We start from the raw sequence: 56,765 nt of genomic DNA, 5'->3' as shown, positions 1-56,765 counted from the left end.
GTTCGACTTCAGGTAGTCGGCCTCGATCGCATCGTGCTCGACGCCGACCGCGAGCAGTGACACCGCGATGGACAGACCGGCCCGGTCCTTGCCCGCCGCGCAGTGCATCAACGCGGGAACGCTGTCCTCGGCCAGGGCGTGCAGGACCCGGCTGTGCTCGGCGGTACGGTCCCGGATGATCGCGCGATACGAGGCGATCATCCGGTTCGCTCCCTTGCCGTCGGCCAGGACCGAGCGCAGCTGGTTCAGATCGCCGTCGCGGACCATCCGCCAGAACTCGGCGCCGTCGGCGGGGTCGGAGAGCGGGATGCTCACATTCCGCACGCCCGGCAACTCCACATCCAGGCCGTCGAGCCGGTGGTCGGCCGCATTGCGGAAGTCGAAGACCGTGTGCAGACCGAGACCGCCGAGGAAGGCGGTGTCCTCGGCGGTGGCGTGCGCAAGGTGACCGCTGCGGAAGAGCCGTCCGTACCGCACCCGCCGGCCGTCCACGGTGGGCAGTCCGCCCACATCGCGGAAGTTGCGGACACCCGCCAGCTCGGGTTCCGTCGACGGGCTCTGCGGCAACTGCTGCGTCACGGTGACTCCTGGAGTATCTGGTGCCGGCGCGAGTCGCCGACAAGGCCACTCCCGCGACGATACGACATTGATTCCTTAGGCAATCATCTCGGCCTTTGCTTGTCGATACTTCCGTGAACTCGCCCTCCCCGGATGCGGGACGACTCCGATGTGATCGAGCGATGGGCCACCGTCGGCCACGCCGGGCGGTCTCGCAGGAGCAGCAGCACGCCCTCGCCGAGCGCGCCGCCGCGGTGGGCGTCGAGCTGTTCGTCGTGGACGACGCGTGATTCGGGCAGCGCATCAGCGAGCGGGCAGGGCTCGGTGACTGACGCCCATTCCGGACCGCTTCTGCCGCGGGCTGAAGCCGCTAGATGATCTATTCCAAGGGGTCAGTGATCGTAGGCGATCAGTGAGCGTAGGACGGTTTGTCCGGTCGCGTCGTTGTGCCAGATCGCGGCGGTCAGCGCGAGGATGCGTTGCATGACGCGGGCTATGACACCTCCGGGTGTGCGCCCTCGGTGCCGTTCGAGGTCAAGCTGTCCCTTGAAGGTCTCGTTGATCGATTCGATGACCTGCCGCAGCGGCTTGAACAGTGCTGCACCAGGCCGTTCCCGTTCACCTTTACGGGCCGGCCGCAGCAACTGGACTCCACGCTCGGACAGTTCGCGTTCGAAACCACGGCCGAAGTAGTTCTTGTCGCCGATGAGAGTCTGTCGGGGGCGCTCTCGCAGAAGCTCGCATTCGGCTGCCAGGAGGTCAAGGAGGGTCTCGCGTTCGTCGGCCTTGGCCCCGGTCAGGACGAAGGCGATGGGCAGGCCCTGAAGGGTGCACACCAGGTGCAGGTGCAGGCCCCAGAAAAAGCGGCTGTGGCTGGCGCAGTAGCCGTATTCGGCCCAGCCTGCCAGGTCGGAGCGTTTGACGGTCTCGCGGGAGCGGCCGCACTCCACCGGGGTGGAGTCCACGACCCATACGTCGTCGCTCCACACCGAGGTGGTGGCGGCCAGGATCCGGTTGACGCTTCGCATCAGACCGGCGGCCTTGCGCAGCGGCTTGTTGTAGCCGGGCTGCTGGGGCAGGTAGGGGAAGAGGTGGCGCAGGTGGGCACGGGCATGGCGGAGCCATTTGGCCTCGGAGGTGAAGCCGAGTATGGCCTGCATCGTGGCGAGGGTGACCACCAGCCCAGGATGCTCCTTCAGGATGTCGTCGGTCGTCGCATAGAGTGCTGTCGCGAGGGTGTCCACGTCGTTCGTCACAAAACGATCTTGGACACCCTCGTTCTCGTCTCCGCAGGCACCCCTTGGACCACACCACCAGGAGGAACCAGTGTCATACCCGCAACTGCTCACCCCCGAGGAGAGGCTCGCCGACGCGAAGAAGCAGCTGAGCCTCCCGCGTATCGTCGTTATCTGCGGCTCCACCCGCTTCATGACCGAGATGACCGAGGCCGATCTGCGGGAGACCAAAGCCGGAAAGATTGTCGTCAAACCGGGCTGTGACATGAAGTCGCCGCACGAACTTTGGTCCGATCCTGTCGAGGCCGAGGCGCTGAAGGTTCGACTCGACGATCTGCACCGAGCGAAGATCCGGCTCGCTGATGAGGTGCTCGTAGTCGGCGACTACATCGGAGACAGCACCCGAGCCGAAATCGCCTACGCCCGGTCGCTGGGCAAGCCCGTGCGGTTCACGCACCCCGAAGTCGACCCTGACGCCTGACCGCCCGCTGCGACCTCGACAACCAGGGCCGGCAGCCTGCCGCCTGACCGTCTCGCGGTGGTTTCGGCCGCCGCCCACCCCACACCCTCCGCAGGTATCCCTTGGAATTGATCACCTAGTGCCGCGACCGGCAAGGTTTTCCCTGTCGCGATGCCCGGCACTTCCCCAAGCTCTCAGCTTCGTTCGAGCAGGGGAGACCCCATCCAAGGGCTTCCGGCCACGTTGCGATCACACGCAGACGAAGTGCACGGACTCGGCATGCAGTTCGGTAGCTGGGTCGAGCCGGAAATGGTCAATGCCGACAGCGATCTCTATCGCGCACGCCCCGACTGGGTGCAGCATTTCCCAGGGCCGGCACGGACCGAGTTCCGTAATCAACTGGTACTCAATCCGGCCCGCACCGATGTACAGGACTATCTGTGGGAGCAATTGGACACATTGCTCTCCAGCGCGCCCGTCGACTATGTGAAATGGGACTTCAACCGCTGCTTCGTGAGCGCGATGGCCGGTGTGCCTCGGGGTCGGCGGGGACCTCACCGAGTGGAGTGAGGAGAAGCTGGCCGAGGCGCGGGCCTGGGTGAATCTCTACAAGCAGATCCGGCGGGCGGTGCAGCGCGGCGCGCTGCACCGGCTGCGCGCCCGCGCGGCGGACTCGGCGCGGTCCAGTACGTCCACGGGGGCGAGACCGAGGTCCTGATGTGGCTGGAGGCGCAGAGGCGCGGGAAGCGGCCCTGGGCCCTGCCGCTGCGTGGGCTCGACCCCGCAGCAACGTACACCTGCCTGGATACGGAGGTGGTGAACCACGGTTCGGTACTGCTGCATCGGGGGCTGCACACCGGGCTTCGGGGCGATCTCGACGCGCGGGTCCTGAGGCTCCGACGCGAATGATGAGCATGACATGTCCGTAATGGGCGCATTTGTCACAATGTGCCCCGCTCGTAAGGGAGATGGCTGCCCTCTCGTGAGCGGAGTCATATCCGTGACGTTCTGTGCTGGCGGGGCGGTCGGGTATTCCGTGCGTGGCGCGGAAAGGCAAGATCCTTAATCCACGGAGTGTGACCGGAATTCCGCACCGATTTCCGAGCACGGATTCCGGTGCGGAACCCGTGGCTTGTTCTCTCCGTCCCGACTCGCTTACGGTCGCCGTCAATCCGGGCGGACCGCCTAATCCTGCCGCCGCCCGGAATTCGCACCCACTCATCGCGTGGCAGGAGCGGGGGAACCAGGTAGGCCGCCGATCGGAGAAATCCGGCCGGCTCGGGGTGAAGTCGCGCTCGGCGCGGCCGGGCATCTCCAGCCCGAACCCGACAGCTCACCTCGCAGGCGCCGGAGAGGAAGCACGTCATGCCCACATCGGGTAAGCATCGTCGTACGAAGTCCAGCGCCATCGCCCGTGGCGTCGCCGCCGCCAGCGCCGGGGGTGCCGTCATCGCTCTGCCACTGCTCGGTGCCACTGGTGCCCACGCCGCGCAGGGTTCGGCCCCGACCGCCGCGCCGCAGTCGGCCTCCGCCGCCAACCACGCAGCCCCGGCCAAGCCGGCCGCGCAGAAGCAGGCCGCCACCACGACGTACACCGTCGTCTCCGGCGACTCCCTGTCGCAGATCGCCGCTGAGCACGAGATCAACGGCGGTTGGCAGAAGCTGTACGAGGACAACCGCCAGGCCGTCGGCGAAGACCCCAGCCTGATCTTCCCGGGCTTGAAGCTGACGCTCGGCACCGGTGCCGACACGGGCGAGTCCCTCCCGCCGAAGGCACCCTCTGCGCCTTCGTCGGCCGCGGAGAAGTCCGCCCCGGCCAAGTCCGCCCCGGACAAGGCCTCGACGGTCACGGAGTCCGAGACCTCCGCCCCGGCCAGTCAGAGCAACAGCTCCGGCTACAGCCACCCGGTGCCCGGCAACCACACCACCGGATACCGCGCCTCCGGCTCCAACTGGTCCAGCGGCAGCCACACCGGGATCGACTTCCCCGTCTCCACCGGCACCAGCGTGAAGGCCATCACCTCCGGCACCGTCGTCACTGCCGGCTGGGGTGGCGCGTACGGCAACCAGGTCGTCATCAAGCACGCCGACGGGCACTACTCGCAGTACGGCCACCTGTCCTCGATCTCCGTCTCCGCGGGCCAGACCGTGAGCACCGGTCAGCAGATCGGCCTCTCCGGCGCCACCGGCAACGCCACCGGCCCGCACCTGCACTTCGAGGTCCGCACGGGCCCGGAGTACGGCTCGGACATCGACCCGGTCGCCTACCTGGCTTCGCACGGCATCTATGTCTGAGCCGAACGGCCGGGCAGTTGAGCAGCAAAGCATGACCTGAGCTACAAGGCATGACCTGAGCAACACAGAAGGGGCGGTGTGCAGCGGCGCACTGCCCCTTCTCCCACCCCATTTGCCGGTCGGGCCTATTCCCCCCTTTGCCGAAACCTGACCGGACCGTCCATCTCGCCCCCAACCTCTTATTACGGTCGCGTAGGTCACATTCGACGGTGCAGGATAAGCGTTCGTGGCAGACGATTCGAAAAAAAATCAACGTGGCGTCATCAACCGGCATGGCGTCATCGAGTCGTACGCAGCGATTGGCGACAGCTTCACCGAGGGAGTCGGCGACCCCGGCCCCGACGGAACCTTCGTCGGCTGGGCGGACCGTTTCGCGACACTTCTCGCGGACCAGCTCCCTGAGCCCGATGCGGGGACAAGCACCGAAGGCTCCGCTCACGGGAATTTCGGGTACGCCAATCTCGCCGTACGCGGGCGCCTCCTCGACCAGATCGTCGAGGAGCAGGTGCCGCGCGCCAAGGAACTCGCACCCGACCTGGTGAGCTTCTGCGCGGGCGGCAACGACATCATCAGGCCCGGCACCGATCCCGACGACGTGGCCGAGCGCTTCGAGCGCGCGGTCGCCGAGCTGACCGAATCGGTCGGCATCGTCCTGGTCACCACCGGCTTCGATACCCGAGGCGTTCCCGTGCTGCGGCATCTGCGCGGCAAGATCGCCACTTACACCGCGCATGTGCGGTCCATCGCCGACCGCTACGACTGCCCGGTCCTCGACCTGTGGTCGCTACGGTCCGTTCAGGACAGGCGCGCTTGGGACGACGACAGGCTCCATCTGTCGCCCGAGGGACACACCAGGGTCGCGCTGCGCGCCGCCCAGGTCCTCGGCATCGACGTGCCGGCCGACCCGGACCAGGAATGGCCCCCGCAGGCGCAGCGCGGCGTACTCGAAGTACGGCGCGACGACATCCACTGGGCACGCGAGTACCTGGTCCCGTGGATCGGACGGCGGCTGCGAGGCGAGTCCTCCGGCGACCGTGTCGAGGCGAAGCGGCCGGACCTCCTGCCGCTCTAGGCTCATAGGCTCATCAACTTCGTTAGTTATCCCTAGCGTTTGTGCGTATGCAGTTGCGTGCATGGAGTTGCTGCGCACGTCCAAGGCGGCGAAGCGTCTCGGGATACACCCGATGACGCTTCGCCAGTGGGCCATCGACGGCAAGCGCGGTAGCGCCTCCGCATCCTCCCGCCCCGTCGGGAGGTTCTGTATGTGCGCGTCTCCGGCCCCTTGGGACAGGAGTCCTGTCTGGAAACCCAGGAGCAGGAGCTTCGGGCCACCTCTGCCGGAGAGATCCTCAAGGTCGTCCGGGACCGTGGCTCTGGCCTGAAGGAGAACCGCCCCTCGCCGACGGCGAGATCTCCCGCACCGCCTGTGCCCGCGCCCTCGCCCGGTCGGGCGTGGACGAAAAGACCGGCGAAGTCCTCACCTGCGCTGCTCTGGCGGAACGGGTGGGCTCGTGTGCCGGCCTCGTGGCGGGCATGACCGAAGCGCGCTGGCCGAGCACTGGAACACCGCCGACGTGGACACGCTGGCCCACGGTGAGGACCCCGGGCGAAGGAAGCTGCCGTCGAACGCGTGGATGGCGCTGCGCCGCCTGGGCTGGACCGTTTGCGCACGGGAGGGTGTGAAGGTCAACGACCGGCATCATGTTGGCGAGCCCGGCCACGGTCGCGCGGTCGTTGAAGGCGCTGTCGATCAGGATCAGCGGCGCGCCCTGGCCGGCCGTGTCGACGGCGAACGTGGTGCTGTGCCTGGAAGTGATGTTCGTCCTGTCGGCCTTCGGAGCGTGCGGGGTGGGAGACCGAGGCCGATTGCCCCTGTGCAGGCGGTTGCTACGGCCGGGTGAAGGTCATGTGCGTGACGCCGCTGGGGGTCGTCACGGACTCGGCCTGGAAGCGTTTCTCGAGTCCTTCGAGTCCGTCCCACAGGCGCTCGCCACGGCCCAGAACGATCGGGACGACGGCGATGTGCAGATGATCGATGAGGTCTTCGACGAGGAACTCGCGGATCGTGGTCGGCCCGCCACCGATCCTCACGTCCAGGTCACCTGCGGCCTCGCGCGCCTGACGGAGTGCCTCCTGCGGCGTGGCGTCGATGAAGTGGAATGTGGTGCCACCCTCCATCTCCACCGAGGGGCGGGGGTGGTGGGTCAGGACGAAAACCGGGGTGTGGAAGGGCGGGTTGGGCCCCCACCAGCCGTTCCAGTCGTCGTTCTTCCATGGCCCGCGCTGGGGGCCGAACTTTTTGCGGCCCATGATCTCCGCTCCGATGCCGACATCCCAGGTGCTGGCGATGACGTCGTCGACCCCAGTGCTCCCGTCCGGCTTGCCCAGCATCTGCTGGAAGGTCCTGGTCGGGAAGAACCACTCATGGAGCCGCGTGCCGGCGTGGCCGAACGGGGCGTCGAGACTCTGCCCTTCACCCGTGGCGAATCCGTCGATAGAGACGGAAAAGTTATGGACCCTCACGCGCGACATTGCACGGACTCCTACCCTCGAAGCGTTGTGATTGCGAACTGCAATCACTAGCCGTGGGCGAGCCTAGACTCGGTGATGGCAGAATGCAATCACTGGAGGTGGGCATGCGAGACAAACCGCGGTCCGGATGCGCGGTCAACGCGGCGGTGGAGGCACTCGGGGACCAGTGGAGCCTCATCGTCCTGCGCGACGTGATGTTCGGCGGGCGCCGACACTTCCGCGAGCTGCTCAGCCACTCCGAGGAGGGGATCGCGTCGAACATCCTCAGCAGCCGTCTCAAGGCCCTCGTCGCCGGCGGTCTCCTCACGCAGGAGCAGGCTGAACGAGGACGTCGAGCGACCTACAGCCTCACAGAAGCGGGCATCCAGACAGTCCCCATCATGGTCGCGCTCGGCTCCTGGGGAATGCGGCACCGCCCGACCACACCCGAACTCAGCGTCCGCGCTCACCTCTTGGAGGACGGCGGCCCGCATCTCTGGGAGGACCTCATGGACGAACTCCGCGAGGTGCACCTGGGTATTCCCCGCCCGAACCCCGACCACCCCCGGGCCTCCGAACTCCTTCAGGCAGCCTACGAGCAGGCACTCACGGAGGCGCACTGACTACCCCTCCGGCTGGCATCAAGATCGCGTGGAGTACTGGTCCTCTGCCGATACCCATCTTCCCGCGCGGGCGCCTGACGATGGTCTTGAGAGGCCTCGCGGACAGGCGGCAGGTCATGGTCGGCGTCGGGGGCGTTCCTCCCAGTGGTGGGTGGCCCATGCCTGCCGGATCAGGCTACGGACGGTGATGATCGTGTCGGCGAGGTCGAAGAAGGTGTCGATGACGGTGGTGCGCCGCTCGTAGCAGCAGGCGAGCCGGTGGAACGCGTTCTGCCAGGCGTGGGTGCTGCTCGCCGAGGAAGACGGACCGGTGGACGCCTTCGGCGCCATCGCCTACTCCACTGGCGAGGCCCGCCAGGCCCTCGAAGCAGCAGGCCACCGGCTGTTCTTCAAGCCCGCCCCGCTACGGCCCGCCGTCCCCGGGGGCTTCACCCTGGACGACTTCGTCATCGACACCGCCGCCGCAACGGTGACCTGCCCCGCTGGACACACCGTCCCCTGTCGGATGTCGGCGGGCAGCACAACCAGCGCAAGGCCGCCTTCGGGAACCTGTGCACCGCATGTCCCCTACGCGAGCGGTGCACCAAGGCCAAAGCCGGACGCATCCTGACCATCCGTCCCCACCACGACCTGACCGCGGCACCATCGCCAACAACACCTGGCTCCACACCCGAGCCGCCGCCCTCAACCTCCGCCGACTGATCAACCTCGGACTCACCCACACAGGCAACACCTGGACAATCAACCCAGCCACCTCATAGACCGAGTGGCCACCCGGCCCATGGGCCGGGTGGCCACTCAACAAGAGGTCCGTCCGGCGAGGGACGACAACGGCGGCGCCGGTATCCGTTCCAGCACACCGCCCGCGAAGACGTCGTACAGCGGCAGCGTCTCCAGATGCACATAGCCGATGTGGCAGTCGCAGACAGCCAGCGGACAGGCCCGCGGGCCGAGAGAGCGCCGGTAGCTCCCGTCGTAGAGATTGCCGAGCTCCGCCGGGACGAAATGGCAGCGCCGCACCCTCCCGTCGCCGTCCACCGAGATGACCGACTCGCCCGTCCGGCAGGGCAGCCCGGCCGACCGGTGCGGATGCCGGCTGTACGGGAAGAGCGGGTCGAGGGCCGTCCAGCGGCCCGCTTCCTCGTCCGTATAGGTGTGCCCCTCCAAGGCGTTCACCCAGAGATAGACCTCGCCCGGCAGGGCGTCACGCAGCCGCCTTGCCTCGTCGAGATGGTCGTCGAGACCGACGACACCGACGCTGTGGCGGATGCCCAGCGCGCTCAGCTCCCGGCACTTGGCGAGGAATCGCTCGTACGGCGTCTGCCCCGGGTGGTACGTGCACCAGAGCGCGATCTTCTCGCGGCCGGCGTCACCCGCCTCGGCCAGCCACCCCGTACGGCTGCTGAGATTGGTCTGGATGGCGACCCTGCCGATGTGCGGCAACTGCGCCAGCTCGACCAACGCACGCCGGTACCAGGAGCGAACCAGACCCTCGCCCCACGGGGTGAACAGGACCGAGATCCGGTCGCCTGTCTGCGCCGCGGCCCACGCCGTGAACCGTTCCAGCGCGGCGCGGTCGGCGCGCAGCTGCTCCCGGCTGTCGCGCCGCTTGGCGAACGGGCAGTACGGGCAGTCGTAGTCGCAGGACGCGAGCGGACCGCGGTAAAGAATGGTCAGATCCATGGGCACGCTCACTTCAGTTCGTACGCGGCCATCGCGGCTCGTACGTCGGGGGAGAAGAGTTCGGGGCCCAGCGCGTCGGAGTGGGCCAGGCCCTCGGGGGAGAGCCGCAGCAGGCCGGACGCCCCGGCCGCCGCGTCGAGCCAGCCGCGCGCCTCGAACCGGGCCAGTTCAGCGGGGAAGTCATCGGCCGGGGAGGTGCCGAACCGTTCCCGGTAGTCGGCCGGTTGCAGCCCCTCGGCCTGGAGGACCGACTGCAGGAGGTGGCGGCGGCGCGCCTCGTCGCCGTCGACGTACCGTCCGACCTCGGCGCGCGAGAAGTCCTCGGTCCCGGTGTAGCCGTCGATGATCGCCCGTACCTCACGCATCTCCACCGCATAGTCGAAGGAGTAGTGCAGCTTCGAGGTGTACGAACGGGCGCCGCACCCCAGGCCGATCATGCCGTCGGTCTGACAGGCGTAGTCGTCGGGGCTGTCCGTCCGCGGGGCGTCGGCGCGGCGGAACATCCGCATGGACACTTGCTCGTAGCCGTGGGCGAAGAGATGGTCCCGGCCCGAGCGGTACAGCCGCAGTCGCTGTTCGTCCCAGGCGGCATCCGCCGCCGCCTCGCCGTCGGCGCCGAGCCGCCCGAGACCGGTCAGCGGGCGGACATACAGCGGATAGAGATACACCTCCTCCGGCTGCCAGCCGAGCGCCGCGTCCAGCGAGGCGCGCCAGCTCTCCTCGGTCTGCCCGTCGATGCCGTAGATCAGGTCGATGTTCAGGATCGGGATGCGGGCATCACGTATCCGGTCCAGCGCCGCCTCCACATCGGCGCGGTGCTGCGGTCGCACAGCGGCACGCGCCTCGGCTTCCACGAAGCTCTGCACGCCGATGCTGATCCTGGTCGTCCCGCGGTCGGCGAGCACGGCCAGCCGGTCGGCCGTCGCGGTCGACGGCGACGTCTCGACCGACAGCGGAACGGACCGCAGATCGGCGCCCATCCGCTTCTCCGCGATGTCGCAGAGCCGCTCGAGCTCCGCCGCGGTCAGGAACGTGGGAGTGCCCCCGCCGAAAGCCGCCGCGGCGAAACGCACCGGCTCGTCGTCACCCAGCGCTTCGCGGACGGCGGTGGCCTGCCGGTCCAGAGCATCGAGATACCGGGTCGTCAGCTCGTCGGGAGCGCCGATCCGGGTGAAGAGATTACAGAAGCCGCAGCGGACCTCGCAGAACGGTATGTGGAGATAGAGCGAGAGCGCGTCCTTGCGCTCGGCCGCCCACAGCTCGCGCAATGCCGGCCGGTCGGCCAGGGGACGATAGGCGGTCTTGTGCGGATAGGCGTAGACATAGCTCTGGTACGGGCGGGAGGTCTGGGTGACAGTCGTGGTGCTGCTCATGGCGCGGTGGCCCCCGGTTCCAGGAAGAAGTGCGCGTACGGAACAGTCCAGACGGACTCGTGGCCGAGCCGGTGACCGGTGTAGCCGTCATCCCCGTACGCCGTTCCGTGGTCGGAGCAGACGATGGCGAAACACCGGCGGCGGCTGCTCGCGGTGGCGAAGAGCCGGCCGATGTGGGCGTCGACGTACTCCAGGGCGGCGGCATGGGTGGCACGGGAATCGCCTGCCTCGCGCGTGGCCCCTGACTGGTGGAACCAGTTGGGCTGGTGCAGGGCGGCCACATTGACGAAGAGGAACAGCCGCTGCCCGGCGGGGATTTCGGCGACGACCTGCTCGGCACGGGCGACCTGCGCCTCGAAGGAGGTCGGCGACGCAACACCGAACTCCGGCTCCCAGTGGCTCTCCTGGAACATGCCGGGCAGTACGGAACCGAGCGGCGCCTGCTTGTTGAAGAAGCCGACGCCGCCGATGCACACCGTGCGGTAGCCCGCATCGGCGAGGCCGGACAGCAGATCGGGCGTGTCGAAGACAAAGGTGCCCGAAGCGGTGGACTCACTGCCCGCGAAACGCGCAGCGAACAGCCGGGGGTGTGGCCCCTGGCCTGCCGGTGTGGGCAGGAATCCAGCGAAGATCGCCTGGTGGGAGGCGTAGGTGAAGCTGCCGGGCGCATGCCGCTTCTCCCAGACACCACCTGGCAGATGGCGCGCCAGATGCGGGATGCGTCCGGCGGCGGCGAGCTCCGCCGCCACGTCGTAGCGCAGCGTGTCGAGGGTGACGAGCAGCAGGTCGTGGCTGCCCACGATCTCGCTCATGTCGGGGTTCCGGGCGTCCGCGAAGGCGGTATCAGGGAGTGGCGGTTGCACGGTGGTTCCTTGTTCTGTTCAGTACGGCGGCGACCTGCGCCGCATAGGTGTCCAGGCCCTCGGCGCCGCTGCCGGGAAGTCCGGTCAGCCGTGGCAGCAGATCACCGAAGGCGTTGACCTCGCCGACGGCGAAGCGCCGCCAGCCGGTCGCGGGCAGCAGATCGACGCCCACGCACAGCGTGTCCGGGAAACAGGCCGCTGCCCGTTCGCACACGGCCAGAGCGTCGGCCCAGCTGCCGCCGGCGGCCTCGACGGCCGCACGGACGTCGTCGAGACTTCCGCGCTCGCCGCCGAGGTGAAGATTGGTCATGGGGGAGCGGCTGGTGCGCACGACGGCATGGGTGGCCCGGCCGGCCACCACCACGACCCGCAGATCCGCCGCCCGGCCGCGCTGAGCGGCCTTGGGCAGCCAGCGCTCGATGTGCAGCCCGTCCGGTGCGAGCGCGTCGACGATCGCTGCGACCTCCCGCTCTGTCGTACAGCGGCGCACTCGCAACGAGTTGAAGAGCCGGCCGGACGTGTCGCGCTCCACCGAAGTGGTCGCCCTGACCCTGCCGGGCCCGGCTGTCTCCACAGCCAGGACCCCCGAGGCGGACGAGCCGTGCGCCAGCTTCACAAAGGCCCGGGACATGCCCTGGGCGGCCATCCGGTCGCGTACGTCCGCCCAGTCACGCACCACGGGGGCCGCGGCTCCCGAGGTCGGCGACGCGGGTACGGGCACTTTGGCGCCGTCCAGCACGGCATGGCAGAGCCGCTTGTCGAACAGCACCGCGACATCGCCGGGGTCGTCGAGGAGAACGGCACCGGAAGCGGCTGCAGCTCGTGCCACTGCCCGTACGGCGGAGATGAACCGGGTGTACCACAGGGCGGTGCCCTCGACTCTGGCCGGATCGCCGACTGCCCGGAGCAGCCGTTCCACCTCAGCGTCCTCACCGGGCGAGTCCATCCGCACGGTCTCGCCCGGATGGAACGCGGCCTCGCCGCGCAGGACGTGCAGCCAGGGCACGACCCGCGCGGGCGGCAGCCCGGCGGCGCGCACCGCGTCCTGGAAGAGTGCGACCCGGCGGTTGCCGGGCACACCCACGACGGCGAAGCGCGGCACCGGGCCGGTTGTGCTATTCGCTGACGGCGACATAGCGGTCGTCGTCCTCTTCCGGATCCCAGTACTCGACCTCATCGATCTCGCCGTTCACCCGGTCGGCACCGAGCAGATTCCTGAGGCGGTCCACCAACGCGTCACTGATGTAGTGATGGTGCAGATCCAGCGCGGTCAGGTGGGTGAGAGGCTGGCCCGAGAGCAGCGCCTGGGCGCCCTCGTCGCCCAGGGTCCCCATCGCGAGGGAGAGCGACTCCAGCTGGGCGACCACCGGGGCGGAAGCGACCGCCGCCGCGATCTCGTCCTGGATCTCGCTGTTCTGCAGCCCCAGATGACGCAGGGCCGGGAACGACGCACCGGACAGCAGCGGTGTCAGGTCCTCGACCGTCGTGTCCCCGCCGTACTCGGTGACGCCGAGCCAGAGTTCGAGGTGTTCCAGCGCGGGCAGCTCCGACGCTCCGATCGCCCGCACGATCCCGGACGGTAGTCCGCCCGACTCGAACCGCAGCTTCTTGAGCGACGTGTGCCGGACCGGCCGCAGATCGAGCGTCGTCCCGATCCGCTCTCCGCACCCGCGTACCGTCAGCTCCTCCAGCTGCCCGAACGCCTCGATCACCGGGGTGATGTCGGACATGACGAGCCACGACAGCTCACGCTCCTCGCTGACGACATCGGCGAGGAAGAGCGCCCGAAGGGCGGGGAAGCGGTCCGCGTGACCGGCCAGCAGCTCGACGACGGGAGCGAGCGACTCGTCGCTGTTCCACCAGGGACCGATCAGGAGCGCCCGTACCCGCGAAGTGTCGACCGTGTCGAGAAAGTGCTGCCACAGTGCGGCGAACGTCAGATCGCCCTGCCAGGCGCTCTCCAGCCGCCACGCGACCGAATCGGCGGCCGGGAGAGGGGCGGTGCGCGACTCGTCCGGTCCCGGCAGGTTCAGGACGGGCAGGGCGTGAAAGGTCTCCGGGTGTTCGACGTCAGTCATCGCGCATCACTCCGAAATCGCGGTGTAGCGGCCTTCGGCACCGAGACCGTCCCAGGGCTCCTCGCGCTCCGACACATCGACCTGCACCCCATGGGGTTCCAGCGCCTGAGTGATCCGGCGCTCCATCGGCTCGGTCAAGAAGTGGTGGTGCAGATCGAGCCGTTCGAGATGGGTGAGCGGCTGGCCGTCCAGCAGCGCCGCCGCGCCCTCGTCGCCCAGCGTGCCGTGCGACAGGTCGAGGACGCGCAGCTGGGCGACGACCGGGGCACCCGCGACGGCCGTCGCGATCTCGTTCTGCACCTCGCTGTTGCGCAGACCGAGGTGGTGGAGCAGGGGGAAGCGGGAGCCGGAGAGCAGCGGCGCCAGGTCCGCCACATCGGCGTCGCCCCCGTACGCGGAGACGCCGAGCCAGAGATCGAGCCGCTCCAGCGCGGGCAGTTCGCTGTCCAGAATGCCGCGTATCACACCGGCCGGCAGGCCGCCGGTCTCGATGGTCAGCGAACGCAGCCTCTCGTGCTTCGCGGGAGAGAACACCAGATCCGTACCGCCGCGCACGCCCAGCTCCAGCAGCCCGGGAAACGCGGTCAGCAGCGCGGTCACGTCGGACTGCTCGATCCAGGAGATCTCGCACTCCTCCGGGGTGATGTCGCCGACGAAGACGGCCTCCAGCGAGGTCAGCCGGTCGGCCGCGGCGATGACCAGGTCGATCGGGTAGGACGAGGTCTCCTCGTACGACTCGCCCCACTGACCGATGATCAGCGCTCGCACACCGGCCGGGTCGACCGCCGTCAGGAACGCCTGGAAAGCCTCTTCCCAGGTCATTTCGCACTCGTCATTGTACGGATCGACCGAGATGCGCCAGGCCGCCGCATCGACGGCCTGCACCGGCGCTTTCTTCGTCGCGTGCTGGAAGTCGACGGCGGGAAGGCCGAGCAACTCGTGCAGATGGTCCACACCGGACATGACCCTGAGCTCCTGGTACTGGGGGACGGCTGATGTCCGCAAGGTTTATCAAGCCGCACTGACAGCGGCGTGACCGGGGACCGTCCGTGACATGTCCACCGACGCCCGTGGGAGCGACCGCGGATCGATTGTCAGACCCTCCCCGTAGCGTCTTCTTCGTGGCCGGCACAGCGGGTGCGGCCATCGAGGGGAGACGTCTGTGTACCGGCAGGGCGATGTACTGATCGTGTCGTTGGAGGAGTCGGCGGTGCCCACGCATCTCGTGGACGCGCCGGGTGAACCGAGGGACGGCCGGGGACGGATGATCCTCGCGCTGGGCGAGGTCACCGGCCACGCCCATGCGGTTCAGGGCCCGGGCCGGCTGATGCGCGAGGCGGGTGCCTTCGGACCGATGCTGCTCCATCTCCCCGAAGGCGGGCGGGTGGTGCATGAGGAGCACGCGGCGATACCGCTGTCGAAGGGCTGGTACCGAGTGGTGCGCCAGCGGGAGTACGCGCCGGGGGCGGTCCGCATCGTCGCGGACTGACGCCGCCGGGCCCACCCGGGCAGCAGAGGACCAGTGAGGCGGACCAGAGATCCGACGCACGCAAACACAGAACACCGAACGACACGGAATCAGGGGACGGAAAAACCGATGCAGTACGTGGACTCATGGCGGGCCGTGGCAGCGGCGACCGGCGCGGCCGACCGGTCCGCGGCCGAGGACGGGCTGCGGCTCGCCTACCGCAGCGCAGGACTCGCCGAGCCGGAGCGGATCGTCTGGGTCGACTCGCCCAGGGCCGCGGTGGAGGCCGTGGACAAGCTCGTCGACGCCGGGCGCTCGGTGCGCGACGAGGTACGGACGCGGCCCTGGGCCCAGGAGCGTCGCCGGATGTACGACGAACTGGGCCCGGCGGGCTGGTCCGCGCTGTGGTCCGCCACGGGCGCACAGCTCTGGGAGACCACCGCGGCACTGGCCGATCGGATCAGGGTCGGTGTCGTTGCGGACCTCGCCGAGCACCCCGAGGACGAGTCCGATGTCCGGCTGGTGCTGCTCGACGCGGTCCTGGGCCAGCACGACGCGGCCTGGCTCGCCGCTTTCGACGGCCGGGGCGACCGGCTGGACGGCCTGGCCGAGGTGGCCAGGCACGCGGGCTGGTGGTGGCCCTACGAGCGCGTCGTGGTGATCAGCGAGCGCCCGGAAGTGCTCCACCGGGACGAGGCGGGCCGGCTGGACCGCGGGGACGGCCCGGCGCTCGCCTACCGCGACGGTTTCGCGCTCCACGCCTGGCGGGGCATGCCCGTGCCCGCCGAGTTCCTGGAAGAGCTGAACTCCCTTACTCCGAAGCGGATACGCGAGGAGGAGAACGCGGAACTGCGCCGCGTGATGCTGGAGTTCTACGGCTACGACCGCTACCTCACCGAATCCGGTGCCGAGCCGGTCCACCGCGACGAGACGGGGGTCCTCTGGCGCATCGCGATGGACGGCGACGAGGACGTGGTCATGGTCGAGGTGGTCAACTCCACCCCGGAGCCGGACGGCACACACCGCGTCTACTGGCTGCGGGTGCCGCCGAGCACCAGGACCGCGAAGGACGGTGTGGCGTGGACCTTCGGACTTCAGGGCGACGCGTACGCACCGGTGCGCCAGACCTGACCGCCGTCGGCCGTCCGGACGCGCGGCCGGACCACCGCTCGGACCACCGCCCGGACGGCCGTCGGGGCGGGCGGGATCAGGCCGTCAGCGCCGCACGGTCGATGCCGAGTTCGCGGGCGAGGGCCTCATCGGTCCAGGCCAGCATCGTGGCCCGGGAGAGCGGACCGGCGTACGACGTCATCTGCACGGCCAAGCCGTCCAGCAGGGCGGTCAGCCGACAGGCCACGGACATCGGGTCGTCGCAGTGGAACTCACCGGCGGCGGCGCCCTCTTCGATGACCTCGGCCAGCTCCGCCTTCCACCGCTGGTCGAGATCGCCGGCCACATTGCGCAGCGCCGGGTCGCGCAGCGAGGCCGCCCAGCCCTCGATCCACAGCCGCCAGCCCTTGGCCTGGCCCGTCGGGGCGTACCAGCGGACGGCGGCGCGCAGCCGTAGTACCGCACTGATGCGGCGGCTCAGCAGCTTGCGCAAATGGGCGAGGTCGGCCTCGGCGGCATGCGCGAACGCGGCTGCGACCAGCTTCTCCTTGGTCGAGAAGTGGTAGAGCACGAGCGCATTGCTCACACCGAGCACGGCGGCCACGTCGGAGATCCGTACTGCTGCGACCCCCCGCACCTCGATCTGTTCGACGGCAGCGCGCAGGAGCTCCTCGCGCCGTTCCGCTACGCTCAACCGCACTCTTGCCACCGCGTCACCTTAACGAATGCGCAGGGCCCGGGCAGGCCGGGGGCGGAGCCGCGCAGGGCCCCGCCCCCTGTTCACCCGACGCCTGCGGCGCCGGCCTGCACCGCCAGCACCAGATGTCGGCGCAGCCCGGGGGTGGTCAGGGCCAGGGACAGGGCGCGGGCGAGCGCCTCAGGGTGTCGGCATGGGCGCCGTGGCCGCCGCACGCCCGCGTCGGTTTACTGAATCGCCGGTCAGTATCGGGAGCGGGGAGCAACCCTGTCAATGCGCCAGTGGCCGGACGGGACTTTCGTAACCCGCCCGACCAGTGGCCTGCGGGCGCTCCACCTCGCACTGGTCACGTGAGTGTGGCCGAATGCGGAATCCTGTGGCGGGCATGGGCGTTGGATTCGGCATGACGGGATTCGACGCACAGCAGGACGCGCTGCTCGGGCTGCTCGGCGAGGTGAGCGGCGGCGTACTTGTGACGCTCAAGCGGGACGGCAGGCCGCAACTGTCCAATGTCAATCACTTCTACTACCCCGATGAGCGCATCGTCCGCGTCTCGATCACCGAGGACCGGGCGAAGACGAAGAACCTCCGCCGCGACCCGCGGGCGAGCTATCACGTCACCAGCGCGGACCGCTGGGCGTGGACGGTCGTGGACGGCGCGGCCGAGCTGACCCCTGTCGCCGCCGATCCACACGACGCGACGGTGGAGGAGCTGATCACGTTCTACCGCGATGTCCAGGGCGAACACCCCGACTGGGACGACTACCGCAGTGCGATGGTCCGGGACCGCCGCCTGGTGCTGCGGCTGCGCATCGAGCACACGTACGGGCAGCCGCGTGGCTGACGGAGCGCGGTCCGGCGATCAGTCCGTCAGGCGTTCCGCTCTCGCACTGTCGTACCTCTCGACCATAATGAGACGACACCGACTCCCTCAGGAGATGATGTGACCGGCGCTGACCCCTTGCCTCCGCTCCGCACCCGGCTGCGTTCGCTTCGCCCCGCAGCATTCGGTGCAGATCCGGGCGGCGCCCGCATGGAGCGCATCCGCCGCTCGCCCAACTTCGCGGACGGCGTCTTCCAGAACCCGGCGGGGGCGCGGACCAGGCCGTCCGGATCCACCTTGGAGTTCGCGAAGGTCTACTTCCGCAAGGAGGGGCGGGCACGCAGGGCGCCGCTCGGCGCCGTGCCCGTCCACCCCACCACCTACGCCGACCTCGCCGAGCCGCCCGCCACCGGGCTGCGGCTCACCTGGATGGGCCATTCCAGTGTGCTTGCCGAGATCGACGGCCGACGGGTGCTCTTCGACCCGGTGTGGGGCGAGCGCTGTTCGCCCTTCACCTTCGCCGGGCCCAAGCGGCTGCACCCCGTGCCGCTGCCGCTCGCCGCCGTGGGGCCCGTCGACGCGGTGGTGATCTCCCACGACCACTACGACCACCTCGATCTGCCGACGATCCATGCCCTCGCGGGCACGGACACGGTGTTCGCCGTCCCGCTCGGTGTCGGCGCCCATCTGGAGCGGTGGGGCGTGTCAGCCGACCGGATGCGCGAACTGGACTGGAACGAGACCACGAAGATCGCCGGCATCAGCCTGACCGCCACCCCGGCCAGGCACTTCTGCGGCCGCGGCTTGCGTAACCAGCAGCACACGCTCTGGGCGTCCTGGGCCGTCGCGGGACCCGAGCACCGGATCTACCACAGCGGTGACACCGGCTATTTCCCGGGCTTCAAGGACATCGGCGTCGAACATGGCCCGTTCGACGCGACGATGATCCAGATCGGCGCGTACTCCGAGTACTGGCCCAAGAACCAGACGGACTGTAGGCCACTCCCCGGTGCGTGGCCCGACATACATATGACGCCCGCTCAGGGGATCCAGGCGCACCTTGACCTGCAAGGGGGCAAGCCGTACGGCGTCATGATGCCTATCCACTGGGGCACCTTCACCCTCTCCGTGCACCCGTGGGCAGAGCCCGGCGAGTGGACTAAGGATGCCGCAGAGGAAGCCGAGCAGCCAGCCGCATTTCCCCGGCCGGGCGAGCCCTTCGAACCCGCGGGAACGCTTCCCCTCGATCCCTGGTGGCGGTCCGTGGCTGTCCCGATTGCACACCCCTGGCGCCGCATCGAGGCAACGGACGTTACTCAGGGTCAGGACAATCGCGATCTTGATCTCGCAGGTGAGCGGTGACTCGAGGCAGGGATGAAAGCCTGAACGCGATGACGCAGTAATTCGCCAAGTTGACGGTGGCCGAACAAAAGCAGGCGATTCAGGCGCTCGACGGTCCCCGTCGACGGGGGAGGGCTGCTGAGGCACGGCAGTACATCCCACTGCCCACTTCACGAAAGCCATCCGGCATCCAAGTCGAGACGCGGATCGTCAAGTCCTGACACCGAGGCCCCACCCTTCCGCCCAAAACGGCGGGGTGGGGCTTCCGTATCTCAAACGAGGGCGAGCACGATTGTGCTCTTGTTGAGCTGATCCACCACGGGTTACGGGACAGCCCTTAGGGGGCCAGGAGACGTCCTGCGGCAAGTACGGTGGACAAGCCGCCACCGACAACTACGGCCGAGGCACCCACAACTGGTGCCCGTTGGGTCCAGGCGCGTAGCTTGGCCGAGTTGGAGGCGCGGGTCAGCAGCGCGTCGCGTCCCCGGAGCACCATCAGACCGACGCCGGTCAGGGTCAGCGCCATTCCGCATCCGAACGCCGCCACCATCAGCAGCGCGGCCCAGACCTGGCCGGTCAGCAGCCCGGTGAGCAGGACGAGGAACGCCGACGGCGAAGGGAGCAGACCGCCGGAGGTGCCGAGCAGCACAAGGCCGCGCCAGCTGAGCAGCGATGTGTCGGGGAGAGCGTGGGAGTGGCTGTGGCCGTGCCCATGGCTGTGTGTGTGACCGTGCCGGTGGTCGTGGCTGTGGCCGTGGCTGTGGCCGTGCGAATGGTCATGGCCGTGGTGGTGGCTGTGGCCATGGGAGTGGCCTCGGTTGCCCAGATGGCGCCGGAGCAGGCCCACCCCGACGCCCACCACGACCAGGGCTGCGATCAGCTGCAGCCAGCCCGTCAGTGCCGCGATGTCCGGGGCGCTCTCCGCGGCGAGCCAGAATCCGACGGCGAGCACGGCGACGGACGCGGTGTGCATCACGGCGACGATGACGCCCAGCGACACCGCGTCCCGCGGCCTCCCCCGGCCGCCCACCAGGAAGCCGGCCGCGAGCGTCTTCCCGTGTCCCGGGGCGCAGGCGTGAAAGGCTCCCACCGCAGCAGCGACGAGAAGCGCCAGGGGCAGTACGACTCGGTGTTCCAGCAGTGCGGAAAGGTCCGTGGTCCAGAGGCTGAATGCCCCCTGCGAACCGGCCGTCGAGGCTGAGTTGCCGCTCCCGGACGAGCCGAGTGCGAGTGTACGGGTCGGCTCAGTTGCCGTGTGCAGACCGCCGTCGCCCGACTCCGTGACGGAGATCGTGCGGTACTTCGGGTCGACGTCGTTCAGTGCGGTGACGGTCATGGCGACCTCGGCCACCGGATCCGGGCAGACGTAGCGGAGGCGGGCGCCGTCGTCGACGAGGCGTGCGGTGTCCGCGTGGTTCAGCGGGCAGGACCGGCCGTTCTGGCTCAGCCGGATGTGCGACCCGAGGTACTGCGCCTCGGACGTGCCGGCCGCGTCGGACGCCTTGCGGAGGACGGCCAGGTCGTCCTCCGCGGCCGACCAGATGACGTCGACCGTCTTCCCGTCGGCCGTGATCCTGGCGACCGGAGGCGAACCGAAGGGGTGCGCGTCCGCCGTGCCCGCGGGACCGAGCAGCGCCAGCGTCGTGAACACGCCGACGAGAAGAAGGCGGGCCGCCTGGGAGCAGGCGTGGCTGAGGGTGTGCACAGTGGTGTTCCGATCAGGAGTGCCCTGCGGGCTGCCTCCCCTGGGCGGGGAGGCAGCTCACAGGGCGAGAGGGATTACCGGTGGCCGGTCAGCTCTGGCGAGGCTTACGGGCCGCCATGGCGTGGACCGACCCGTCGTCGGTGAGGGCGATCACCCAGTCACCGCTGACGGACAGCGCCGAAGCCACTCCACCGCCGAGGTCGTACTCGGTGAGCAGTTCGCCGGTGGCGCGGTCCAGGACGAGCAGACGCCCGTCCCACGTGCCTGCGTACAGCAGGTCCTCGGTCACCACGGCGTGCATCGCCGGGGATCCGGGCCCCTCGGTGCAGCCGGCTGCCACCCGCCACTTGTCGTCCATGGGGCTTTCCCCGGGCAGGTAGCCGACGGGGGTCTCCCACAGCGGCTTGCTCGGGTCGGCCGCACTGGTGTCATACGCGCGGATGACACCGTCACGACCCGCGACGTAGGCGATCTCGCCCCAGACAGCGGGGCTCGTCAGCGGAGCCTTGCCGGGCTCGCAGGTCCAGGGGTCGTTCGCTGCGGACTTCCACAAGACCTTGCCGGTTGTGAGGTCGTGCCCGCGGACACCGCTCTGGGTCGCCGTCACCAGCTGCGGGTCACCGCTCGCCGGATCGGTGAGGATCGGTGAGGAGTGGCTGTCGATGCCGCCGTCGGTGTCCTGAACCCACAGCTGTTTGCAGGTCGCGAGGTCCATGGCGACCAGTGTGTTGCTGGAGCCCGTCTGCAGATAGGCGGTGTTGGAGCCGGGCCGGCGGACCGCCGTGCTGTGGAACTGGCCCCAGGAAGCCGCTCCGCTGAAGCCGCCGAGCAGGTCTCCGCTGTTGGCATCACGGCACTGGATCCTGTTCCAGTTCTGGTAGACGGCGACGGTGCCGTCCTCGTCCTCGAGGTCGAAGACACTGACCGGACCGCCGGCCCGGCCGTATCGGCGCACGGTGTCGCCGTGCTGCTCCTCGTCCTCGATCGTCTGCCAGACGACGTGGCCGTCCTCGGCGTCGAGGGCGTAGATCCGGCCGACGCCGGTGGTCAGGTAGACCTTGCCGTCGTGGAGGGTGGGCGCCGACTCGGCGTCGCCGTCCAGGTAGGTGCGCCAGATCTCGCGGCCGGTGTTGATGTCGTAGGCGAGCATCATGCTGTACGGGGAGTCGAACGCCCGCGAGGAGACGATCACCTTGTCACCGGCGATCACCGACCCGTTGAGGTTGAACTGCTCACCGGTGTTCGCGGCCCACCGCAGGTCGAGCTCGGCACCCGGATTGTCCGCGCTCGCGGAGCGTCCTGCCTCGTCGCGACCCTGACGGGTCCAGTCCTGGCCACTCTCGGGCTTGGCCAGCTGGCTGTCAGGCACCACCTGGAACGTGTTCCCGATGGTGGGCCACGCCTCGCCCTTGGTGTCGACGGCGGTCATCTCCGCCTTGTACGTCCCCGGGCCCAGACCGTTGATGGTGCTGCTGACCCGAGTCCAGGAGGTCCGGGCGTCCGGACAGGGCTCCTGCTTGCCGTCGGGCGCGATATAGCAGTTCTCGATGCCCGTCCGGTCCTCGCTGGAGCCGAACTTCAGTTCACCCTCCTGCCACACCGTACGGCCGCGGTTGTCGCGGACGGTGAGGGAGGCGGTGTCCGGGGTGCGGCCGTCGTCCTCGGCGTACAGCTCGACCGGGATCTTGGCGCTGGTCGGGTAGACGCTGCCCTGTCCGGGGCTGACCAGCGCGGCATCGTCATCGACGTTGAACTGCCGGTGCGTTCCCATCACATAGCCGGTGTCCTCGTTCTGCTTGGTACTCGGGTCGTCGGTGATGGCCGAGAAATCGAGGATCTTGTAGTCCGGGTGGGAGCCGTCGATGCCGTACGTGCCCTGGTTGTTGATCTCAACCGAGCGGTCGAAGGCGCCACGGCGGTACTCGGCCTGCTGGTTGTGACCGGCGGCGAACATCCGTACGTCGTACTTCGACAGCTCGTCAATGGTCGGCTGCATGCCGGCGCCAGGTCCCCACTGCGTGAACAGGGACCGGTGCGCGAAGACGAGCACCTGCTTGCCCACGGCGTGGCGCTTGAGGTCCTCCTGCAGCCACTCCAGCTGCGGCTTCAGACCGCTGGAGTCGTAGTTGTCCTCAAGAACGACGATGTGACGGCCGTTGCGGTCGAAGCTGTACCACTCCGGGCCCATGTTCCGGCGCCAGTACTCCATGCTGCCGGCATAGCCCTTGGAGTCGGCGGCGCCGCCGAAGTCGTGGTTGCCCATCACCGGGTAGAAGGGCATGCCGAGCTCGCCTTTGGCCAGGCCTTGGCGCAGCATGTCGTAGCCGCCCTGCCGGCGGGGCTCGTCGGCGTAGTCGGTGACCGTCAGGTCGCCGGTCGAGATCACCATCGACGCGCCGTCGACCTCGGACATCGCGTCGACCTGGCCGGTCCACTCCGGCGGCGTGCCGTGCGCTGCGGCGCCCGAGACGTTGGACACCTCGGGGTCGGAGTCCATGATCCACTTCTCAGTGGGGTTCGCGGCGTTCGCGTCCCGCACGAGGGCGAAGTCGATACCGGTGCGCGGACCGCTCTCGGGCACCCGGTGGAAGTACTGCGGGACGTAGTCCTCCCGCAGGACAGGGGTGTAGCCGTCGGGAGAGACAATGTTGACGAGATCGGTCTCCCGGCGGGTCAGGTCCATCTGGAGGGTGTACGAGCCGTCGGCGCCGGTCGTCGTCCAGACGGAGCCGTCGGTGACATCGACGCCGGGCATGGGGTCCTCGCCCGCGTCCCGTACGCCGTTGGCGTTGTCATCCTTGAAGACCGTGCCCTGGACCGACACCAAGTCAGCGGTCGTCGCCGCGTCGGCGGCGAACGCCGTACCGGTCGGCACCAGGCCCGCCACCACGGCGACACCGGCCGCGACCAGCTGTTTACGACGATTGCCGCCCAGCTGACGCTGCGGGTCCTGGAGCCCCGAGCGGCTCCGGAGCGCCCGGCGAACGGCCAGCAGCGCGACGATGGCGACGGCCGTTCCGAGCGCCATGGGGCCCCACGGGAAGCCGGGGGCCTCATGGGCGCCCGACGCATCGACGATCGGGGTGGCGGCGGTCGCGTCGACCGTGTTGCCGTCGAACTCGACGACGGCCTGGGTCAGTCCGCCCTCCTTCAGCATCGCGCTGAGGTCGAGCTGGTCGACATGGCAGCCCCACGCCAGCTCGACGACCACACCGCCGGGGACTCCGCCGCTGTCGCCCGCGACGCCGGAGCCGGTGGCCGGGCAGGAAGCGGACAGAAGACGCGACGACCAGGCGCCGGCCTTCTCGGGCGTCACCACGTCGCGGTGAACGATGAGACGTCCGCTGGTGACGTTCTCCTTGGTGGAGACGACGAGTTCGGCGTGCTGCGGCGACACATGCGCGAACGCGGGCTGGGCACCGAAGCCCAGGACGAGGAACAGCAGGGTAAGACTGGCTCTCGCTGCTGCGCGTATTGGTTTCATGTGCAGCAAGCGTGGAGGCTGAACAAGTTCAGCAGCGAAACACGAAGCGAAGGTTCCGCTCCTCAAGATCAAACAGGCTGTACAGAAGTCTGCGGCGAGCAGCGCGGAGTTGCGGCATCGAACGGGCACCCGCAGGCTTTAACTGGCAAGCGACCTGATGACACAAAGAGGTGATCAGGTTGCAGAATTATTCGCGCCCGTCAGCCCTCCGAAGCTTCGGTGTGGATGCGGTGCCGCCTCACGGGCGGGTATCCCGCTGAGCCCAGTCGCGATTCTCTAACGACCTGCCCCAGCAGCAGGAATCAGGCAGACGGGAACTTTCCTCGCATCCCAGTCGAACTCCGGGGCAGTTGCCCGGAGTACTTCTTTGCGGCACGCGCTGCGGACTCCCCCCTCGATCCGCGGTGTCCGCTGACCGACCGGTCCGCAGTGGCCCAGTGGTCGAAGTGCAAGAGGCTGTCGGATGGCCTCCGATCGGAAAGCGTGTGTGCCAGGGCGTGACCGCCCGATCAGAGGTCACGACAGCCACTAAGACCACCGGTTGCCACAGCCCGCCACCAGCGATAAGGAGCCACAAGACATGGGTGGAAAGCAGAAGACACTCGCCGTACTGATCGGAACCGCGCTGGCAGCCGGACTCACCAGCCCGGCCTTCGGGTCCACCGTCACAGCCGTTGCTCACTCGCCGACCCCGCGCGCCGCCACCCCAGGGACCGGGATGTCGGTCGTGGAGTGGAACCGCGAGCTCATCACCATCCTGAGCGATCCGAAGGTCCAACCGTCCACCGTCCACCCCACGCGCAGCTTCGCGCTCCTCCAGGCCGCCGAGTACAACGCGGTGGTATCGATCACCCGGGCCGAACCAGCCTACTTGTTCTACGTGTCGGCGCCGAAAGGCGCCCGTGCGGATGCCGCAGCGAACCAGGCAGCCCACGATGTACTGGTCGCCCTGTACCCGGCCAAGCGCGCAAGCGTGGACCAGCGGCTGAGCAGCCAGTTGTCCGCGATTCCCAACGGCTCCGGCAAGCAGGCGGGCATTCGCGTGGGAGCCGCGGTCGCCCGCAGACTGATCAGCCTGCGGTCCGATGACGGGTCCGCGGCCCAGCCGCCGCGGTTCATCCCCGGCACCATGGCCGGTGACTACCGGCCCACGCCACCCGACTTCCCCACACCGGCGTTCACCAACTGGGGCTCGGTCAAGCCGTTCGTGCTGGCCGCCGGAAGCCAGTTCCGCCCGGCAGCGCCGCCGGCCGCGAGCACCGCCGCGTACGCCACCGCCTTGAACGAGGTCAAGAGCCTGGGGAGCAGGACCAGTACCACCCGCACTCCCGATCAGACCGCGGCCGGGAAGTTCTGGGCGGCAGCGCCCGTCTGGAACGTCTGGAACCAGGTCGCGCAGGACCTTGTGATCTCCCAGAACGCAAGCCTGGAGAAGGCGGTGAAGGTCTTCGCCCGGCTCGACCTGTCCCTCGCCGACACCGCGATCGCGATGTACGACGCCAAGTACGCCTACCGGGTATGGCGGCCCGTGACAGCCATACGGCTCGGTGGTACGCACTACAACCCGCGCATCGTCGGTGATCCTAACTGGACCCCTCTGCTGCCGACCGCCCCGGATCCGTCCTACCCCGGCGCTCACGGCGCTCTCAGCCAGGCGGCGGCAACGACGCTCGCCGGGTTCTACGGTGCGCAGCACCATCTCGCGGTGACGTCGAAGGGCGTCACCCGAACCTTCGCCGGCTTCCAGGACGCGGCCACCGAAGCGTGGCTCAGCCGGATCTGGTCCGGCCAGCACACCTCCGTAGACAACCGTGCAGGCCAACAACTCGGCACGCAAGTGGCCGATTACGTGGCACGCCGCCTCTGACCGCCCGCACCTGCCGCGTCAACGCGCCACATGACGGTGGCCAGGAGCCGGCTGTACCCGGCGTATCGGGTACAGCCGGCTCCTGCCACGCTCGGAGAAAATGTAGGCCGTTCGGGTGTCCGCCGACCAGGTGTCGATGCGGCGTAATCGGTCTTTCGTGCGAGTGGTCCTGCCGGAGCAGGACGGATGGCGGGCAAGTTCGACAACTGCACGTCGCACATGAGTGATTGGCGACTACTGTGTGTGCCCGGTGATTAACGGTGGGTTCATGTCTTTCGAGCCTGCCCGACCGATGAAACGAGCCTGACCGACCACCGTAGGTGCCACCGCATGAACGCCGATTCCTGGTGCCCCACGTACCGAGGACACTGATGTCTCAACTTCGCGCACCCGAAGCGCGACCGGAACGCCGAGAGGGCGGACGGCACGGCCGACCGGGTGCCCGTTCCCACTCGGCCACGGCCAGGCCGCGCGCCGCACAGCCGCCGTCCCTCGAGGCGCGAATGCGCCCCCAAATCCTGCGCGCCGCGGTGCTGCCGACCGTCGCCGCAGTGCTGAGCGGAGCCGCAGCGGTCATCTTCACCGTCCGCTCCACCGGAGCCCGGCCATCCGCCGAGCTGTGGACCGCACTGGGCGGGGCCGGCGTACTGGCTGTCACCGCCGTGCTGGCCGCGTACGTCGCCGCCAATCGCGTCGCCACCACGATCCTCGGCCGCTGTCTGGCGCTCCGCCGCGCCAGCGCACAGGGCCAGGCCGAACTCCGGCGGGTGGTGGAACAGCTCCGCAACGGCAAACCCGTGCCCGCGCGGAGGCCCGCGCCTCCCGCCGCGCCCGGCAGTGACGCCTTCGATCTGCTCGCGCAGGAACTCGGCCGTCAGCAGGAAGTCGCCGTGGCCGCGGTCGTGCAGGCCTTCCGGCTCTCCGACCACACCGGCGAGGAACAGAAAGTCGAGGTCTTCGTCAATCTCGCCCGTCGGCTGCAGTCGCTCGTACACCGTGAGATCCAGCTGCTCGACGAACTGGAGCACGAGGTCGAGGACCCCGATCTGCTCAAGGGCCTCTTCCATGTCGACCATCTGGCCACCCGAATCCGCAGGCACGCCGAGAACCTCGCCGTCCTCGGTGGCGCCGTCTCCCGGCGCCAGTGGAGCAACCCGGTCACGATGACGGAGGTGCTGCGTTCGGCGATTGCCGAGGTCGAGCAGTATCCGCGGGTCAAACTGGTACCGCCGATCGATGGCACGCTGCGCGGACACGCCGTCGCCGATGTGATTCATCTGCTGGCCGAACTCGTGGAGAACGCCACCGTGTTCTCCGCCCCGCACACCCAAGTCCTGCTCCGTGCCCAGCAGGTCACCGCCGGACTGGCCCTGGAGGTCGAGGACCGCGGCCTGGGCATGCCGGGCAACGAGCAGAAGCGGATGAACGCCCTGCTCGCCAACCCCGACCAGGTCAATGTGGCTCATCTCCTCCAGGACGGCCGGATCGGCCTGTTCGTCGTCGCGTCACTCGCACAACGGCACGGCATCGCGGTCCAGCTGCAGCGCAACATCTACGGAGGCACTCAGGCCGTACTCGTTCTCCCACAGTCCCTGCTGGGCGTGGACGGGGACGCACCGGCCGAGGCCGACGCGGCTCCGGCACCACCCCCGGGTCCCGCACACCGTCCGCCGGCCGAGGACGACACCGGAAGCCCCCGCAAGCCGAACCCGAGCCTGCATCCCGGGCCGGGATCCGGTCCGCGCCTGTCACCGGGCCCCCAGGCGAGTGCCAATCGGCAGCCGTACGTGCCCACTCAACCGCTCCGCCTGCATCAACCACCCCAGCGGGCGCGACGCGACGGCGAAGCCCCACCACTCCCACTGCGCGCCGAGCGCCTCGACCGGCACACCCCGGCCGTGGCGCGCCCCGGAAACCCGCGCACGGACGACGCCACCGCGGCGCTCCCATCCGAACCCGGACTCGTGCGCGGCGCCATGGGCAGGCCACAACTCCCCAGGCGTGCCAACCAGGAGCATCTGGTTCCGCAGCTCAGGGAGGCACCTGCCCCGCGCACCGAGGACGAACAAGCCCTGCATGACCCGGGACTCATGGCAGCCTTCCGGCGGGGCACCGAACTTGCGGAGGCCCGTAGCGAATCCGAGGCGGACACCGTCCGGGGAGCGGACACGAGCCTCGAAACGGCGGCCCCGCAGACCTGGCAGCCCCAGACTTCGCCCGGACCACTGCCGGTCCGTGGACTCAACGCGTCCGTCGCCCCGCATTACCCGGCCCCGGCCCCCGCCGCCGGCCCCCTCGAAGCGAACACCCCCAAGGAGTAGATGCACCATGGCGACCGATATGCCGTCCAGTCAGGTCTCGGACCTCGACTGGCTGCTGAGCGGACTGGTCCAGCGCGTGCCGTACACACGCAGCGCAGTCCTTCTCTCCGCCGACGGGCTGGTGAAATCCCTCCACGGCATGGACACCGACAGCGCCGACCACATGGCGGCGCTGGCTGCCGGCCTGTACTCGCTCGGCCGCAGTGCCGGCGCACGCTTCGGCGACAGCGGCGACGTACGACAGGTGGTGGTCGAGCTCGACTCGACGCTGCTCTTCGTCTCCACCGCCGGGTCGGGCACCTGCCTCGCCGTACTCGCCGGCCGCGAGGCGGACGCGGCGGTGCTCGGCTACGAGATGACCATGCTGGTCAAGAGCGTCCGGCCCTATCTGCTGACTCCGGCGAGACGAGTGGCCGGGACACCGAGCGCCACGGGGCTGTGAGGGTGTCGGTTCCGCAGGACGGGCCGTTGCTCGACGACGCGGCGGGTCGGCTCATCCGCCCGTACACCGTGAGCAACGGCCGTACCCGTCCAACGACCGTGCTCGACCTGCTCTCCCTGGTGATGGCCACCGGGACCGAGCCGCAGATCCATCTCGGTCCCGAGCACTCCGTCGCGTTGGGGCTGTGCGGCGGCCCCACCTCGGTGGCCGAGATCGCCGCCCATCTGCGGCTGCCCGCAGTCGTCACCAAGGTGCTCGTCTCCGACCTGGTGGACTGCGGGGCAGTCACCGCGCACCCGCCCGCCTTTCATGACATGCCCACCGACCGATCTCTGCTGGAGGCAGTGCTCGATGGCTTACGACGACAGCTCTGACGGCTTCGTCAGCTCCGCCGCGTACGAGAACAGCGCAAGCTCCGAAGACTTCGGAAGCCACGCAAGGCATGGCCATCCGGAAGGCTACGGCGACGCCCATGGCGCTTATGACCCCGGCGATACCTACAGCTCCGGTGGAACTTACTGCTCCGGTGGCAGCCATGACGCCGGTGGAGCCGCTGGATCCGGTGGAGCCTATGACTCCGGTGGCTCCGAAGGCTTTCCCGTCGCGCTCAAAGTGCTGGTGGCAGGCGGGTTCGGCGTCGGCAAGACGACCTTCGTCGGCGCGGTCAGCGAAATTGCACCGCTGAGCACGGAAGAGCTGCTGTCCCAGGTCAGCGCCGCCACCGACAGCCTCGACGGCATCGAGTCCAAGACCTCCACCACCGTGGCGATGGACTTCGGCCGCATCACGCTCGATGAGCAGCACATGCTCTATCTGTTCGGCACCCCCGGCCAGGAACGCTTCTGGTTCATGTGGGACGAGCTCTCCCAGGGAGCGCTGGGGGCGGTCGTGATAGCGGACACCCGCAGGCTCGCGGAGTGCTTCGCCGCCGTCGACTTCTTCGAGCGGCGCGGTATCGGATTCATCGTCGCGGTGAACGAGTTCGACGGTGCCTACCGCTACGCGCCCGAGGAGGTACGGGCCGCGCTCGACCTGGGGCCGGACGTGCCGGTCGTGCTCTGCGACGCCCGGATCGCCAGTTCCGGCACCGGGACATTGGTCACACTGGTCCAGCACCTGATCAACGCCGCCTCCGCCCCGGCCCCGTTGTCCGGCTTCGGAGCCCGCCCGTGACGCGGCATGCCGACGGCCGAATGCTGCTCACGCCTGTCGACCGCGACGCCCTCGTCCGTACCCAGCGGCTACGGACCCTGGGCCTCGGAGAACGTGCCGATGCCTCGTTCGACAACTTCGACGCCTTCGCCGACCGGGTGGCTGAAGTGGCCGATGTGCCCTTCTCGATAGTCAACTTCATTGATGGCAACCGGCAGTTCTACGCCGGACTGCACACCCCGGCCGGCATGCACAAGGGCTCGGACCTGGGCGCCGCGGCCGCGGGCAGCGGCCTCGGCGGCCGGTATGTTGCCCTCGACCGCGGCTACTGTCCGCATGTCGTCGTACGCCGCAAGGCGCTCGTCCTGGAGGACGTCTGCGACTACCCACGATTCGCTGGGAATCCTGTAGTCGACGAAATAGGCATCCGCTCCTACCTCGGCGCGCCCATCATCGACCGCACGGGCATCACTCTGGGCGCCGTCTGCGCGGTCGACACCGTGCCTCGCCCGTGGGGCAGGGCAGGGCTCGACACGATCAAGGCCCTGGCGCAGGAGCTCGTCGGGCACATCCATCGGCGGGAGGACAACAGCATCGGGATCTGACCGCGGGCCCGGCGGCGCAGTCCGCGAACAGACACTGGCCCGCGATCAGGCTTCGACCAGGACGTGACTTCGACGTGATCAGGCCTCGACCGTCGACTGTGAGAGTGGTTGCCCCGGCCCAGAGGGCAACCGCCCCGGTCATCGGCGGAGGAACGCGCCGATTCGCTCACGCAGCCCCGCACCGCGGTGAACCCGGTCAAACCAGGAGCGCGACATCGCCCGGTGACATATGGGTGAAGCCGCTGGCGGGCCGGTCGCACGAGCCTTCGGCACCCACCAGCACCCCGCCCACACCCTGATGGCCGAAGTCCAGCTTCACCTGCTCGAACGGCCGCTCCACCAGAAAGCTGGCGAAGGTGTGCACGATCGGCCGCAGCCCGGTGAGCGCCAGCCCGGCGCCTGCACCGATCAGCAGCTGTTCCCTGATTCCGACATTGATGACCCGGTCCGGATGGGCCCGCTGGGCCCGGTCGAAGCCGTCCCGGCTGATCTCGGCCAGCACCAGAGCGAGGCGCGGATTCTCGTCCAGCAGTTGCGACGTGGTCGAGATGAAGCGGTCACGCATCGTGTCCGTGTCCCTTGAAGAGCAGGAACCGGTCGTGGTCGGGTGCGTCGACGGTGCTGGGCGCGTCACCCGCAGAACGCGGTCGTACAGCGCCCAGAGGGCATCCAGTGTGGAGGTCACGGCGGGGCCGTGCTTCTCGTCCCCGTCATCAGGCTCATGAGCTGGTTCATGTGGTGGTAGTCGCCTGTCGGCGCAGCAGTCGTGTTCGTCATGAACCGAGCAGAACATCAAGTTTGGTTGAGGTAAAGCCGGTATAGGTGTTCGTGACCACCCGTCGAAGTGCGGTATTGTTCTCATGTGCGTCCGGCCAGGGAAACCCCAGGTCAGGCGGGCATCGGGACGTGGCGCAGCTTGGTAGCGCACTTGACTGGGGGTCAAGGGGTCGCAGGTTCAAATCCTGTCGTCCCGACAGTGATGTCGGAAGTTTCCGCAGGTCAGGGGCTCTCTTTGGAGGGCCCCTGATGCGTTGGGAGAGCGGGCTGGGAGCCCTCTTTGCCCGGGTTCTGCAGACCTACGGATGTCCCGGTCGAGGACCACCAGGTCGGCGAGGTGGCCCGACCGCAGGGTACCGGCGTCGTCCGTGCCGTTGACGTGGGCCGACCCCGCTGTGTAGGAGGTGACGGCGGTGGCGAGGTCGAGCGCCGCTGGTCGGGCAGGAAGACCCGGCCGTCGGTTGCCCCGGGCTGCATCCGGTTGACGGCGACATGGATTCCGGCGAGCGGGTCGGGGCTGCTCACGGACCAGTCGCTGCCTGCCGCGAGCGTCGCGCCGGCTCGCAGCAGGCAGCCGAAGGGGTACTGCCAGGCCGCGCGCTCGGGGCCCAGGTAAGGGATGTGCCGCGGCCGGCGGTGAGCTGGCTGTTGGCGAAGGCCAAGATATGCCGGTGGGCGAGCTGGTCGAGCTTGAGGGTGCCGAACGCGGGGATGAGGTCGTTGCGGACGTAGTCCCGGTACCGGGCGATCGTGGTCGGCTTCAGTACCAGGGCTTTCGTTGCCAGCCAGACGTCCAGGTAGCCGGCGACGGTCTGATTCGGGTCCGCGTCGAACCCGCCGGCCTCACCCTCGAGGAACCTGAGCGGCGCAGTTTCGGCAGAGTCCTGGCTGGCGAAACCACCTCGGCGCACCGTCGTCCGGCGACGGTCTGGGGCGGGGACGTCGACGGCGAAGTTCCAGGTTCTGTGTGCTGTCGGTGAGGGGGTGAGGACAGTAGGCACCGATCTGGTGACGGTGGGTGTCCCTGCAGCTGCAGCGGCGGTAGAAAACCATCTGGACTTTCACTCGGGGCTACGGCAGGGTGGCCAAACCCACACGCTCTGAGACGCGGACCACACCTCCGGCTCGTCCGGTCCCTGTCTGAATCAGGCCCTTCGCGCGCAGCAGTTCGTCCGGCTTGTGCCCGGTTCGATACCCCGTCACAGCCCACTCGTCCCTCCATCTTGCGACACGGGAAGCCCAGTGAAGATGTACGGAAGACTGATCTACCGCTCCGCACCCCTTGCCATCGCCCTCACCGCAAGCCTCGCGCTGGTTACCACCGGCTGCAGCACCGAAAGCAACGGAACGACTCGGGCGGACGGGGTGAAACTGGTCAAGGCCGGTACGCTGACCACCTGTACCCACCTGCCGTACCCCCCCTTCCAGTTGGAGAAGGACGGCAAGGTCGTCGGCTTCGACGTCGCCATGATCGACCTGGTCGCGAAGGATCTGGGAGTCAAGCAGCAGATCGTCGACAAGTCCTTCGAGACGATCAAGACCGGTGCCGATCTCAACGCCGGCATCTGCGACGTGGCCGCGGCCGGCATGACCATCACCGACGAGCGCAAGCAGAACATCGACTTCTCCTCCCCCTACTTCGAGGCCGACCAGGCGCTGCTGACCCGCAAGGGGGTGAGCGCCAAGACAATGGCGGACATCAAGAGCAAGAAGATCAAGATGGGTTCGCAATCGGCAACCACGGGTGAGAGCAAGGCCCGTGAGGAGGGTCTCGACCCGACGTCGTTCGAGAGCTCCGACGCTGAGCTCAACGGACTGCGCACGGGGCAGGTCGACGTGATCATCCAGGACTACCCGGTCGTCCAGACGTGGCTCAAGGACCCGGCCAATGCAGCCAAGTTCGAACTCGCCGACTTGGTCCACACCGGCGAGCAATACGGCTTCGCTGTCAAGAAGAACGGCAACCCGCAGTTGCTGAAGGCCATCAACAAGGCCCTTGAGAAGGCCAATTCCGATGGCACGTACAAGAAACTCTACGAGCAGTGGATCGGCCCCATGCCCGAGGGAGCGGACGGAAAGTGAGGGTGACCCGGACTCCGGCCGATGAGGCCTCCGCCGTTGCCGAGCCGCCGCGCCGCCGCCGCAAGATCATCCGGAGTGCACAGTACGTGGTGCTCACCGCAGCCCTGACGCTCGTCGTCGTACTGGCCGACTGGCAGCGGCTGCAGCACCAGTTCCTGGAACCGTCCGTGGCTTCCCGGATGTTTCCGGACCTGATCACGATCGCCCTGACCAACACGGTGGTGTACACACTCGCCGGTTTCGGAGTCGGGCTGGTTCTCGGCCTGGTCGTCGCGCTGATGCGGCTCTCCTCCGTGGCGCCCTACCGGTGGATCGCCGCCACGTACGTCGAGATCTTCCGCGGGCTGCCTGCTTTGCTCATTTTCATCTTCATCGGGGTCGGTGTCCCGCTGGCCTTCCCGGGTATGGCCATCCCGGGCGGGGCCTACGGTCAAGTCGCCATCGCGCTGGGCCTGGTCGCCGGCGCCTACATGGCCGAGACCATCAGGGCAGGCATCCAGGCCGTACCCCGTGGTCAGATGGAGGCGGCGCGAACCCTGGGCATGTCGTACGGGCAGGCTATGCGCTCGATCGTCATCCCGCAGGCCTTCAGGATCATCGTTCCTCCGCTCACCAACGAGCTGGTCCTGCTCTTCAAGGACTCCTCGCTCGTACTGTTCCTCGGCGTCTCTTTGGAAACCCGTGAACTTACCAAGTTCGGACGGGACTTGGCCGGTGAGACCGCCAACACGACACCGATCTTCGTCGCCGGGCTGTGCTACCTGCTCATCACGATCCCACTCGGATACGTCGTACGCCGCCTCGAAGCCCGTTACGCAAAGGCGAGGTGAACCATGACCCCCGTCGGCACCCATGACGCCCCCACGACGCGAAAGGAAGAGGCGCCGAGATGACCGCGGCCATCGAGATCCAGGGACTGCACAAATCGTTCGGCGACCTTCATGTGCTGCGTGGGGTCGACTTCACTGTCGCAGCGGGTGAGGTGGTCTGTGTCATCGGCCCCTCGGGCTCGGGCAAATCGACATTGCTCCGCTGTGCCAACCTTCTGGAGCGGCCTACGGCCGGCCGCGTGGTTCTCGCCGGCACGGATGTCACCGACCCGGAGGTGGACATCGACCTCGTACGCCGTCGGATCGGCATGGTCTTCCAGCAGTTCAACCTCTTCGCCCACCTGAACGTGCTGGAAAATCTCACGATCGCCCAGCGACGCGTGCTGGGCCGCGGCAAGGAGGAAGCCGCCCGGGTGGCCCGCCAGAACCTCGCCCGGGTCGGCCTCGCCGACAAGGAGGACAGCTACCCCGCGCAACTCTCCGGCGGACAACAGCAGCGCGTGGCCATCGCACGCGCCCTGTCGATGGGGCCCGAGTTGATGCTCTTCGACGAGCCGACCAGCGCCCTCGATCCCGAACTTGTCGGCGACGTACTGGCCGTGATGCGATCGCTCGCCGACGAGGGCATGACCATGATGGTCGTCACCCATGAGATGGGCTTCGCCCGCGAGGTCGCTGACCGCGTGGTCTTCATGGACGACGGCGTCGTGGTCGAGGCAGGACCGCCGAACGAGGTTCTCATCCATCCCAAGCACGCGCGCACCCGTTCCTTCCTGGCACGGGTCGTCCACCCCACCGACGTCGAAACGTAGCCGCTGCGTCGGCGAAGACCTCCCGCCTGCCGGGAATAGCGTCGACTCGGAAAGCTGCCGTTCACCGCTCAGCAGACTTGACCGACCTCGACTTCGGTGCCACTCACCTGCACGGTGGCCAGGGCCCCGTCCGCGTGCGCCGTGCCTCGCTCGCCCACCCGTTTCGCACGGCGCTATGGGCCCCGAGCTCAACAACGCTCGCCTCGTGGCGGCGTACTTGTGAACGTCCCTGTCAATGGGCCTTGCTCGGCGCTGAACGTGTTGCCGTGCCAAGCGATGCGTCGCGGAGTGCGTTCGCCCCCTGCCGGACGGGGGTCGCCGCGGCGTTTCCGGCTCTACGCCCCCTGTTGCGTCAACCTGTGGGCGGGTAGCTTGAGTTGATCATCCCGCAAATATGTCATGACCATTACTGGATCTGATCATGGCAAGGCTTCTATATTGCGTGGGTTCGTAACGCCCCGCGTGACAGGAGGCCCTGCGTTGCAAGGATCGACACTCGCGCGAAGAACGCGCCGCGCACTCAAGGCAGCCGTACTCGCCGGCCTACTCGTAGTCACGTCGTTCGGGATGGCCGGCCCGTCCACCGCCCAAGACCGTGAACTCGGCGTCGACGAGATATCACACAGTGCGAACATCAAGCCCCTGGCGAACGTCCCGAGGCAGGGTCCGCTCGCCAATGCCACCCACAGCGACCTGGCGTTCTACGGCAACTACGCCATTCAGGGCACCTACGCCGGGTTCACGATTTACAACATTCAGAACCCCACGAAGCCGGAGACCGTCTCCCAGATGGCGTGCAACGGCGGCCAGGGCGACCCCACCGTCTCCGAGGACGGGAAGCTGCTGTTCGTGTCGGTCGACACTCCGCAGTCGGATCCGTCCTGTGCGAGCACGAACTCCAATGCGGCCAACCCGAACGCCTGGGAAGGCATCCGCATCTTCGACATCAGCGACAAGGAGAACCCCAAGTACGTGAAGTCGGTGCGGACCGACTGCGGTTCCCACACGCACACGTACGTTCCCGCTGACGGCGAAGACACGGCCTACCTCTACATCTCCTCGTACGGCCCGTCCCCGGCGTTCCCGCACTGCCGGCCTCCGCACGACTCGATCTCGATCGTGAAGGTTCCCCTGGACGACCCGGACTCCGCGTCCGTGGTCGCCACGCCCGTACTCTTCCCCGACGGCGGCGCAGGCGCCACCGCGGGCTGCCACGACATCACCGTCTTCCCCGAGAAGCATCTGGCCGCCGGCGCCTGCATGGGGGAGGGTGCTCTGATCGACATCTCGGATCCCACCGAGCCGTATGTGATCACCAGCGCCACCGACGCGAACTTCGCCTTCTGGCACTCGGCGACGTTCACCAACGACGGGAACCGCGTGGTCTTCACCGATGAGCTCGGGGGCGGCGGCGCGCCGACCTGCAACGAGCAGATCGGGCCGCACCGCGGCGCCGACGCCATCTACGACATCAAGGGCGAGGGCGACAACCGCGAGCTGGTGTTCCGCAGCTACTTCAAGATTCCGCGCATGCAGCAGCAGACGGAGAACTGTGTCGCCCACAACGGCTCGCTGATCCCGGCCAAGCACCGCGACATGATGGTGCAGTCCTGGTACCAGGGCGGCGTGTCGGTCATCGACTTCACTGACCCCGACCACCCGAAGGAGATCGGCTACTTCGACCGCGGTCCGCTGTCCAAAGAGACCTTGCGAACCGGCGGCTCCTGGTCGGCGTACTGGTACAACGGTCGCATCTACTCCAGTGACATCACCAAGGGCCTGGACGTGCTCCAGCTCACCGGAGCGCCGGACAGCGCCAACCGGGTCCGGCTGGACTTCATGAACGCGCAGACCCAGTACAGCTACAAGTCCTGATTCCGCCCGTGGCCCCGGCGGGCAGTACGTCCGCCGGGGTCCGCACCCACACATGCAGCAACCCACAAGTTCAGCCCGCCGCGTGCGTGGCTCCCAGGGGCCGCGTGGCGAGGCAGAAGGGAACAGGCGCACAGTGAGGTACCGCAGAGTTGCAAGTGCGCTGCTGACAGCCGCCTGCCTGCTCGGCGTCGCAACCGTGTCGGCCAGCGCGGAGGTTGGGCAGGCGGCCCGGGCTACGGCGGCTGACCCCGCCCCGGCGTCGACGAATCCGCAGGTCGAGTCGAACAACGCTGATGCGGACTTCGTCGCCATGATGATCCCGCATCACCAGCAGGCGCTCATCCTGAGCCGGCTGGCCCCGTCGAGGTCCAGTGACAGCGATCTGCGTGCGCTCGCCGACCGGATCGACGTCGAGCAGGGCCTCGAGATCTACATGATGCAGTCGTGGCAGGAGTGGAACGGCCTCGAGAAGACGGATCCCCAGCAGGCCTACGAGGAGATGCTGCAGGATCCGATGATGGTCGAGAAGATGGGGATGGCCACCCCCGAGGAGCTGGACCAGTTGAGCGCGGCGACTGGCAACGCCTTCGACGTGCAGTTCCTGCGGCTGATGATCAAGCACCACAACGGTGCGATCGACATGCTGACGGAGGTGCTCACCAACGGTACCGACGAGACCATACAGACGTGGGCGACCGACATGCTGGCCACCCAGTACGCCCAGGTCCAGATGATGCAGCGGATGCTGGACGACAAGACGTAGCCGTCCTGAGCCACTGCGTGCGCATCCGGGTGCGTAGCAGTCTGCGGGTGCCGATGTCTGTTGCCGAGGGCTGTTCGTAGGCGTCGGGTAGTAGCCGGTTGCGGGCCTGGTGGGGACGGTGTTTCACCAGCTTGATCGCTGCGGGGGCGCTCGCCGCCAACGTTGCCACCGCACCCCAGGGCCCCCGGGCCCGGGCGACGCTCGGGGCCGAAGGAGTCGAGCGCCCGACCCCGCGCCTTCGATGGCCCCGCCCGCGTGCGGGCGGGGCCATCCCTCGTTCTACCGGGGCAGTGTCCCGTGGGGTGCCGCGCTCGGTGCGGGGGCGTATCCGGTGGCCCGGGTGGTGAAGGTTCCCCGGCCCTGGGTCCGACTGCGCAACCGGGTCGCATAGCCGAACAACTCCGCCAGCGGCACGGTCGCGGTGATCACAGCCGTGCCCGCCCTCGGTACCGGTGTGCAGCAGGCCGCCTTCCCGGCTGTCAACCTGATGAGAGATCCGCCGGGGCAACGGAGGCACGCACATCGATGGACGAAGAAGACGGCTTCCCGGCCGTGAAGGCGTTCGACGTTCTGGGCAGCGAGTACGAGCGGGCGCTCGCGGGCAGACCCGGGTCGCGCGGGCGCTTGCATGCGTTCAGCGGGCGCTTCCACTTGCGGAGCGCATGCCTGCCGCATCTGCGCCACTGCGCGGGGGAGATAGGCACGGGCTGCCCGCCCCTGGTGACCATCGCGTTGACCGGCGTCATCGGATCCGTTGCCATGGTCCTGGCCAGCAGCACACCGATCACCAGCGGGGCCAAGGTCACGGCCAGGGCCCTACCGGCGGTGGCTGCGTGCTGCATGCGGGGGCGGAGCGGTGCGTCAGGGGTCATGGATGGCATTCGATCAGCGACGGCCAGGTGAGGAATCGGACGACGTACTCAGTCCGGCTGTCCTTTCGTACTCACACCGGTGTACGACGCCCGTCCCGCCGGCGTGATCGTCCGCCATGCTCCTACGCGGTGGTGCCGGGACCGGAGCCCGTTCCCGATGCGGCCTTGATGCCCTTGGTGATGTCGTCCATGACGGATAGCTCCGGCGCCTGGGTGTTGATGTCGAAGCCGGAACGGACGACGACAATCGAGTCCTTGGAGTGGGGGGACGGGAACGCCAGCGACTGAACGTACCCGTCGTCGCCGCTCTGCGTCATCACTTTCCAGCGCACCAGATAGCCCTGCTCACCGGCCACGGTGACCGGCTGCGACTTGAGCTCCTGATGTGAGGTGATGCCTCCGTAGACCTTCTCGCCGTAGGATTCCGTGGCGTTGGCGGAAATATCCTTCGTCGCCGTTGCCTTCGCCGTAGTGGTGTCGAGCTGCAGTGCCTTCGCCGGCATGGAGGACACCCCGCCGCGCACGCACTGCTGGGACGTGTCGCCGGGACAGGCGTACTCGCCCGTCGTCACTTCTGCGCCGGCGATCCCCGACTTGCCCGTCCAGCCGTCGGGCACTGGGAGGCTGATACCGCTGGCCAGGTCCGTGGCGTAGCCGTCCTCGGTCTGCGGTAGCTGCTGCCTGGGTGCCTGGTTCTCGCCGCCGCCTCCGGGCGCGCCCGGTTCGCCGCCGGGAGCCTCGGAAGGTGGGGTGGACGGGGCTGTGGCCGCGTTCTCGTTCCTATCGCCGGAAATGTCCGACAGTAGAAAGAGGCCGCCCCCGATGGTGGCGAGAACCGCTACACCTGCGGTGATGCCGATACGCATCCGGCGGCGCCGGATCGTGGCGGGCGGCACGCGGATGTGGTCGGTCCACTGGTTGCCGTCCCACCAGCGTTCGTGAACGGGGCCAATACCTGTATACCCGGGGTCTGGATGCCAGCCGGGCGGGCTCGTGTGGGTCACGAGCTCCACCGTAGAGCGGTCGCGTGAGAATCAGATGAATCCAGTGGATCAGGTGACTCGCGTGTATCGGGTGAGGAAGCCCGCATGTGCCGGTCGGTCCAAGTGGACAGGCGCCGGTCCGGCCGCCGAGTTTGGTCTGACCATACGTGATGTGTGACATAGTTGGAGATCGGGCAGCAGGCGCGATGGCAACCGGACGATTCCGGCCGAGGCAGGGGGTGACGGATGCCCGTCGAGTGGCAACCCGTACGGCAGTCCCGTACGCATGAACTCGTGCTCCAGAGCATCGAGCAGCGGGTGTTCGCCGGAGAGCTCAGAGCCGGCGACCGGCTGCCGCCCGAGCGTGAGCTCGCGCCGGTTCTCGGCGTGAGCCGGTCCGCGCTGCGTGAAGCGCTGAGGGTGCTGGAGACCATCGGTGTGCTGGTCGCCCATCCGGGCCGGGGGCCGGATGCCGGGGCGCGGATCGTACGCAACCCGGACGATGCCCTCGGTCGGCTGCTGCGTCTGCACTTCGCCCTCGGCAGCTACAGCCTCCATGACGTCCTGGAGGCGCGCGTCGTGCTGGAGAGATCGAGCTTCGAGGCGGCCGCGCGGCACGCCTCGAAGGAGGAGCTCGACGAGGCGGAGGCCCTGGTCGTACGGATGGGGGAGCCGGATGTCGAGGTGCCCGAGTTCAACGACCTGGACACCCGGTTCCATGTGCACATCGCCCGCAGCTCCGGCAATGAACTGACTTCCACGCTCACCTCCGCCGTACGCGAGTCGGTGCGCCCGCTGATCCTGCGAGCCCTGGAGGAGGTCGAGGACTGGCCGACCACGGCCGCCGCGCTCAACGCGGAACACTCCGAACTTCTGCGGCTGGTGCGCGGGGGCAAGGGCGCGAAGGCCGCCGATCTGGCCGAGCAACACATCCGCACCCTCCACGGCACGCTGGTCGACGAGAAGACCACCCGGCCGTAAGGACGGTGACCGACGACCGGGCGTCGGCACCCGGAAAAAGTTGTCAGGGGCATGGCTGAATGCCTGTTCCTTCGGGCGCGTCGTTCCCTTCATGCCCCGGACCGAGGCTAGTATGGTCGGACCATAAAAAATTGAGAATCGATCGGAGAGGCCTCATGCGCATCGGACTCTTCGCCACCTGTCTGGGAGACACGCTCTTCCCCGAGGCGGTGAAGTCGACCGCGGTCCTGCTCGCCCGTCTGGGCCATGACGTGGTGTTCCCGCCTGGGCAGACCTGCTGCGGTCAGATGCACGTCAACACCGGATACCAGCGCGAACCCGTGCCCCTGGTGCGGAATTTCGCCGAGCAGTTCGGTGACGCGTCGATCGACGCCGTCGTCATTCCGTCCGGATCGTGCGCGGGCTCGGTCCGGCACCAGCACGAGATCGTCGCCGAGCGGTACGGGGACGCGGCGTTGCGCACGGGCGTCGCCACCGTCAAGGCCAAGACGTACGAACTGTCGGAGTTCCTCGTCGACGTCCTGGGCGTCACTCAGGTCGGGGCGTACTTCCCGCACCGGGTGACATACCATCCCACCTGCCACTCCCTGCGCATGATCAGGGTCGGCGAGAAGCCGTTGAAGCTGCTCCGCGCCGTCGATTCCATCGACCTCGTCGAGCTCCCCGAAGCCGACTCCTGCTGCGGATTCGGCGGCACCTTCGCCATCAAGAACGCCGAGACGTCGACGGCGATGCTCCAGGACAAGATGCGCAACATCGCCACCACAGGAGCCGATGTCTGCACCGCCGGCGATTCGTCCTGTCTGATGCACATCGGCGGCGGACTCTCCCGTATCAAGTCGGGCACTCGCACCCTGCACCTGGCGCAGATCCTCTCCTCCACCCGCACCTCGCCGTACGTCCCGACGGAGGCCGTCCGATGAGCAGCACCTTCCTCGGTATGCCCGCGACCCCGCCCCGCTCCCCTTACGGAACGGGAAATCTGCGCGGCGACCGGAAGTTCCCCCAGGCCGCCCACGACGAGCTGCGCAACGAACAACTGCGCCGCAATCTCGGCAGGGCCACCCGCACGATCCGTGCCAAACGCCTGAGCGTCACCGGTGAACTGCCCGACTGGGAAGCACTGCGCGACGCCGGCTCGGCCATCAAGACCGACACCATGAACCGGCTCCCCGAACTCCTGGAACAACTGGAGCGCGAGGTCACCGAGCGCGGCGGCACCGTCCACTGGGCGCGGGACGGAGTCGAGGCCAACGAGATCGTCGCCCGGCTCGTCAAGGCGACGGGCAGCGACGACGTCATCAAGGTCAAGTCGATGGCCACCCAGGAAATCGGCCTCAACGAGCACCTCGAGTCGGTTGGCATCACCCCGTACGAGACAGACCTTGCCGAACTGATCGTCCAGCTCGCACACGACAAGCCGTCGCACATCCTGGTCCCCGCGATCCACCGCAACCGCGACGAGATCCGGCAGATCTTCCTCAAGGCGATCCCGGGCGTCGACCCGGGGCTCGACAACGTACCCGCGCATCTCGCCGCCGCGGCCCGCGCCTATCTGCGCGAGAAGTTCATGACGACCAAGGTGGCGGTCTCCGGCGCCAACTTCGGTATCGCCGAGACCGGCACCCTCTGCGTCGTCGAGTCCGAGGGCAACGGCCGCATGTGCCTGACCCTGCCCGAGACCCTGATCACCGTCATGGGCATCGAGAAGGTGCTGCCGCGCTATCAGGACCTCGAAGTCTTCCTGCAGTTGCTGCCACGCTCCTCCACCGGCGAGCGGATGAACCCGTACACCTCGATGTGGACCGGGGTGACACCCGGCGACGGGCCGCAGGACTTCCATCTGGTCCTCCTCGACAATGGACGCACCGCCGCGCTCGCCGACCGGATCGGGCGCGAGGCGCTCAACTGCATCCGCTGCTCGGCCTGCCTCAATGTCTGCCCGGTGTACGAACGGGCCGGCGGCCACGCCTACGGATCGACGTACCCCGGACCGATCGGCGCCGTCCTCACCCCGCAGCTCGCCGGGATGCACGCGGCCAGGAACGACCCCAACAGCTCGCTGCCGTACGCCTCCAGCCTCTGCGGAGCCTGCTTCGACGCCTGCCCGGTCAAGATCGACATTCCGGCGCTGCTGGTCGAGCTGCGCCACCAGCACACCGAACAGTCCGGTACAACGGCGGAGAAGCTCGCCATGAAGACCGCGGCCGGAGTGATGAAGCGGCCGAAGCTGTTCACGGCCGTGCAGAAGGGGGCGGCGATCGGCCGCGTCGTCGCCGGGCGGGACGGGAAGATCTCGCACCTGCCGCCGCCGTTCGACGGCTGGAGCGACAGCCGCGACACCGCCGCGCCGCCGAAGCAGTCCTTCCGGTCCTGGCTGGCATCGGACGAAGGCGCGGCGACGATGCGGGCCGCAGCCGACGAGTACGAGAAGAACCAGAAGAAGGAGGAGAAGTGACGACCGCTCGCGAAACGGTGCTGGGCAGGATCAGGGATGCGCTGGCCCTCGCCCCGGTCCCGGACAGCACCGTCCGCCGCGCCTACCGCACCGGTCGCACCTTCCCCGACCACGAGCGCCTGGCCCTCTTCACGGATCGGCTGGTCGACTACAAGGCCCACGTGCACACCTGCACCGCCGACGGCACGGCGCAGGCCGTCGCCGAGGTGCTGCGGGAGCACGGTGCACAGCGGATCGGTGTGCCGGCCGGACTCGACCCCTCGTGGCTCGGCGCGTACGACGGCGAGGTCCAGCGGGACTCCGCTGACATTCCGGCGTCCCGGCTCGACGCGCTGGACGGGGTCGTCACCGCCTCGGCCGTCAGCTGCGCGGAGACGGGCACGATCTTCCTCGACGGCTCGCCCGACCAGGGGCGGCGGGCGCTGTCCCTCGTCCCCGATCTGCATGTGTGTGTCGTCGATCTGTCCACGGTCGAGGCCGGGGTGCCGGAGGCGGTGGCCCGGCTGGTGCCGGAGCGGCCGACGACACTGATCAGCGGTCCTTCGGCCACGTCCGACATCGAACTGGAGCGTGTGGAGGGCGTGCACGGTCCCCGCACGCTGGCGGTGGTGATCCGGACGGACATGTAGGGGGGCGGGATGTCATGCGAGGAATGCCAGCCTCTCGCGTCGTACGGGATGGGCGAATCCTTCGCCCGCGGCCCAGCGGGCGGCCTCGCCGACCGCCAGATCGACCAGCCGCCGCCACTCGTTGCCCTGCGAGCCTGCGAGGTGGGGTGTGATCATTGCGTTGTCGCATTCCCACAGGGGGTGTGCGGCAGGCAGTGTGTCTGGTTCCGTGACGTCGAGGATCGCCCGGATCCTGTCCTGCCGGAGTACGTCGACGAGCGCGTCCTGGTCGACGACGGCGCCGCGCGAGGTGTTGATGAGCACGCCGTCGGGGCGCATCGAGGTGAGCAGTTCACGGCTGACGAGCCCGCGGGTGGCCGGCAGCAGAGGGGTGTGGACGCTCACCACGTCGCTTCGTGCGAACAGCTCACCGAGGCCGACGGGCCGGACGCCGAGGGCGGTGGCCTCCGCCTCGCAGACGTACGGATCGTGGAGCAGCACCGGCAGGTCGTACGGCCGCAGCAGCTCGATGACGCGACGGCCGGTCAGCGAGGCGGACAGAATGCCGACGGTGCGGCCGTAGTTTCCGACCTCGGTCGAGGTGGCGAGCCAGTTGTCGCGGCGGCGTTCCGTCCGGTAGTCGCGGGCCCGTTCCAGTACTCGCTTGCCGGAGAGCAGGATCATGGCGACTGTGTACTCCGCCACCGGCAGGGCGTTGGCGGCGGCTGCGGAAGACACCTCGATGCCGCGTTCCCAGCAGGCTTCGGTGATGTGCCCGCGGACGCTGCCCGCGGTGTGGACGACGGCGCGCAGGTGCGGCGCCGCGCCCAGGGCCGCCCCGTCGAGCGGCGGACAGCCCCAGCCGGTGACCAGGATCTCCACGTCGGCCAGTACGGCGCGGGCACGGTCGGTGGTGAAGTCGTCGAGAACGGGCAGGGGGGCGAGGTCGCACACCTTGCCGAGCGCGGCGAGGGACCGGGCGTCGAGGAGGGCGGCCGCGGCGTCCGGCATCATGGCGACGGCGGCTCGTGGCCGATTGCCGGTGACGGGCGAGGTGTGGGCGGTGCTGGGCATCTGCATGTGCGCCTTCCGCGGCTCCTGATTCGGGTCACGGGGAATCCTGATCGACTGATCAGTAGTGGTCAATAGATCGATTGGAAGAAAATCAAAGCGGTCAAACGATCACTCCGTGGGGGGAGTCAGCGCCTGCGCGGATCCACGCACCTTGAGCGTGGGCAGCAGTTCCGTCCGGCGCACCGGGCCGGTCGCGCCGACGGCCCCGGACAGCCGATGGAGCAGCAGTTCGGCAGCCGCCCGCCCGATCTCTGCCTTCGGCGGCGCCACCGCTGTCAGGGGTGTGCTGCCGAAGGCCGCGACCACATCGTCGTACGCCACCACGGAACAGTCCCGCGGCACCTCGACACCGCTCTCCGCCAGCCGCCGCACCAGCATCAACGCGTCCACATCGCCGTGCAGCACGGCCGCCGCGGCGCCCCGCCCCCGCAGCAGCGCGTCGCGCCGCAGCCGCCCGACCCGGGCCAGCTCCTCGACGTCCCGCCGGATACCGCCACCGCACACACGCCTCAGCCCTCCCCGACCGCTGATCGCTGCGGATGGGGAAGGGCTGAGAACAAGGCGTGCGTGGGGCCGGGTCAGACGATGCCTTCCTCGATCTCCGCCTGCTCACGAGCGTTCCCGTACGCCGACGGCGTGCTGTACGTACGGCGCGCGACGAACCACCACACGGTGGCCAGAACCAGCACCGCGATCAGCGCGATCGACGCGTAGTTCATCGAGTCGACCGTCACCGGGGACGACTGCGGGAGCAGGAACAGCACGGTCACGATGGCGACCCACACCACGGCGATCCAGCCGATCGGCTTGCTCCAGCGGCCCAGGTGCCAGGGGCCGCGTTCGAACCGGTTGCCGGAGCGCAGCTTCAGGAAGATCGGGATCGCATAGGCCGGCGTGATGCCGATGACATTGATCGCGGTCACCGCACCGTAGGCGGTGGCGGAGTACAGCGACGGCAGCGCGAGCACTCCTGCGACGGCGACCGACAGCCACACCGCGTTGACGGGTGTCTGAGTGCGCGAACTCACCTTGTGCCACAGCGCCGAACCCGGAAGTGCGTTGTCACGGCTGAACGCGAACACCATCCGGCTGGCGGCGGCGACCTCGGCGTTGCCGCAGAACAACTGCGCCGCGATGACGATCAGGAGCAGGGCGGTGGCTCCGGAAGTGCCCAACGCGTCGATCATGATCTGGGCCGGCGGCACACCGGTGGCGCTGTTCTGGGAGCCCGCGTAGTCCTGGATCGCGAAGGTCAGCCCGGCGAGCAGCACGAAACCGGCGACCCAGGAGACCCAGATCGCGCGGACGATGCCCTTGGCGGCCGTCACCGAGGCATTGGACGTCTCTTCCGACAGATGGGCGGAGGCGTCGTAGCCGCAGAAGGTGTATTGCGCGAGGAGCAGACCGATCGCCGCCACATACAACGGGTTGTGCCAGCCCGTGTCGTTGACGAACTCGGTGAAGACGAACGACGGCGACTGGTGGTGCGAGGGCACGATGGCCAGCACGGCGACGATCACCGCGACACCGGCGAGATGCCACCACACACTGATGGAGTTGAGCACGCTGACGAGGCGGACACCGAAGAGATTCAGCGTGGCGTGCAGCAGTAGAATGCAGACAAAGATGATCATTGTCTTACCCGGTGTGGGGGTGAATCCCCACTGCAGATTCATCAGCGCACCGGTGAACAGCGCTGCACCGTAGTCGATACCGGCGATCGCGCCGAGCAGCCCGAGCAGATTCAGCCAGCCGGTGTACCAGCCCCACTTGCGGCCGCCGAGCCGGTCTGCCATGTAGTACAAGGCCCCCGAGGTCGGGTAGGCGCTGGTGACCTCGGCGAGTGCCATGCCGACGCAGAGCACGAAGAGGCCGACTCCGGCCCAGCCCCAGAGCATCACCGCCGGGCCACCGGTCGACATGCCGAAGCCGTACAGGGTCATGCAGCCGGACAGGATCGAGATGACGGAGAAGCTGATGGCGAAGTTGCCGAAGCCGCCCATGCGGCGGGCGAGCACCGGCTGGTAGCCGAGTTCACGCAGTCGCTGCTCCTCGTCCTTCGGCGCGGTGGCCTCCGCACCCGAATGGGTCCGGGTGGATATGGACATGGGAAGAACCTCCATGAGCGGTGATGGGAAGGGGTGGAAAGCGGTCGGTTCGAAACGGGGAGGCAGCGCGGTGCCACGGGGCCATGGCTCAGCCGTGCGGTCCCCGTCCGGGGTCGCGGGACGCGGCGAGACAGCGGCTCCGGGCGCGCAGGAAAACCTCCTCGGCACCTCCTGGGGCCTTGGGATCACGGGCGCGGTACGCCCACGGAACCGAGGTGAAATAGGGGCCGAGCTGCTGGAACACCGGTGCCGCGTCAGCGAATTGGAGGGCTCCCCACAATCCGTGGGCCAAATGGTTCAGGTCGAGCAGGGAACGGGAGATCGGGGCCGTGCGACGGAACCAGAGCTCCAGGGCCCGGGCCGCGTCCCGCTCGGCATCCTCGGTGACCCAGTGAAGATCCAAAGCCTTCTCGTGCCCGTGCTCACGGCGGTAGCGCTCGACCCGTACATACAGCGGCAGCACATGCAGTGCGGAGCCGTCGGGGGCGGAAGAGGCGGCCCACTGCACGAAGTTGACCGCCTCCGAGAGCGTGCCGCCGGCCTTTCGCGCGTACACGAACTGGAGCATCCGGTGGTAGGCCTCGCGATTGCACGGATCGCGCTTGTCGGCCTCCGCCAGCAGCCCCCACGGGCCGGGGAAGAGCATCGGTCCCGGCGGATGCAGCCGGTGCTCCTCCAGTTGCTGCCGCTCGTCCAGCTGGGACAGGGCCAGCAGGCACACCCATGGCACCGGGTCCGCGGGCGAGGTGTGCGCGGCAGTGCGGCACGCTCCCCAGGCTTCCTGCCACAGCTCCTGTGCACGGGGATGGCCTTCGCGGTGGGCCCGCACGGCCCGTTCCACGACGACCCGTGCGTGCATCACGGCCGCGGCGACACTCCGGGGCTCCTCGGCAAGCCAGGCCTGCACCGCATCCGAACCGGCGGCAATCGCCCCGAGCACCTGTGTGCGCTGGGTCCACAGGCCCCAGTCGGGCGTGCTCTCCAGCAGATTCCGCATGGACATCCAGCGCCCGGTGCGCAAATCCTGTAATGCGACCCGTAAGTCGTTGTCGTGGCCGGCCGGGTGATAGACCGGCCGAAATTCACCGTTGGCCATGGACGCGCCCTGCCCCCGTGCGACGGGATGGCGTGCGACGGATGTGGGATCGTCTCAACACGTCACGCAAACCCGGCGGTGGCATGCAACCCGTGCAGTAGCGGAAGGGCCGGGAGCCGGGATCTCGGCGCTCGGGGCAGGCTGTCGGTCTCATCAATCCTCAAGGACGTGCGGGCAGAAGCAGCTGTTGAATAACGAACTGCTCGAAAGCGTCCGGTTGTTGCTCGGCGGCGAGTGTAAGGCCAGTTGCACCGAACTCCGGACCGATTCGCGGATCTTACTCAAGTCATTCCATTCCTAAGGGCATTGACCGTCATTCGGTTGTTCCGGGCGCGCCCCCGGCAGCCCTTGACGTAAGCGGTGGCCTGCACCACTCTGGGCGTCGTAGATCAACGATCAAGATTCCGTTCAAGCCGCAAGCTTGCGCACAGCTGGAGTGTCGATGACAGGCCCGGTACTCGCCGTGGACCAGGGCACATCGGGAACAAAGGCTCTGGTGCTCTGCCCCGAGCGTGGCGTGATCGGTTCCGGTTCGGTGCCGGTGCGGTCGCGTCACGGTGCCCAGGGAGCGGTCGAGGCCGACCCCGCCGAACTGCTGGACTCGGTCGTCGATGCCGGACGCCAGGCACTGCACGAAGCGGGCGAGCCGGTGACCGCCGTCGGCCTCGCCAACCAGGGCGAGACGGTGCTCGCCTGGGATCCCGACACGGGGCGACCGCTCACCGATGCGATCGTCTGGCAGGACCGGCGCTCCGCCCCGCTCTGCAAGGAACTCGCCCCGCAAGAAGAAGAGTTGAAGCAACTCACCGGACTGCCGCTTGATCCGTACTTCGCCGCACCCAAGATGGCCTGGATCCGTCGTGAGCTGACCCGCGAGGGTGTCGTCACCACCAGCGACTCCTGGCTCGTCCATCAGCTGACCGGTGCGTTCGTCACGGACGCGGCGACCGCAGGACGTACCCAACTGCTCGACCTCGACCGGGTCGGCTGGTCACCCGCGGCCCTGGACATCTTCGGCCTCGGCGACGAACGCCTGCCAGCCGTTGTCGACTCCGACGGGACCGTCGGTACGACGACCGCCTTCGGTGGTGAACTCCCGCTGACCGGACTCCTCGTCGACCAGCAGGCCGCCCTGCTCGCCCAGAACGCCCTGGACCCGGGCAACGCCAAGTGCACCTACGGAACCGGTGCATTCCTGCTCGTCCAGACCGGTCCCAACCCGCGCCGCGGCTCCACCGGACTGGTCAGCTGTGTCGCCTGGCGACTCGGCGGCCGTACGAGCTACTGCCTCGACGGACAGGTCTACACCGCCGCGTCCGCCGTCAACTGGCTCACCGACCTGGGAGTGATCTCCGGCGCGGCCGACCTCGACCCGGTCGGCGCCACCGTCCCCGACTCCGGCGGCGTCACATTCGTACCGGCACTCGCCGGACTCGCCGCCCCGTGGTGGCGCGGCGATCTGCGCGGATCGGTGACCGGCCTCGGCCTCGGCACCACCGCGGGCCACCTGGTGCGCGCCCTGTGCGCGGGCATTGCCGCACAGGTCGTCGAACTCACCGAAGCAGTCGCCACCGACCTGGGCTCCCCGCTGACCTCGCTCCGCGTCGACGGCGGCCTGACCCGCTCCGCACTGCTCATGCAGACCCAGGCCGATCTGTTGCAACGACCCGTCGAAGTCTCCGCGCTGCCCGATGTCACCGCACTCGGTGTCGGAGCCGTCGCACGCCTCGGCCTCGACCCCCGGCTCCCGCTCCAGCAGGCCGTACCCGAATGGAAGCCCGCAGCCGTGTACGAGCCCCGGATCGGCGCCGACGAGGCGGCCGAACGGCTCGCCGGATTCCGTGCAGCCGTGCAGACCCTGCTGGAACATGCCTGATACGTACGAGAGTCACGCGATGAACTGCACGATCACAACGGCCGGAGCCCTGACGGCCGACCTGCCCGGGAATTTCGCGGGCGAGCTGCCCGAAACGCCGGCCTACGACGTGACAGTCGTCGGCGCAGGTGTCGTCGGCGCTGCCATTGCCCGTGAACTGGCCCGCTACCGGCTGCGTACCGCGCTCCTCGACGCCTCGGACGACATCGGCAACGGCACATCGAAGGCCAACACCGCCATCCTGCACACTGGTTTCGATGCCGTACCCGGCTCGCTGGAAGCCCGGCTCGTACGCGAGGGCCGGCACAGACTCCGTGCCTATGCCGCCGAGACCGGCATCCCCATCGAGCGTGTCGGAGCCCTCCTGGTCGCCTGGGACGAGGAACAACTGGCCGCACTTCCAGCCCTGTTGGCGAAGGCCGAACGTAACGACTACCACGCGGCACGCCTCCTGGACGCCGACGAACTGCGGGCCCGCGAGCCTCATCTGGGGCCCGGCGCCCTCGGTGCACTCGAAATCCCCGACGAAAGCATCATCTGCCCCTGGACGACCCCGCTCGCCTACGCCACCCAGGCCGTCCGGGCCGGAGTCCATCTGCACCTCAACTGCCTGGTCCAGCACGTCGACAGCGGCGACTTCCACACCCTCACCACCACCCGCGGGACACTGCGCACCCGCCATCTGATCAACGCCGCCGGACTGTACGCCGACGAACTCGACCGGGAATTCGGCCACGACGTCTTCACCGTCACCCCGCGCCGCGGCCAGCTCATCGTCTTCGACAAGCTCGCCCGCGATCTCGTCAGTCACATCCTGCTTCCCGTACCCACCGCCGCCGGTAAAGGAGTTCTGGTCGCGCCGACCGTCTTCGGCAACGTGCTGCTCGGCCCCACGGCCGAGGAAGTCGACGACAAGACCGCCACCGGATCGACCGCGGACGGCATCGCGGTCCTGCGCGAGAAGGGCCGCCGCATCCTGCCCGAACTGCTCGACGAAGAAGTCACGGCCGTCTACGCCGGACTGCGCGCCGCCACCGGTAAGGAGGACTACCGCATCCAGGACTACCCGGACCGGCGCTACATCGCCGTCGGCGGCATCCGCTCCACCGGACTCACCGCCTCGATGGCCATCGCCGCGCACGTCACCGAACTGCTCCGCGGCTCGGGCCTCGATCTCGGTACGCCGTCCGAATTGCCGCCCGTCACCATGCCCAACCTCGGCGAGGCATCCACCCGCCCGTACGAGAAAGCCGAACTCGTCGCCGAGGACCCGGCCTATGGCACGCTCGTCTGCCATTGCGAACGGGTCTCCGCAGGGGAGATCAGGGACGCCCTGTCAGGCACGATCCCGCCGCGCACCCGGGACGGCCTGCGCCGCAGAACCAGGGCGGGCAACGGGCGCTGTCAGGGGTTCTACTGCGGGGCCGCGGTCCGCGCACTGATCGAGGAGGCCCAGTCATGAACCGGCGCGAGCGGACCGTCGACGTCCTGGTCATCGGGGGTGGTCCGGCCGGTCTCGGCGCCGGGACCGGCCTCGCCGCATCCGGTGCGGGCCGGGTCGAGATCCTGGAGCGCGAACAGATCGCGGGCGGCATCCCACGTCACTGCCTCCACGGCGGCTTCGGCGGCCGTGCCACCGGGGGAGGAATGACCGGACCCGCGTACGCCCAGGCATGCGTCGCCGCGGCCGAACAGGCCGGAGCCACCCTGCGGACCGGCGTCAGCGTAACCGGCTGGGCCGGACCACTGACCGTCGACACCACCGCACCGACCGGACTGGAACGGATCAACGCCCGCGCAGTCGTCCTCGCCACCGGTGCCCGCGAACGCTCCCGCAGCGCCCGTCTCGTCCCCGGTGCCCGCCCGCCCGGCGTCTACACCACAGGCGAACTCCAGCAGGCCGTCCATCTCCACCAGCAGCGGATCGGGAACCGCGCGGTCGTCATCGGCAACGAACCCGTCAGCCGTGCCGCGGCCGACACGCTGCGCGTCGCCGGACTGGACGTCGTCGCCCTGGTCACCGACCAGCCGCCCGCCCGACTCACGGCCCTGACCCGGCTCCGGGACCGCACCCCGCTCCTCACCCACGCCTCCGTCACCGCCCTGACCGGCCGGGAACGGCTCACCGGAGTGGCGCTGCGGCATCACGACGGCCGGACCACCACCCTGCGCTGCGACACCGTCGTCTTCACCGGCGACTGGATCCCCGACCACGAACTGGCCCGGCGCGGTGCGGTCACCTTGGACCCCGGCACCCGCGGCCCCGCGTACGACGCCTCGTACCGCACGACCGGGACCGGGGTCTTCGCCGTCGGTAATCTGCTGCACGGTGTGGAGAGCGCCGGCATCGCGGCCGCCGAAGGACGGGCCGTCGCCGCGCCCGTACTGCGTCACCTGGCAGCGGATGCCTGGCCTGCCGATCGGCCTTCCGTCGCGGTCGATTCCCCGCTTCAGTGGATCGCACCGAACCTCATCGGTCCCGGAGGCGACACCCCGCTCCGTGGCCGCTTCACCCTGCGCACCACCCGGAGACTGCCCTCGCCGCTGCTTGTCGTCCGCCAGGACAGCCGTGTGCTCCACCGGCAGCGACTGCTGCTGCCCGCAGTACCGGGCCGTCCCTTCCATCTGCGCGCCGACTGGCTTGACCGGGTCGATGCACATGGCGCGACCGTGCGGATCGCGGTGCGCTGACCGTACGTCAGGGAATCAGCAACCAGTCGGAACCGATCGCCGCCAGCAGACCGACGGCCAGCAGCCAACTGCCGAGCCGGGTACGGCCGTTCCTGCTGAGCTCGATCACAATCCCGCACAGGATCAGCGCGAGCCCGTACACTCCGACCACCAGCACGGACGACCGGCTCGCGATCCGCAGCGCTAGAACGACCGCCATCGCCGCCATGCCGACCGACGAGAGAACAATACGCAGCCGTCTCGCCTGACGAGGTGTCAGCCTCCGGTCCCCGGTCTCGGGGGCAGACTCGGAATCGGTCTCGGGAACAATCTCCGAATCGGCCTCGGAGTCGCGTTCCGGAACGGTCTCGACAGCGGTCTCGGCAGCGGCTATCGGAGTGTCCACGGCCTGGTCCTGGTCAGAAGTGCTCATGACGCCGGATCGTAATGGCTGCGGGCCGCCCTGTTCACCGCTCCGGGCGTCGGGCGGCGAAAGTGACGTAGGTTCGGCGCATGCCCGGCCACATTCTGATCCTCGGCGGTACGACCGAAGCCCGGCTGCTCGCCGCCGAGCTGACCGGGCCCGGCGGCGATGCGACGGTGCGCATCACCACCTCGCTGGCCGGCCGGGTCGCCCGGCCCCGGATGCCTGCCGGTGACGTACGCATCGGAGGCTTCGGCGGCCCCCAGGGCCTCGCCGACTGGCTGCGTACCCACAGTGTGGACACCGTCGTCGACGCCACCCACCCGTTCGCCGACACCATCAGCGCCAACGCCGCCGAGGCTGCGAAGGCCACCGGCACCGCACTGTTCGCGCTGTGCCGCCCCGGCTGGACGGCAGCCCTCGGCGACCGCTGGCACCCGGCCGACGACCTCGCGCATGCCGCCGCGCAACTGCCCGCCCTGGGCCGCCGGATCTTCCTCACCACCGGACGCCTGGGCCTGGCCGTCTTCGCCATCGCCCCGGGCGCGGACGCGCTCCACTTCCTCGTACGGTCCGTGGAGCCCCCCGCGCCACCGCTGCCCCGCCACACCGACGTACTCCTGGACCGTGGCCCGTACACCGTCGAAGGAGAGACGGCGCTGCTGCGCGACCGCGACATCGACGTCCTCGTCACCAAGGACAGCGGCGGCCCCGCCACCGCGGCGAAACTCACCGCCGCCAGGAACCTCGGCCTGCCCGTGGTCGTGGTCCGCCGACCGCCATCGCCTAAAGGCGTACCCGTCGTGCACGATGTGGCGTCGGCTCTCCAGCTGCTGTGCCAGGAAGTCTGATTCAGACCGACAACCCCCCATGTGCCGGTCGGTCTCAGTAGCGACGCAGCAGATACGTATCCATGATCCAGCCCTTGCGGGCGCGCGCCTCGGCCCGCAACTCCTCGATCTGGTCCGACACCTCGGCGAGGCGCCCGGAGACCAGGATTTCGTCCTCGGTCCCCACGTACGCGCCCCAGTAGATGTGAAGATCCTGGTCGAGATGGCGGGTGAACGCCTGCCGTGCGTCGAGCATCACCACCACGTCGTCGACCCCCTCGGGCCAGCCTTCGGCCAGCCGCCGGCCCGTCGTGATCTGCACCGGCCTCGCCACCCGGTTCAGCCCCGTCCGGTGCTTGGCCAGCAGCGCGGAGACACTGCTGATCCCGGGCACCACCTCGTGATCGAAGACGACCGAACCCCGGTCCAGGATCTCTTCGAGGATGCCGAGCGTGGAGTCGTACAGCGCGGGATCGCCCCACACCAGGAACGCCCCGCACTCGTCCTCGCCGAGATCCTCCGCGATGAACCGCTCGTACAGATCGGCGCGGCGCCTGCGCCAGTCGTCCACCGCGGGTGAGTAGTCCGACGTCCTGCGGTCCCGCTCCGGGTCGCGCGCCTCGACGAGCCGGTACGAGGTGTTCTTCACATGCACATCGAGGATGTCCCGCCGCAGCCCGGTCAGATCGGACTTCTCCTCACCCTTGTCGAGGATGAAGAACGCATCCGCCCGGTTCAGCGCCTTGACTGCCTGGAGGGTCAGATGGTCGGGGTCGCCCGCGCCGATACCGATGACATAGATCTTTCTCACTGCACCGAGTCTGCCCCATACCCCAACGCCCCGGGCGCCCGGGCTACCGGCCCCGGGCCGCAGACACGGCGGCCGGGCTACCGGCCCCCGGGCCGCAGACACGGCGCCTCGTCGGCCGCGTCGACGGGCCGCACACGCGCCGCGTCCGCGACGCACGCCTCCTTCGCCTCGACCCGCCCCGCCAGGTCCTCGGCCCAGCCGATCAGCCCGTCGACCCCGATCCCGTGAGGAGGCGTGGCGCCGAACTCCGCGAGCGCCGCCGCGCCCCGTCGCAACAGCCGGGCCCCGCCCTTCGTATTGCCCCGCGCCGCATGCGTCAGCCCCACCGCAAGCTGCGCAAGGCCGCGCCACAACTCCCGTTCCGCCACCGGGCCCGACTTCCAGGCATCTTCGAACACCTCGTGCGCATGGAACGGCATCCCGGCGTCCAGCAGCCGTTGCGCCTCACGCAAGGTCTCCTCGGGGGTACGGGCCACGCCCTCGGGCTGCCGCTCCACTCCCGGTGCCCCGTATGGCAGGGGGCGTCCCAGCCCGTCACGCGGGCGCGCATTGCGCGCGCGCCCCTCGGCGTCGCGGTCCCTGCGAGTCTCGTCCACCCCTCGATTGTGCCCCGTACCTGCGGCGAACTGCCGGAACCACTGTCCGTGGACCCCCGCGCACGACTAGTGTCGACAGTCATCCGCACCACTTTGGGGAGGGTAGGAATGAAGCAGTCCCGGCCGCTGTACGAGCGCGAACCGGAACTCGCCGCTGCCGCACAAGCCGTGGAAACCCTCTGCGGCGCCCAGGCAGCCGGCGGGCTGCTGATCTTCAGCGGCGAGGCAGGCATCGGCAAGACAGCACTGCTCGCCGAGATCCGGACGATGGCCGCAGACCGCTGCACGGTCTTGTCCGCACGCGGCGGCGAAACGGTCACGTCCGTGCCGTTCCACGTCGTACGCCAACTGCTGCAGCCCGCCCTCGACCAGTTCCCGCCCGACGAGGTGCGGGCCCTCTTCGGGGCCTGGTACGAGATCGCCGCGCCCGCACTCGGACTCGCCGAACCGAGCGGCCCCCAGCCCGATCCGCAGGGTGTGCGGGACGGCCTCGACTGGATCGTCTCCCAGCTCGCATCCCGGCTGAGCCACCGTCCGCCGATGCTCATCATCGACGACGCACACTGGGCGGACGGCGAATCCCTCGCCTGGCTCGCCTCGTTCACCGCGCGCCTCGGCGAACTGCCCGTCCTGGTCGTCCAGGCCCACCGGCCGGAAGAACTGGCAGCGCGGCAGAAGGAGAGCGGACCGGGCAGCGCCCACCCCGCCCAGCTCCCGGTCGCGCTGCGCGCCCTCACCCCGGTCGCCACCGCGGAACTGGTCCGTGCAGGCCTCGGCGAACACGCCGACGACCCGTTCTGCCGAGAGGTGTGGGCCGTCACCGGCGGCAACCCCTACGAGGCGGTCGAACTCGTCGCCAAGGTCCAGGACCGCGAACTGGCGCCCCTGGAGGAGTCGGCCGGGCTGCTGCGCGAACTCGGCGCGTCGGCCCGCGGCAGCGGACTCGTCGCCCGGCTAGAACGGCTCGGTACCAGCGCCAACCGGTTCGCCTGGGCCGCCGCCGTCCTCGGTACGGACATCTCGCAGGATCTCGCAGCCAGCCTCGCCGGAATGAGCCCCGCCGAGGCCGCCGACTGTACGGCGCGGCTGCGCGAAGCCCGCATCGTCACCGGCTTCGACCCGCTGGAGTTCGTCCACCCGCTGATCGCCACCGCGGTCTACCGCTCCATCCCACCGGCCACCCGCACCGCCATGCACGGCCAGGCCGCCTGGGCGGTCACCCGTGCGGGACTCGGCCCCGCCGCGGCCTCCCGCCACCTACTCGAAGTGCACCCCGACGACGACCAGGAACTGGTCGAACAGCTCCGCGAAGCAGCCAGAGCGCACCTCGCGGTCGGTGCCCCGGAGGCCGCCCGCCGCTGTCTCGAACGCGCCCTGCAGGAACCACCGCACCAACGGGTCAACGCCACCCTGCTGTACGAACTGGGCTGCGCCACGCTGCTCAGCTCCCCGGCCACCACCGTCCAGCATCTGCGGGCCGCCCTCGAGATGCCCGGACTCTCCGACGACCAGCGGGTAGACGCCACCTACCGGCTCGCGGCCGCG

50 protein-coding genes, 1 tRNA gene, 7 pseudogenes and 1 riboswitch (2 of these 59 cut by a window edge) are annotated in these 56,765 nt (G+C 68.7%); of the genes and pseudogenes, 32 read left to right on the top strand and 26 right to left on the bottom strand.

Annotation, left to right across the window (positions count from 1 at the left end; translation table 11 throughout):
• A protein-coding gene (locus ABT115_RS10505; protein WP_351786447.1) for a tyrosine-protein phosphatase crosses the window boundary here: on the bottom strand, nt 1-579 show its 5' portion. It extends 234 nt beyond the left edge of the window; the window shows 579 of its 813 coding nt (coding positions 1-579); its start codon is at nt 577-579; its stop codon lies off the left edge, out of view.
• Nucleotides 580-767: 188 nt separating this feature from the next.
• Between ABT115_RS10505 and ABT115_RS10500 the strand changes: the two are divergent.
• Nucleotides 768-937 (top strand): annotated as a pseudogene (locus ABT115_RS10500) (alpha-galactosidase); the annotation flags it as partial.
• Between the two features lie 13 nt (nt 938-950).
• Here the strand turns inward: ABT115_RS10500 and ABT115_RS10495 are convergent.
• A complete protein-coding gene (locus tag ABT115_RS10495; RefSeq protein ID WP_351786445.1) occupies nt 951-1,814 on the bottom strand; it encodes an IS982 family transposase in 864 nt (287 codons plus the stop codon).
• Between the two features lie 70 nt (nt 1,815-1,884).
• Between ABT115_RS10495 and ABT115_RS10490 the strand changes: the two genes are divergently transcribed.
• From ABT115_RS10490 to ABT115_RS10475, 4 genes and pseudogenes are all read left to right on the top strand, one after another.
• Nucleotides 1,885-2,274: a hypothetical protein gene (locus tag ABT115_RS10490; protein WP_099506786.1), complete on the top strand. Its 390-nt coding sequence runs from the start codon at nt 1,885-1,887 to the stop codon at nt 2,272-2,274.
• A 213-nt stretch (nt 2,275-2,487) separates the two neighbouring features.
• Nucleotides 2,488-3,162: pseudogene (locus ABT115_RS10485) on the top strand (GH36 C-terminal domain-containing protein); the annotation flags it as partial.
• A gap of 296 nt (nt 3,163-3,458) precedes the next feature.
• Nucleotides 3,459-3,615: riboswitch (cyclic di-AMP (ydaO/yuaA leader) on the top strand.
• 3 nt (nt 3,616-3,618) lie between these two features.
• The gene (locus ABT115_RS10480; protein ID WP_351786442.1) at nt 3,619-4,548 is read left to right on the top strand and encodes a M23 family metallopeptidase; all 930 of its coding nucleotides are present in this window, start codon (nt 3,619-3,621) and stop codon (nt 4,546-4,548) included.
• A gap of 226 nt (nt 4,549-4,774) precedes the next feature.
• Nucleotides 4,775-5,620, top strand: a complete 846-nt coding sequence (locus ABT115_RS10475; RefSeq protein WP_351786439.1) for an SGNH/GDSL hydrolase family protein — start codon at nt 4,775-4,777, stop codon at nt 5,618-5,620.
• Nucleotides 5,621-6,435: 815 nt separating this feature from the next.
• On the opposite strand, the gene ABT115_RS10470 is transcribed toward ABT115_RS10475, so the two are convergent.
• Nucleotides 6,436-7,080, bottom strand: a complete 645-nt coding sequence (locus ABT115_RS10470) for a dihydrofolate reductase family protein (protein WP_351786437.1) — start codon at nt 7,078-7,080, stop codon at nt 6,436-6,438.
• A 104-nt stretch (nt 7,081-7,184) separates the two neighbouring features.
• Between ABT115_RS10470 and ABT115_RS10465 the strand changes: the two genes are divergently transcribed.
• The gene (locus ABT115_RS10465) at nt 7,185-7,682 is read left to right on the top strand and encodes a winged helix-turn-helix transcriptional regulator (protein WP_351786435.1); all 498 of its coding nucleotides are present in this window, start codon (nt 7,185-7,187) and stop codon (nt 7,680-7,682) included.
• Between the two features lie 114 nt (nt 7,683-7,796).
• Here ABT115_RS10465 and ABT115_RS10460 read toward each other — a convergent pair.
• Nucleotides 7,797-8,009, bottom strand: a pseudogene (locus ABT115_RS10460) (IS5/IS1182 family transposase); the annotation flags it as partial.
• On the opposite strand from ABT115_RS10460, the gene ABT115_RS10455 reads away from it, so the two are divergent.
• The gene (locus ABT115_RS10455) at nt 7,941-8,384 is read left to right on the top strand and encodes a transposase (protein WP_351786432.1); all 444 of its coding nucleotides are present in this window, start codon (nt 7,941-7,943) and stop codon (nt 8,382-8,384) included. The pseudogene ABT115_RS10460 and the gene ABT115_RS10455 sit on opposite strands and share 69 nt — an antisense overlap.
• A 96-nt stretch (nt 8,385-8,480) precedes the next feature.
• Here ABT115_RS10455 and ABT115_RS10450 read toward each other — a convergent pair whose 3' ends face one another.
• From ABT115_RS10450 to ABT115_RS10425, 6 genes are read right to left on the bottom strand one after another with little or no spacing between them, the layout of a single operon-like run.
• A complete protein-coding gene (locus tag ABT115_RS10450) occupies nt 8,481-9,365 on the bottom strand; it encodes an STM4011 family radical SAM protein (RefSeq protein ID WP_351786429.1) in 885 nt (294 codons plus the stop codon).
• An 8-nt stretch (nt 9,366-9,373) separates the two neighbouring features.
• The gene (locus ABT115_RS10445; RefSeq protein WP_351786426.1) at nt 9,374-10,738 is read right to left on the bottom strand and encodes an STM4012 family radical SAM protein; all 1,365 of its coding nucleotides are present in this window, start codon (nt 10,736-10,738) and stop codon (nt 9,374-9,376) included.
• Nucleotides 10,735-11,550 carry an STM4013/SEN3800 family hydrolase gene (locus ABT115_RS10440; RefSeq protein WP_351786423.1) on the bottom strand — a complete coding sequence of 272 codons (816 nt, stop codon included), beginning with the start codon at nt 11,548-11,550 and terminating at the stop codon, nt 10,735-10,737. The genes ABT115_RS10445 and ABT115_RS10440 overlap by 4 nt, the downstream gene beginning before the upstream one ends.
• Before the next feature lie 31 nt (nt 11,551-11,581).
• Complete coding sequence (locus tag ABT115_RS10435; protein WP_351786421.1) at nt 11,582-12,736, bottom strand: STM4014 family protein; 1,155 nt, start codon at nt 12,734-12,736, stop codon at nt 11,582-11,584.
• The gene (locus tag ABT115_RS10430; RefSeq protein ID WP_351786418.1) at nt 12,717-13,679 is read right to left on the bottom strand and encodes an STM4015 family protein; all 963 of its coding nucleotides are present in this window, start codon (nt 13,677-13,679) and stop codon (nt 12,717-12,719) included. Before ABT115_RS10430 ends, ABT115_RS10435 begins: the two co-directional genes overlap by 20 nt.
• A 6-nt stretch (nt 13,680-13,685) precedes the next feature.
• Complete coding sequence (locus ABT115_RS10425; RefSeq protein ID WP_351786415.1) at nt 13,686-14,642, bottom strand: STM4015 family protein; 957 nt, start codon at nt 14,640-14,642, stop codon at nt 13,686-13,688.
• Nucleotides 14,643-14,841: 199 nt separating this feature from the next.
• Here ABT115_RS10425 and ABT115_RS10420 point away from each other — a divergent pair, with 199 nt between their 5' ends.
• Together ABT115_RS10420 and ABT115_RS10415 are read left to right on the top strand one after the other, a co-directional pair.
• Nucleotides 14,842-15,168 carry a DUF8820 family protein gene (locus ABT115_RS10420; protein WP_351786413.1) on the top strand — a complete coding sequence of 109 codons (327 nt, stop codon included), beginning with the start codon at nt 14,842-14,844 and terminating at the stop codon, nt 15,166-15,168.
• Between the two features lie 108 nt (nt 15,169-15,276).
• The gene (locus ABT115_RS10415; protein ID WP_351786411.1) at nt 15,277-16,278 is read left to right on the top strand and encodes a DUF6745 domain-containing protein; all 1,002 of its coding nucleotides are present in this window, start codon (nt 15,277-15,279) and stop codon (nt 16,276-16,278) included.
• A gap of 76 nt (nt 16,279-16,354) precedes the next feature.
• Here the strand turns inward: ABT115_RS10415 and ABT115_RS10410 are convergent, their stop codons facing one another.
• Nucleotides 16,355-16,966 carry a TetR/AcrR family transcriptional regulator gene (locus ABT115_RS10410; protein ID WP_351786408.1) on the bottom strand — a complete coding sequence of 204 codons (612 nt, stop codon included), beginning with the start codon at nt 16,964-16,966 and terminating at the stop codon, nt 16,355-16,357.
• A gap of 391 nt (nt 16,967-17,357) precedes the next feature.
• Between ABT115_RS10410 and ABT115_RS10405 the strand changes: the two genes are divergently transcribed.
• Together ABT115_RS10405 and ABT115_RS10400 are read left to right on the top strand one after the other, a co-directional pair.
• Entirely contained in the window at nt 17,358-17,798 is a 441-nt protein-coding gene (locus tag ABT115_RS10405; RefSeq protein ID WP_351786406.1) for a PPOX class F420-dependent oxidoreductase, read from the top strand.
• Between the two features lie 99 nt (nt 17,799-17,897).
• A complete protein-coding gene (locus ABT115_RS10400) occupies nt 17,898-19,139 on the top strand; it encodes an MBL fold metallo-hydrolase (protein ID WP_351786403.1) in 1,242 nt (413 codons plus the stop codon).
• Nucleotides 19,140-19,455: 316 nt separating this feature from the next.
• On the opposite strand, the gene ABT115_RS10395 is transcribed toward ABT115_RS10400, so the two are convergent.
• Together ABT115_RS10395 and ABT115_RS10390 are read right to left on the bottom strand one after the other, a co-directional pair.
• Nucleotides 19,456-20,823 (bottom strand): HoxN/HupN/NixA family nickel/cobalt transporter, encoded by a 1,368-nt coding sequence (locus tag ABT115_RS10395; RefSeq protein ID WP_351786401.1) that lies wholly within the window; start codon nt 20,821-20,823, stop codon nt 19,456-19,458.
• An 88-nt stretch (nt 20,824-20,911) separates the two neighbouring features.
• Nucleotides 20,912-24,307, bottom strand: coding sequence for an outer membrane protein assembly factor BamB family protein (locus tag ABT115_RS10390; RefSeq protein ID WP_351786398.1), 3,396 nt, complete (start codon nt 24,305-24,307; stop codon nt 20,912-20,914).
• Nucleotides 24,308-24,887: 580 nt separating this feature from the next.
• Here ABT115_RS10390 and ABT115_RS10385 point away from each other — a divergent pair.
• The 6 genes from ABT115_RS10385 to ABT115_RS10360 all read left to right on the top strand — a co-directional run bounded on the left by ABT115_RS10385 (nt 24,888) and on the right by ABT115_RS10360 (nt 30,694).
• Nucleotides 24,888-26,174 carry a vanadium-dependent haloperoxidase gene (locus ABT115_RS10385; protein WP_351786396.1) on the top strand — a complete coding sequence of 429 codons (1,287 nt, stop codon included), beginning with the start codon at nt 24,888-24,890 and terminating at the stop codon, nt 26,172-26,174.
• Between the two features lie 371 nt (nt 26,175-26,545).
• Nucleotides 26,546-28,495, top strand: coding sequence for a sensor histidine kinase (locus ABT115_RS10380; protein ID WP_351786393.1), 1,950 nt, complete (start codon nt 26,546-26,548; stop codon nt 28,493-28,495).
• A 7-nt stretch (nt 28,496-28,502) separates the two neighbouring features.
• The gene (locus tag ABT115_RS10375) at nt 28,503-28,937 is read left to right on the top strand and encodes a roadblock/LC7 domain-containing protein (protein ID WP_351786390.1); all 435 of its coding nucleotides are present in this window, start codon (nt 28,503-28,505) and stop codon (nt 28,935-28,937) included.
• Nucleotides 28,938-28,939: 2 nt separating this feature from the next.
• A complete protein-coding gene (locus tag ABT115_RS10370) occupies nt 28,940-29,311 on the top strand; it encodes a DUF742 domain-containing protein (protein ID WP_327271533.1) in 372 nt (123 codons plus the stop codon).
• 238 nt (nt 29,312-29,549) lie between these two features.
• Entirely contained in the window at nt 29,550-30,110 is a 561-nt protein-coding gene (locus ABT115_RS10365) for a GTP-binding protein (RefSeq protein WP_351786644.1), read from the top strand.
• Nucleotides 30,107-30,694 carry a GAF domain-containing protein gene (locus ABT115_RS10360; protein ID WP_351786387.1) on the top strand — a complete coding sequence of 196 codons (588 nt, stop codon included), beginning with the start codon at nt 30,107-30,109 and terminating at the stop codon, nt 30,692-30,694. The genes ABT115_RS10365 and ABT115_RS10360 overlap by 4 nt, the downstream gene beginning before the upstream one ends.
• 202 nt (nt 30,695-30,896) lie before the next feature.
• Here the strand turns inward: ABT115_RS10360 and ABT115_RS10355 are convergent.
• Nucleotides 30,897-31,259, bottom strand: a pseudogene (locus ABT115_RS10355) (transketolase family protein); the annotation flags it as partial.
• A 335-nt stretch (nt 31,260-31,594) separates the two neighbouring features.
• On the opposite strand from ABT115_RS10355, the gene ABT115_RS10350 reads away from it, so the two are divergent.
• Nucleotides 31,595-31,668 (top strand) — tRNA-Pro (locus ABT115_RS10350).
• Here ABT115_RS10350 and ABT115_RS10345 read toward each other — a convergent pair.
• Together ABT115_RS10345 and ABT115_RS10340 are read right to left on the bottom strand one after the other, a co-directional pair.
• Nucleotides 31,650-32,092, bottom strand: a pseudogene (locus ABT115_RS10345) (amidohydrolase family protein); the annotation flags it as partial. The gene ABT115_RS10350 and the pseudogene ABT115_RS10345 sit on opposite strands and share 19 nt — an antisense overlap.
• Entirely contained in the window at nt 31,993-32,382 is a 390-nt protein-coding gene (locus ABT115_RS10340) for an N-terminal phage integrase SAM-like domain-containing protein (RefSeq protein WP_351786641.1), read from the bottom strand. The pseudogene ABT115_RS10345 and the gene ABT115_RS10340, both read right to left, overlap by 100 nt.
• 337 nt (nt 32,383-32,719) lie before the next feature.
• On the opposite strand from ABT115_RS10340, the gene ABT115_RS10335 reads away from it, so the two are divergent.
• From ABT115_RS10335 to ABT115_RS10315, 5 genes are all read left to right on the top strand, one after another.
• Nucleotides 32,720-33,553, top strand: a complete 834-nt coding sequence (locus tag ABT115_RS10335) for an ABC transporter substrate-binding protein (protein WP_351786385.1) — start codon at nt 32,720-32,722, stop codon at nt 33,551-33,553.
• A complete protein-coding gene (locus tag ABT115_RS10330; protein WP_502969060.1) occupies nt 33,514-34,383 on the top strand; it encodes an amino acid ABC transporter permease in 870 nt (289 codons plus the stop codon). The genes ABT115_RS10335 and ABT115_RS10330 overlap by 40 nt, the downstream gene beginning before the upstream one ends.
• Before the next feature lie 59 nt (nt 34,384-34,442).
• Nucleotides 34,443-35,195, top strand: a complete 753-nt coding sequence (locus ABT115_RS10325) for an amino acid ABC transporter ATP-binding protein (RefSeq protein WP_351786380.1) — start codon at nt 34,443-34,445, stop codon at nt 35,193-35,195.
• A gap of 399 nt (nt 35,196-35,594) precedes the next feature.
• The gene (locus ABT115_RS10320; RefSeq protein ID WP_502969059.1) at nt 35,595-37,070 is read left to right on the top strand and encodes an LVIVD repeat-containing protein; all 1,476 of its coding nucleotides are present in this window, start codon (nt 35,595-35,597) and stop codon (nt 37,068-37,070) included.
• A gap of 133 nt (nt 37,071-37,203) precedes the next feature.
• A complete protein-coding gene (locus tag ABT115_RS10315) occupies nt 37,204-37,833 on the top strand; it encodes a DUF305 domain-containing protein (RefSeq protein WP_351786375.1) in 630 nt (209 codons plus the stop codon).
• A 279-nt stretch (nt 37,834-38,112) separates the two neighbouring features.
• Here the strand turns inward: ABT115_RS10315 and fusA are convergent.
• From fusA to ABT115_RS10300, 3 genes and pseudogenes are all read right to left on the bottom strand, one after another.
• Nucleotides 38,113-38,334, bottom strand: a pseudogene (gene fusA, locus ABT115_RS10310) (elongation factor G); the annotation flags it as partial.
• Nucleotides 38,313-38,705, bottom strand: coding sequence for a hypothetical protein (locus tag ABT115_RS10305; protein ID WP_351786372.1), 393 nt, complete (start codon nt 38,703-38,705; stop codon nt 38,313-38,315). The pseudogene fusA and the gene ABT115_RS10305, both read right to left, overlap by 22 nt.
• A gap of 122 nt (nt 38,706-38,827) precedes the next feature.
• A complete protein-coding gene (locus ABT115_RS10300) occupies nt 38,828-39,709 on the bottom strand; it encodes a DUF2510 domain-containing protein (RefSeq protein WP_351786370.1) in 882 nt (293 codons plus the stop codon).
• Nucleotides 39,710-39,934: 225 nt separating this feature from the next.
• On the opposite strand from ABT115_RS10300, the gene ABT115_RS10295 reads away from it, so the two are divergent.
• From ABT115_RS10295 to ABT115_RS10280, 4 genes are all read left to right on the top strand, one after another.
• Nucleotides 39,935-40,669: a FadR/GntR family transcriptional regulator gene (locus tag ABT115_RS10295; protein WP_351786367.1), complete on the top strand. Its 735-nt coding sequence runs from the start codon at nt 39,935-39,937 to the stop codon at nt 40,667-40,669.
• A gap of 155 nt (nt 40,670-40,824) precedes the next feature.
• Complete coding sequence (locus tag ABT115_RS10290; protein WP_351786365.1) at nt 40,825-41,592, top strand: (Fe-S)-binding protein; 768 nt, start codon at nt 40,825-40,827, stop codon at nt 41,590-41,592.
• Complete coding sequence (locus ABT115_RS10285; protein WP_351786363.1) at nt 41,589-43,127, top strand: lactate utilization protein B; 1,539 nt, start codon at nt 41,589-41,591, stop codon at nt 43,125-43,127. Before ABT115_RS10290 ends, ABT115_RS10285 begins: the two co-directional genes overlap by 4 nt.
• On the top strand, nt 43,124-43,756 hold the full coding sequence (locus tag ABT115_RS10280; RefSeq protein ID WP_351786360.1) for a LutC/YkgG family protein: 633 nt from the start codon (nt 43,124-43,126) through the stop codon (nt 43,754-43,756). Before ABT115_RS10285 ends, ABT115_RS10280 begins: the two co-directional genes overlap by 4 nt.
• A gap of 12 nt (nt 43,757-43,768) precedes the next feature.
• Here the strand turns inward: ABT115_RS10280 and ABT115_RS10275 are convergent, their stop codons facing one another.
• The 4 genes and pseudogenes from ABT115_RS10275 to ABT115_RS10260 form a co-directional block, all read right to left on the bottom strand.
• Nucleotides 43,769-44,809, bottom strand: coding sequence for a hydroxyacid dehydrogenase (locus tag ABT115_RS10275; protein WP_351786638.1), 1,041 nt, complete (start codon nt 44,807-44,809; stop codon nt 43,769-43,771).
• A gap of 108 nt (nt 44,810-44,917) precedes the next feature.
• Nucleotides 44,918-45,247: pseudogene (locus ABT115_RS10270) on the bottom strand (substrate-binding domain-containing protein); the annotation flags it as partial.
• 140 nt (nt 45,248-45,387) lie between these two features.
• Nucleotides 45,388-46,917: an amino acid permease gene (locus ABT115_RS10265; protein ID WP_351786358.1), complete on the bottom strand. Its 1,530-nt coding sequence runs from the start codon at nt 46,915-46,917 to the stop codon at nt 45,388-45,390.
• A gap of 88 nt (nt 46,918-47,005) precedes the next feature.
• A complete protein-coding gene (locus tag ABT115_RS10260; protein ID WP_351786355.1) occupies nt 47,006-48,013 on the bottom strand; it encodes a hypothetical protein in 1,008 nt (335 codons plus the stop codon).
• A 442-nt stretch (nt 48,014-48,455) separates the two neighbouring features.
• Here ABT115_RS10260 and ABT115_RS10255 point away from each other — a divergent pair, with 442 nt between their 5' ends.
• Genes ABT115_RS10255 through ABT115_RS10245 form a run of 3 tightly spaced genes read left to right on the top strand, consistent with a single transcriptional unit; the run spans nt 48,456 to nt 52,580 of the window.
• Nucleotides 48,456-49,889, top strand: coding sequence for an FGGY family carbohydrate kinase (locus ABT115_RS10255; RefSeq protein WP_351786353.1), 1,434 nt, complete (start codon nt 48,456-48,458; stop codon nt 49,887-49,889).
• Between the two features lie 19 nt (nt 49,890-49,908).
• On the top strand, nt 49,909-51,351 hold the full coding sequence (locus tag ABT115_RS10250) for an NAD(P)/FAD-dependent oxidoreductase (protein WP_351786635.1): 1,443 nt from the start codon (nt 49,909-49,911) through the stop codon (nt 51,349-51,351).
• Nucleotides 51,348-52,580, top strand: a complete 1,233-nt coding sequence (locus ABT115_RS10245; RefSeq protein ID WP_351786350.1) for an FAD-dependent oxidoreductase — start codon at nt 51,348-51,350, stop codon at nt 52,578-52,580. The genes ABT115_RS10250 and ABT115_RS10245 overlap by 4 nt, the downstream gene beginning before the upstream one ends.
• A gap of 7 nt (nt 52,581-52,587) precedes the next feature.
• On the opposite strand, the gene ABT115_RS10240 is transcribed toward ABT115_RS10245, so the two are convergent.
• Nucleotides 52,588-52,992 (bottom strand): hypothetical protein, encoded by a 405-nt coding sequence (locus ABT115_RS10240; protein ID WP_351786347.1) that lies wholly within the window; start codon nt 52,990-52,992, stop codon nt 52,588-52,590.
• A gap of 80 nt (nt 52,993-53,072) precedes the next feature.
• On the opposite strand from ABT115_RS10240, the gene ABT115_RS10235 reads away from it, so the two are divergent.
• Nucleotides 53,073-53,834 carry a cobalt-precorrin-6A reductase gene (locus ABT115_RS10235; RefSeq protein ID WP_351786345.1) on the top strand — a complete coding sequence of 254 codons (762 nt, stop codon included), beginning with the start codon at nt 53,073-53,075 and terminating at the stop codon, nt 53,832-53,834.
• Between the two features lie 34 nt (nt 53,835-53,868).
• Here the strand turns inward: ABT115_RS10235 and cobF are convergent, their stop codons facing one another.
• Nucleotides 53,869-54,624 carry a precorrin-6A synthase (deacetylating) gene (gene cobF / locus ABT115_RS10230; RefSeq protein ID WP_351786343.1) on the bottom strand — a complete coding sequence of 252 codons (756 nt, stop codon included), beginning with the start codon at nt 54,622-54,624 and terminating at the stop codon, nt 53,869-53,871.
• 77 nt (nt 54,625-54,701) lie between these two features.
• Nucleotides 54,702-55,220: a DUF309 domain-containing protein gene (locus ABT115_RS10225; protein WP_351786340.1), complete on the bottom strand. Its 519-nt coding sequence runs from the start codon at nt 55,218-55,220 to the stop codon at nt 54,702-54,704.
• Between the two features lie 108 nt (nt 55,221-55,328).
• Here ABT115_RS10225 and ABT115_RS10220 point away from each other — a divergent pair, with 108 nt between their 5' ends.
• Nucleotides 55,329-56,765: the 5' portion of an ATP-binding protein gene (locus tag ABT115_RS10220; protein WP_351786338.1), read on the top strand. 1,197 nt of this gene lie beyond the right edge of the window; 1,437 of the gene's 2,634 nt are visible here — the first part of the coding sequence; its start codon is at nt 55,329-55,331; its stop codon lies beyond the right edge, outside the window.

The sequence above is a fragment of the Streptomyces sp. NPDC001832 genome, from assembly GCF_040297265.1.
Classification (GTDB): domain Bacteria; phylum Actinomycetota; class Actinomycetes; order Streptomycetales; family Streptomycetaceae; genus Streptomyces.
This window is presented reverse-complemented; position numbering and strand designations above follow the sequence as displayed.

Excerpts from the sequence above, each read along its gene's own strand:
- ABT115_RS10480 (WP_351786442.1), top strand. The coding sequence starts at position 3,619 with ATGCCCACATCGGGTAAGCATCGTCGTACGAAGTCCAGCGCCATCGCC.
- ABT115_RS10470 (WP_351786437.1), bottom strand. The coding sequence starts at position 7,080 with ATGTCGCGCGTGAGGGTCCATAACTTTTCCGTCTCTATCGACGGATTC.
- ABT115_RS10465 (WP_351786435.1), top strand. The coding sequence starts at position 7,185 with ATGCGAGACAAACCGCGGTCCGGATGCGCGGTCAACGCGGCGGTGGAG.
- ABT115_RS10450 (WP_351786429.1), bottom strand. The coding sequence starts at position 9,365 with ATGGATCTGACCATTCTTTACCGCGGTCCGCTCGCGTCCTGCGACTAC.
- ABT115_RS10445 (WP_351786426.1), bottom strand. The coding sequence starts at position 10,738 with ATGAGCAGCACCACGACTGTCACCCAGACCTCCCGCCCGTACCAGAGC.
- ABT115_RS10440 (WP_351786423.1), bottom strand. The coding sequence starts at position 11,550 with ATGAGCGAGATCGTGGGCAGCCACGACCTGCTGCTCGTCACCCTCGAC.
- ABT115_RS10435 (WP_351786421.1), bottom strand. The coding sequence starts at position 12,736 with ATGTCGCCGTCAGCGAATAGCACAACCGGCCCGGTGCCGCGCTTCGCC.
- ABT115_RS10430 (WP_351786418.1), bottom strand. The coding sequence starts at position 13,679 with ATGACTGACGTCGAACACCCGGAGACCTTTCACGCCCTGCCCGTCCTG.
- ABT115_RS10425 (WP_351786415.1), bottom strand. The coding sequence starts at position 14,642 with ATGTCCGGTGTGGACCATCTGCACGAGTTGCTCGGCCTTCCCGCCGTC.
- ABT115_RS10415 (WP_351786411.1), top strand. The coding sequence starts at position 15,277 with ATGCAGTACGTGGACTCATGGCGGGCCGTGGCAGCGGCGACCGGCGCG.
- ABT115_RS10405 (WP_351786406.1), top strand. The coding sequence starts at position 17,358 with ATGACGGGATTCGACGCACAGCAGGACGCGCTGCTCGGGCTGCTCGGC.
- ABT115_RS10390 (WP_351786398.1), bottom strand. The coding sequence starts at position 24,307 with ATGAAACCAATACGCGCAGCAGCGAGAGCCAGTCTTACCCTGCTGTTC.
- ABT115_RS10385 (WP_351786396.1), top strand. The coding sequence starts at position 24,888 with ATGGGTGGAAAGCAGAAGACACTCGCCGTACTGATCGGAACCGCGCTG.
- ABT115_RS10380 (WP_351786393.1), top strand. The coding sequence starts at position 26,546 with ATGTCTCAACTTCGCGCACCCGAAGCGCGACCGGAACGCCGAGAGGGC.
- ABT115_RS10375 (WP_351786390.1), top strand. The coding sequence starts at position 28,503 with ATGGCGACCGATATGCCGTCCAGTCAGGTCTCGGACCTCGACTGGCTG.
- ABT115_RS10335 (WP_351786385.1), top strand. The coding sequence starts at position 32,720 with ATGTACGGAAGACTGATCTACCGCTCCGCACCCCTTGCCATCGCCCTC.
- ABT115_RS10325 (WP_351786380.1), top strand. The coding sequence starts at position 34,443 with ATGACCGCGGCCATCGAGATCCAGGGACTGCACAAATCGTTCGGCGAC.
- ABT115_RS10320 (WP_502969059.1), top strand. The coding sequence starts at position 35,595 with ATGACCATTACTGGATCTGATCATGGCAAGGCTTCTATATTGCGTGGG.
- ABT115_RS10305 (WP_351786372.1), bottom strand. The coding sequence starts at position 38,705 with ATGACCCCTGACGCACCGCTCCGCCCCCGCATGCAGCACGCAGCCACC.
- ABT115_RS10295 (WP_351786367.1), top strand. The coding sequence starts at position 39,935 with ATGCCCGTCGAGTGGCAACCCGTACGGCAGTCCCGTACGCATGAACTC.
- ABT115_RS10290 (WP_351786365.1), top strand. The coding sequence starts at position 40,825 with ATGCGCATCGGACTCTTCGCCACCTGTCTGGGAGACACGCTCTTCCCC.
- ABT115_RS10285 (WP_351786363.1), top strand. The coding sequence starts at position 41,589 with ATGAGCAGCACCTTCCTCGGTATGCCCGCGACCCCGCCCCGCTCCCCT.
- ABT115_RS10275 (WP_351786638.1), bottom strand. The coding sequence starts at position 44,809 with ATGCCCAGCACCGCCCACACCTCGCCCGTCACCGGCAATCGGCCACGA.
- ABT115_RS10265 (WP_351786358.1), bottom strand. The coding sequence starts at position 46,917 with ATGTCCATATCCACCCGGACCCATTCGGGTGCGGAGGCCACCGCGCCG.
- ABT115_RS10260 (WP_351786355.1), bottom strand. The coding sequence starts at position 48,013 with ATGGCCAACGGTGAATTTCGGCCGGTCTATCACCCGGCCGGCCACGAC.
- ABT115_RS10255 (WP_351786353.1), top strand. The coding sequence starts at position 48,456 with ATGACAGGCCCGGTACTCGCCGTGGACCAGGGCACATCGGGAACAAAG.
- ABT115_RS10250 (WP_351786635.1), top strand. The coding sequence starts at position 49,909 with ATGAACTGCACGATCACAACGGCCGGAGCCCTGACGGCCGACCTGCCC.
- ABT115_RS10245 (WP_351786350.1), top strand. The coding sequence starts at position 51,348 with ATGAACCGGCGCGAGCGGACCGTCGACGTCCTGGTCATCGGGGGTGGT.
- ABT115_RS10240 (WP_351786347.1), bottom strand. The coding sequence starts at position 52,992 with ATGAGCACTTCTGACCAGGACCAGGCCGTGGACACTCCGATAGCCGCT.
- ABT115_RS10235 (WP_351786345.1), top strand. The coding sequence starts at position 53,073 with ATGCCCGGCCACATTCTGATCCTCGGCGGTACGACCGAAGCCCGGCTG.